General features: G+C 62.3%; 49 protein-coding genes and 1 pseudogene (2 of these 50 running past the window's edge). 23 read left to right on the forward strand and 27 right to left on the reverse strand.

The features are described 5' to 3' along the window. Positions 1-78, reverse strand: partial view of an isopenicillin N synthase family oxygenase gene (locus CXP40_RS12345; RefSeq protein ID WP_106733950.1) — the 5' portion only. It extends 963 nt beyond the left edge of the window; only the first 78 of its 1041 coding nucleotides appear in the window; the start codon lies at positions 76-78; the stop codon falls past the left edge of the window. Positions 79-87: 9 nt separating this feature from the next. After that, a complete protein-coding gene (locus tag CXP40_RS12350; RefSeq protein ID WP_092374677.1) occupies positions 88-930 on the reverse strand; it encodes a sugar phosphate isomerase/epimerase in 843 nt (280 codons plus the stop codon). Between the two features lie 311 nt (positions 931-1241). Between CXP40_RS12350 and CXP40_RS12355 the strand changes: the two genes are divergently transcribed. The 4 genes and pseudogenes from CXP40_RS12355 to CXP40_RS12365 all read left to right on the forward strand — a co-directional run bounded on the left by CXP40_RS12355 (position 1242) and on the right by CXP40_RS12365 (position 4503). Next, positions 1242-2135, forward strand: a complete 894-nt coding sequence (locus CXP40_RS12355; protein ID WP_106733951.1) for a LysR family transcriptional regulator — start codon at positions 1242-1244, stop codon at positions 2133-2135. Positions 2136-2252: 117 nt separating this feature from the next. Further along, positions 2253-2534: pseudogene (locus tag CXP40_RS24265) on the forward strand (PAS domain-containing protein); the annotation flags it as partial. Between the two features lie 243 nt (positions 2535-2777). After that, complete coding sequence (locus CXP40_RS12360; RefSeq protein ID WP_371916957.1) at positions 2778-3818, forward strand: methyl-accepting chemotaxis protein; 1041 nt, start codon at positions 2778-2780, stop codon at positions 3816-3818. 91 nt (positions 3819-3909) lie between these two features. Then, positions 3910-4503 (forward strand): tRNA-uridine aminocarboxypropyltransferase, encoded by a 594-nt coding sequence (locus CXP40_RS12365; RefSeq protein WP_106733953.1) that lies wholly within the window; start codon positions 3910-3912, stop codon positions 4501-4503. 157 nt (positions 4504-4660) lie between these two features. Here the strand turns inward: CXP40_RS12365 and CXP40_RS12370 are convergent, their stop codons facing one another. The 3 genes from CXP40_RS12370 to CXP40_RS12380 form a co-directional block, all read right to left on the reverse strand. Beyond that, positions 4661-6019: an HlyD family type I secretion periplasmic adaptor subunit gene (locus CXP40_RS12370; protein ID WP_106733954.1), complete on the reverse strand. Its 1359-nt coding sequence runs from the start codon at positions 6017-6019 to the stop codon at positions 4661-4663. Between the two features lie 12 nt (positions 6020-6031). Beyond that, positions 6032-8191 carry a type I secretion system permease/ATPase gene (locus CXP40_RS12375; protein WP_106733955.1) on the reverse strand — a complete coding sequence of 720 codons (2160 nt, stop codon included), beginning with the start codon at positions 8189-8191 and terminating at the stop codon, positions 6032-6034. A 78-nt stretch (positions 8192-8269) separates the two neighbouring features. Then, positions 8270-9625 carry a TolC family outer membrane protein gene (locus CXP40_RS12380; RefSeq protein WP_106733956.1) on the reverse strand — a complete coding sequence of 452 codons (1356 nt, stop codon included), beginning with the start codon at positions 9623-9625 and terminating at the stop codon, positions 8270-8272. Between the two features lie 446 nt (positions 9626-10071). On the opposite strand from CXP40_RS12380, the gene CXP40_RS23835 reads away from it, so the two are divergent. Both CXP40_RS23835 and CXP40_RS12390 read left to right on the forward strand, forming a co-directional pair. Next, the gene (locus tag CXP40_RS23835) at positions 10072-19002 is read left to right on the forward strand and encodes a retention module-containing protein (protein ID WP_106733957.1); all 8931 of its coding nucleotides are present in this window, start codon (positions 10072-10074) and stop codon (positions 19000-19002) included. A 67-nt stretch (positions 19003-19069) separates the two neighbouring features. Continuing rightward, positions 19070-19411, forward strand: coding sequence for a tryptophan synthase subunit beta (locus tag CXP40_RS12390; protein ID WP_099525332.1), 342 nt, complete (start codon positions 19070-19072; stop codon positions 19409-19411). Between the two features lie 92 nt (positions 19412-19503). On the opposite strand, the gene lapD is transcribed toward CXP40_RS12390, so the two are convergent. The 4 genes from lapD to CXP40_RS12410 all read right to left on the reverse strand — a co-directional run bounded on the left by lapD (position 19504) and on the right by CXP40_RS12410 (position 23321). Next, the gene (gene lapD, locus CXP40_RS12395; protein WP_106733958.1) at positions 19504-21450 is read right to left on the reverse strand and encodes a cyclic di-GMP receptor LapD; all 1947 of its coding nucleotides are present in this window, start codon (positions 21448-21450) and stop codon (positions 19504-19506) included. Between the two features lie 9 nt (positions 21451-21459). Beyond that, positions 21460-22140, reverse strand: coding sequence for a cysteine protease LapG (gene lapG, locus CXP40_RS12400; RefSeq protein ID WP_106733959.1), 681 nt, complete (start codon positions 22138-22140; stop codon positions 21460-21462). A 152-nt stretch (positions 22141-22292) separates the two neighbouring features. Continuing rightward, a complete protein-coding gene (locus tag CXP40_RS12405; RefSeq protein ID WP_106733960.1) occupies positions 22293-22691 on the reverse strand; it encodes a YbaN family protein in 399 nt (132 codons plus the stop codon). A 45-nt stretch (positions 22692-22736) separates the two neighbouring features. Next, positions 22737-23321 carry a YecA family protein gene (locus tag CXP40_RS12410; protein ID WP_106733961.1) on the reverse strand — a complete coding sequence of 195 codons (585 nt, stop codon included), beginning with the start codon at positions 23319-23321 and terminating at the stop codon, positions 22737-22739. Between the two features lie 171 nt (positions 23322-23492). Between CXP40_RS12410 and recQ the strand changes: the two genes are divergently transcribed. The 4 genes from recQ to CXP40_RS12430 all read left to right on the forward strand — a co-directional run bounded on the left by recQ (position 23493) and on the right by CXP40_RS12430 (position 29810). Next, entirely contained in the window at positions 23493-25625 is a 2133-nt protein-coding gene (gene recQ, locus CXP40_RS12415) for a DNA helicase RecQ (protein WP_106733962.1), read from the forward strand. 90 nt (positions 25626-25715) lie between these two features. Next, on the forward strand, positions 25716-26876 hold the full coding sequence (locus tag CXP40_RS12420) for a diguanylate cyclase (protein WP_106733963.1): 1161 nt from the start codon (positions 25716-25718) through the stop codon (positions 26874-26876). A gap of 131 nt (positions 26877-27007) precedes the next feature. Next, complete coding sequence (locus CXP40_RS12425; protein WP_106733964.1) at positions 27008-27439, forward strand: MarR family transcriptional regulator; 432 nt, start codon at positions 27008-27010, stop codon at positions 27437-27439. 337 nt (positions 27440-27776) lie between these two features. Continuing rightward, positions 27777-29810: a FimV/HubP family polar landmark protein gene (locus tag CXP40_RS12430; protein ID WP_106733965.1), complete on the forward strand. Its 2034-nt coding sequence runs from the start codon at positions 27777-27779 to the stop codon at positions 29808-29810. A gap of 54 nt (positions 29811-29864) precedes the next feature. Here the strand turns inward: CXP40_RS12430 and CXP40_RS12435 are convergent, their stop codons facing one another. Next, entirely contained in the window at positions 29865-32060 is a 2196-nt protein-coding gene (locus CXP40_RS12435) for a patatin-like phospholipase family protein (protein WP_106733966.1), read from the reverse strand. Positions 32061-32131: 71 nt separating this feature from the next. Here CXP40_RS12435 and CXP40_RS12440 point away from each other — a divergent pair, with 71 nt between their 5' ends. Next, entirely contained in the window at positions 32132-32413 is a 282-nt protein-coding gene (locus CXP40_RS12440; protein WP_106733967.1) for a SelT/SelW/SelH family protein, read from the forward strand. 10 nt (positions 32414-32423) lie between these two features. On the opposite strand, the gene CXP40_RS12445 is transcribed toward CXP40_RS12440, so the two are convergent. The 3 genes from CXP40_RS12445 to CXP40_RS12455 form a co-directional block, all read right to left on the reverse strand. Beyond that, on the reverse strand, positions 32424-33275 hold the full coding sequence (locus tag CXP40_RS12445; RefSeq protein ID WP_106733968.1) for a DMT family transporter: 852 nt from the start codon (positions 33273-33275) through the stop codon (positions 32424-32426). Next, positions 33272-33607, reverse strand: a complete 336-nt coding sequence (locus CXP40_RS12450) for a tRNA-binding protein (protein WP_106733969.1) — start codon at positions 33605-33607, stop codon at positions 33272-33274. The genes CXP40_RS12445 and CXP40_RS12450 overlap by 4 nt, the downstream gene beginning before the upstream one ends. A gap of 152 nt (positions 33608-33759) precedes the next feature. After that, positions 33760-34506: an AraC family transcriptional regulator gene (locus CXP40_RS12455; protein WP_106733970.1), complete on the reverse strand. Its 747-nt coding sequence runs from the start codon at positions 34504-34506 to the stop codon at positions 33760-33762. A gap of 134 nt (positions 34507-34640) precedes the next feature. On the opposite strand from CXP40_RS12455, the gene CXP40_RS12460 reads away from it, so the two are divergent. Both CXP40_RS12460 and CXP40_RS12465 read left to right on the forward strand, forming a co-directional pair. Further along, positions 34641-35459 carry a UDP-2,3-diacylglucosamine diphosphatase gene (locus tag CXP40_RS12460; RefSeq protein WP_106733971.1) on the forward strand — a complete coding sequence of 273 codons (819 nt, stop codon included), beginning with the start codon at positions 34641-34643 and terminating at the stop codon, positions 35457-35459. Continuing rightward, positions 35456-36496 carry a glycosyltransferase family 1 protein gene (locus CXP40_RS12465; protein WP_106733972.1) on the forward strand — a complete coding sequence of 347 codons (1041 nt, stop codon included), beginning with the start codon at positions 35456-35458 and terminating at the stop codon, positions 36494-36496. Before CXP40_RS12460 ends, CXP40_RS12465 begins: the two co-directional genes overlap by 4 nt. Positions 36497-36581: 85 nt before the next feature. On the opposite strand, the gene CXP40_RS12470 is transcribed toward CXP40_RS12465, so the two are convergent. The 3 genes from CXP40_RS12470 to CXP40_RS12480 all read right to left on the reverse strand — a co-directional run bounded on the left by CXP40_RS12470 (position 36582) and on the right by CXP40_RS12480 (position 39101). After that, positions 36582-37970: an adenylate/guanylate cyclase domain-containing protein gene (locus CXP40_RS12470; protein WP_106733973.1), complete on the reverse strand. Its 1389-nt coding sequence runs from the start codon at positions 37968-37970 to the stop codon at positions 36582-36584. Between the two features lie 158 nt (positions 37971-38128). Further along, on the reverse strand, positions 38129-38716 hold the full coding sequence (locus CXP40_RS12475; protein WP_106733974.1) for an HD domain-containing protein: 588 nt from the start codon (positions 38714-38716) through the stop codon (positions 38129-38131). A gap of 67 nt (positions 38717-38783) precedes the next feature. Beyond that, on the reverse strand, positions 38784-39101 hold the full coding sequence (locus tag CXP40_RS12480; protein WP_106733975.1) for an Mpo1-like protein: 318 nt from the start codon (positions 39099-39101) through the stop codon (positions 38784-38786). Positions 39102-39231: 130 nt separating this feature from the next. On the opposite strand from CXP40_RS12480, the gene CXP40_RS12485 reads away from it, so the two are divergent. Continuing rightward, positions 39232-40245, forward strand: a complete 1014-nt coding sequence (locus tag CXP40_RS12485) for an AraC family transcriptional regulator (RefSeq protein WP_106734024.1) — start codon at positions 39232-39234, stop codon at positions 40243-40245. A 14-nt stretch (positions 40246-40259) separates the two neighbouring features. On the opposite strand, the gene CXP40_RS12490 is transcribed toward CXP40_RS12485, so the two are convergent. Both CXP40_RS12490 and CXP40_RS12495 read right to left on the reverse strand, forming a co-directional pair. Next, entirely contained in the window at positions 40260-41714 is a 1455-nt protein-coding gene (locus CXP40_RS12490; RefSeq protein ID WP_106733976.1) for a TrkH family potassium uptake protein, read from the reverse strand. Positions 41715-41717: 3 nt separating this feature from the next. Next, entirely contained in the window at positions 41718-43172 is a 1455-nt protein-coding gene (locus tag CXP40_RS12495; RefSeq protein ID WP_106733977.1) for a TrkH family potassium uptake protein, read from the reverse strand. A gap of 150 nt (positions 43173-43322) precedes the next feature. Between CXP40_RS12495 and CXP40_RS12500 the strand changes: the two genes are divergently transcribed. Both CXP40_RS12500 and CXP40_RS12505 read left to right on the forward strand, forming a co-directional pair. Next, on the forward strand, positions 43323-43694 hold the full coding sequence (locus tag CXP40_RS12500) for a YkgJ family cysteine cluster protein (protein ID WP_037002400.1): 372 nt from the start codon (positions 43323-43325) through the stop codon (positions 43692-43694). Between the two features lie 312 nt (positions 43695-44006). Further along, positions 44007-44567 (forward strand): nitroreductase family protein, encoded by a 561-nt coding sequence (locus CXP40_RS12505; RefSeq protein ID WP_106733978.1) that lies wholly within the window; start codon positions 44007-44009, stop codon positions 44565-44567. A 12-nt stretch (positions 44568-44579) separates the two neighbouring features. Here the strand turns inward: CXP40_RS12505 and CXP40_RS12510 are convergent, their stop codons facing one another. From CXP40_RS12510 to CXP40_RS12530, 5 genes are all read right to left on the reverse strand, one after another. Then, positions 44580-45908 (reverse strand): HAMP domain-containing sensor histidine kinase, encoded by a 1329-nt coding sequence (locus CXP40_RS12510; RefSeq protein ID WP_106733979.1) that lies wholly within the window; start codon positions 45906-45908, stop codon positions 44580-44582. 63 nt (positions 45909-45971) lie between these two features. Next, positions 45972-46385, reverse strand: coding sequence for a Spy/CpxP family protein refolding chaperone (locus CXP40_RS12515; protein WP_106733980.1), 414 nt, complete (start codon positions 46383-46385; stop codon positions 45972-45974). Positions 46386-46662: 277 nt separating this feature from the next. After that, a complete protein-coding gene (locus tag CXP40_RS12520; RefSeq protein ID WP_099525356.1) occupies positions 46663-47340 on the reverse strand; it encodes a response regulator transcription factor in 678 nt (225 codons plus the stop codon). Between the two features lie 3 nt (positions 47341-47343). Then, a complete protein-coding gene (locus CXP40_RS12525; RefSeq protein WP_106733981.1) occupies positions 47344-47718 on the reverse strand; it encodes a translation initiation factor 2 (IF-2, GTPase) in 375 nt (124 codons plus the stop codon). Between the two features lie 41 nt (positions 47719-47759). Further along, a complete protein-coding gene (locus tag CXP40_RS12530; RefSeq protein ID WP_074940120.1) occupies positions 47760-48059 on the reverse strand; it encodes a YciI family protein in 300 nt (99 codons plus the stop codon). A gap of 120 nt (positions 48060-48179) precedes the next feature. Here CXP40_RS12530 and CXP40_RS12535 point away from each other — a divergent pair, with 120 nt between their 5' ends. The 7 genes from CXP40_RS12535 (at position 48180) to rluB (ending at position 54296) form a co-directional block, all read left to right on the forward strand. Beyond that, complete coding sequence (locus CXP40_RS12535; RefSeq protein WP_099525358.1) at positions 48180-49046, forward strand: PHP domain-containing protein; 867 nt, start codon at positions 48180-48182, stop codon at positions 49044-49046. Positions 49047-49059: 13 nt separating this feature from the next. Further along, complete coding sequence (locus tag CXP40_RS12540) at positions 49060-49686, forward strand: L-threonylcarbamoyladenylate synthase (RefSeq protein WP_106733982.1); 627 nt, start codon at positions 49060-49062, stop codon at positions 49684-49686. A 186-nt stretch (positions 49687-49872) separates the two neighbouring features. Further along, positions 49873-51087: a tryptophan--tRNA ligase gene (locus CXP40_RS12545; RefSeq protein ID WP_106733983.1), complete on the forward strand. Its 1215-nt coding sequence runs from the start codon at positions 49873-49875 to the stop codon at positions 51085-51087. A gap of 140 nt (positions 51088-51227) precedes the next feature. After that, positions 51228-51926 carry a ScpA family protein gene (locus CXP40_RS12550; RefSeq protein ID WP_166432412.1) on the forward strand — a complete coding sequence of 233 codons (699 nt, stop codon included), beginning with the start codon at positions 51228-51230 and terminating at the stop codon, positions 51924-51926. After that, entirely contained in the window at positions 51923-52732 is an 810-nt protein-coding gene (gene scpB / locus CXP40_RS12555) for an SMC-Scp complex subunit ScpB (protein ID WP_106733984.1), read from the forward strand. The genes CXP40_RS12550 and scpB overlap by 4 nt, the downstream gene beginning before the upstream one ends. A gap of 97 nt (positions 52733-52829) precedes the next feature. Further along, the gene (locus CXP40_RS12560) at positions 52830-53012 is read left to right on the forward strand and encodes a DUF1289 domain-containing protein (RefSeq protein WP_106733985.1); all 183 of its coding nucleotides are present in this window, start codon (positions 52830-52832) and stop codon (positions 53010-53012) included. 126 nt (positions 53013-53138) lie between these two features. Then, positions 53139-54296, forward strand: a complete 1158-nt coding sequence (rluB, locus tag CXP40_RS12565) for a 23S rRNA pseudouridine(2605) synthase RluB (RefSeq protein WP_092374724.1) — start codon at positions 53139-53141, stop codon at positions 54294-54296. A gap of 103 nt (positions 54297-54399) precedes the next feature. Here rluB and CXP40_RS12570 read toward each other — a convergent pair whose 3' ends face one another. From CXP40_RS12570 to ubiG, 4 genes are all read right to left on the reverse strand, one after another. Continuing rightward, complete coding sequence (locus CXP40_RS12570; protein WP_106733986.1) at positions 54400-55326, reverse strand: GGDEF domain-containing protein; 927 nt, start codon at positions 55324-55326, stop codon at positions 54400-54402. A gap of 241 nt (positions 55327-55567) precedes the next feature. Next, complete coding sequence (locus CXP40_RS12575; protein WP_106733987.1) at positions 55568-56308, reverse strand: YciK family oxidoreductase; 741 nt, start codon at positions 56306-56308, stop codon at positions 55568-55570. A gap of 75 nt (positions 56309-56383) precedes the next feature. Next, on the reverse strand, positions 56384-57055 hold the full coding sequence (mupP, locus tag CXP40_RS12580; RefSeq protein ID WP_106733988.1) for an N-acetylmuramic acid 6-phosphate phosphatase MupP: 672 nt from the start codon (positions 57053-57055) through the stop codon (positions 56384-56386). A gap of 5 nt (positions 57056-57060) precedes the next feature. Then, on the reverse strand, positions 57061-57671 hold the 3' portion of the coding sequence (ubiG, locus tag CXP40_RS12585; RefSeq protein WP_106733989.1) for a bifunctional 2-polyprenyl-6-hydroxyphenol methylase/3-demethylubiquinol 3-O-methyltransferase UbiG. The gene runs 88 nt beyond the window's last position; only the last 611 of its 699 coding nucleotides appear in the window; its start codon lies beyond the right edge, outside the window — the gene reads right to left on this strand; it ends in the stop codon at positions 57061-57063.

Consider the following 57671-nt stretch of genomic DNA (forward strand, 5'->3'; position numbering starts at 1 on the left):
CTCGGCCGGGTCGCTGCTGAACAGGCCGGCGATGTCGACCACGGGGATTTCGGTGAAATGCTTGGCGTTGTTGTTCATCACGGCTCCTCAGCGACTGGTGAAACGGTGGAAGTGCTGGCGCTCGCAGCGCGCCATCCACTGGTTGAGCTGCCACAGGTCGGCCACCGGCATGTCGGTGAAGGGCAGGTGGTGCAGGTAGCCGTCCGGGCCGAATTCGGGGGTCAGGGTGGTGGTCTGCAGGCCGCGTTTTTCCTGGCTGCTCCAGATGCTTTCCCAGTGGCGCTGGTGGAAGGCCAGTACCTCGGCGTATTCCGGGGCGCCGGGGTGCGGCACCTGCGGGCCTTGGTCGTAGCCCACGCGAGCCTGGATGTGGTCGACCCGCTCGATAAAGGCGGAAAGGTCGTCTGCGGGATCGTCGAGCAGGCGCTCGCAGGTCACCAGCCAGTGGCTGATGTCGCTGGTGAAGCGCAGTTCGGGCACCTGGCGGATCACGTCGAGGGTGACCCAGGGGCTGTACAGCGAGCGGCCGCGATGAATTTCGAAGCACACGCGCAGACCGCTGGCCGAGGCCAGTTCGACGGCTCGGGCGAAGAAGTCGACCTGCTCACTCAGCGCCCAGCGATCATTGCCGGGCAGCACGTTGACCAGGCGCGGGCCGAGTTCGGCGGCCCAGTCGAGCTTCATACGCAGATCTTCGAGGTGCACCTGCGGGCTGTCGCTCTGACGCGGCAGCACCGGCGTGGAAGTGAACAGGGTGGCGATATAGGGGACGTTCTGCTCGCGCAGCAGACGGGCATTGATGGCGCGCTGCGCGGCGGTCTCGGGGATGCGCGCTTCGATACCGTCGAAGCCGGCACCGAGCGCTTCGTCGAGCGCTTGCTGCCAACTGCCGCGATAACCCCAGAGGGTGCGGAAGATTTCCAGTCGCATGGCCGTCTCCTGGAGAGGGCGAAGGTCAGCGGCAGATTGGCAATGGGGCTAGTGCCCGATGGCGTCCGGTTCGAGCCGGCGCCTGGTTATGGCTGCATTGTTGGCGCAGCGTGTGAGCAGGTTAAATCGCGTTGAACAAATACTTAGTTCAGTGATTACTGAACTATTGTGATGGGGGTAGTAGGAGCGGCTTTAGCCGCGATAATCGCGGATAAATCCGCTCCTACAAGAGCCCGAACTCCGTTTCCCTGGATGTCTGCGGGGCCTGCATGGCGCTACACTGGCGCTCTGTTAATCCGCCTTGCGCCCTCATGTCCTTCGCCTTGCCCGATCTGAAACTGCTGAAGATCTTCGTCGCCGTGGTGCGTCATCAGGGTTTCGCTGCTGCGCAGCAGGAACTGAACTTGTCCACCTCGGCCATCAGCACCTACATGAGTCAACTGGAGAGCCAGCTCGGCATCGTACTCTGCCATCGCGGCCGTGGCGGCTTCAGCCTGACCAGCAAGGGCGAGCTTTTCCACCAGGAAACCCTGCGTCTGCTCGGCGAGCTGGAAGGCTTCGAGCGTTACTCGGCGGCGCTCAAGGGCGAGCTGCGTGGCACGCTCAACCTCGGTGTGCTGGACTCCACCGTCAGCGACCCGGCCTTGCCGCTGGCCGAGGTGATCGGTGCCTACAGCCAGGAACACCCAGGCGTGCACATGCACCTGTCGGTGATGAGCCCCTACGAGCTGCAGCTGGCGGTGCTGGACAACCGTCTGGATCTGGCCATCGGTGCGTTCTCCACACGTATGAACGGCCTGGTCTATCAGCCGCTCTACCGTGAGCAGCACTGGCTGTATTGCAGCGAGCGACACGCCTTGTTCGAGCAGCGGCGGATACCTGAGGAGCTGATCACCCAGCAGCGCATGGTGGGCCGTGGCTACTGGAGCCAGGCCGAGCTGGCGCGCCATGGCTTCAAGCACAGCGCGGCCACCGTGGAGTCGATGGAAGCACAGCTGATTCTGGTGCTTTCCGGCGCCTACATCGGCTATCTGCCTGAGCATTACGCTCAGCCCTGGGTCGATCAGGGCAAGCTGCGTGTACTGTTGCCCGCCACCTTCGGTTATCAGGCCCCGTTCTCGCTGATCCTGCGTCGCGGCCGTACCCGCGAGCCGCTGATTCAGACCTTTCGCGACTTGCTCAAGGCGCAACTGAATCAGATCTGAAACAGGGTCGCCTTTCTCCTCCGAAAGGCTTAGAGCCTACGACTGGCGCGGTTATTAGGCTGTGCTAGTACTTATTCATACGTCTGTACCAACTTCAATTCGAACAGGGAAGCCTCGATGCGCCAGAACCTGCCCGTGACTCAGCGGGAAAGAACCTTCCCCGCTGATGAACGCCTGATTTCCACCACTGACCTCAACAGCAAGATCACCTACTGCAATGACGCCTTCGTCGAGATCAGCGGCTTTACCCGCGAGGAACTGATCGGCCAGCCGCATAATCTGGTGCGCCACCCGGACATGCCGCCTGCCGTATTCGGTCATATGTGGGACACCATCAAACAGGGCAAACCCTGGATGGGCATCGTCAAGAACCGCTCGAAGAACGGCGACTTCTACTGGGTCAGCGCCTACGTCACGCCCATCTATGAGAACGGCAGAATTTCCGGCTACGAGTCGGTGCGCTCATTGCCCACCGAGGCCCAGAAGCGTCGTGCCGAAGCACTCTATGCCCGGCTGCGGGCCGGAAAATCACCCGTGCCGAAGTTGGAATACTGGACCTATGACCTGGTGCGCTCCTGGCCGCTGATCGCCGCGTCGCTGCTGATCGTTGCGGCGCACTGGGTGGTTTCTGGCTGGGCGCTGATGGCTTTTATCGTGCTGACGCTATTCGCGCTGGGCTCCTACCAGCTGTATCGGACTCGGCAACTGATTCGCCGCACGCTGGCAGAGCATCCGAAAGCCTTTACCAGCGGCCTGGTGGCGCTGACCTACAGCGATAGTCGCGGTGCCCAGGCCTTGCTGGACATGGCAATGATCAGCGAAGAGGCGCGACTGCAGACGGCACTGACGCGGCTGGAAGATGCAGGCGAGAACGTCAAGAAGCGTGCGACGCAATCGGCCGAGCTGTCGCAATCCAGCGCACAGATGCTCGATCAACAGCGCGCCGAGACAGACCAGTCGGCCACCGCCATCAACGAGATGGCGGCGACCATTCAGGAAGTCGCACACAACGTACAGAACACCTCGCATGCCGCCGAAGAGGCGGACCGTCTGGCGCGTGAGGGCCGCGATCTGGCTGTCGGCAGTCTCGATTCCATGCGCCAGATGGCCAAGGCGGTCAACGATATTGGTCAGGCGGTCAACGAACTGGCCAACTCCACGCAGTCGATCGGCAGCGTCGCCGACGTGATCACCTCGATTGCCGAGCAGACCAACCTGCTGGCGCTCAACGCTGCCATCGAGGCGGCCAGGGCAGGGGAGCAGGGGCGCGGTTTCGCTGTGGTCGCCGATGAAGTGCGCTCGCTGGCATCGCGTACCCGTCAGTCCACCGAGCAGATTCACCAGATCATCGCTGACCTGCGTGCTGGAGCCGAGCGCGCCGTGGTGACGGCGGGTAAGGGCGAGGAAATTTCCCGTGGCAGCGTGCAGAGCGTGGAGTCGGTGCGCGATGCACTGGAGGGCATCAGCTCGGCGGTAACGCGTATCACCGGTATGAGCCAGCAGATGGCGGCCGCCTCCGAGGAGCAGAGCCACGTGGCCGAGGACATCAGCCGGCAGATCACCCGTATCGCCCAGCTTTCCGATCACAGTGCCGGCCAGGCGCATCAGGGCGCGGCGATCAGCCGCGAGCTGGAGGAAATGGCCGATTACCTGCATAGCCTGGCGGAGCGTTTCAATCGCTGAACCGTAGCCGGATGTAATCCGAGGCATGCTTCGATGTTCCGGGTTGCATCCGGACTACGCGTTGGCAGGGCGTTCTGGCACACTGCGCGGCATGCCTCGTCCGACCTGCTCCCGCTGCCAGCGCCCGCTCAGCCATTGTCTCTGTCCGCTGATTCCCGACCTCGAGAGTCGCACTCGTGTGCTCATCCTGCAGCATCCGAGCGAGGTCGGTCATGCCCTCAATACCGCTCGCCTGGCTGCGCTGGGTTTGCGCAACGCCGAGTTGCGCGTGGGGGAGGTGTTCGATGATCTGCCGCAATTGCTCGCGCAGCGTGACTATCGAGCCTGTCTGCTGTTTCCCGGCGAAGAGTCCGTCGCCTTGAGCGCTTATGCGCCCGACGAGAAGCCATTGTTGTTGGTGGTGCCCGATGGCACCTGGCGCAAGGCGCGCAAGCTGCTGCATCTCAACCCGTCGCTGGCGACACTGCCGCGTGTGAGCCTGGGGGCAGTGGCGCCGTCGCGTTACCGTCTGCGCAAGGCACCGGAAGAGGGGGCGCTGTCGACCATCGAGGCGGTTGTTGCGGCCCTGGATACGCTCGAGGCGCCAAAGGGCTTCGAGGCGTTGTTGCGGCCATTCGATGCCTTGATCGAGGGGCAGATTGCGGCGATGGGCGAGGCAGTGTTTGTCCGCAACCACCAGCGTTGACGCGGTGCGCACGGCGCACCCTACGCGCGTAGCCGTGGCAGATCTATAAGGGCGAAGGCATGTAGGGTGCGCCGCGCGCACCGGCTTTTGATGAATGCTACGGTTCGGGCTCGGTACGTATGGCGCATCTGGCGATGTCGCGTAGCCCGGCAGGTATTCAGCGTTCGCGCATGGCTTCCGAGCGGGCCTTGAGCACGGGCTTGAGCAGGTAGGCCAGCACGCTCTTTTCACCAGTAATGATGTCAACCGTGGCGACCATGCCGGGGATGATCAGCAACGGGTGTTCGTCGCTGCCGAGATGGCTTTTATCCGTGCGTACCTGGATCAGGTAGAAGCTGTTGCCTTCCTCGTCGGTAATGGTGTCGGCGCTGATCAGCTCGAGGTTGGCCTTGAGGCCGCCGTAGATGGTGTAGTCGTAGGCGGTGAACTTGACCATCGCCTTCTGCCCTGGATGTAGGAAGGCCACATCCTGCGGGCGCACTTTGGCCTCGATCAGCAGGCTGTCGTCCAGCGGTACGATCTCCAGCATGTCGCTACCCGGCTGCACCACGCCACCGATGGTATTGACCTTGAGCTGCTTGATCACCCCACGCACCGGCGAGGTCACGGTGGTACGGGTTACCTTGTCCTGGATGGCGACACTGGTGGCGGTGATCTTCTGCAGTTCGGTGCGTAATTCGTTGAGCTCCTTGAAGGCCTCGGCGCGGAAGGCCAGCTCGGATTCGTCCATCTTGCTCTTGATCTCGCTCATCGCCGCTTCTGCGCGGGGAATGGCCAGGTTGGTGGCTTCCAGTGATCCTCGAACTTCCACCACGCTACGGCGCAGGCGTAGCACTTCGACTTGGGAAATCGCCCCCGAGGCCACCAGCGGTTGCGACATGTTCAGCTCTTGCTGCAAAAGGCCGAGGCTGGAACGGTATTGCTGGGACTTGGAACGAAATTCGGCAAGCTCTTGCTCCTTCTGCCGCAGTTGTTCGCCCAGGGTGCGTTGCTCACTGCGCAGGCGTTGTTGGCGTGAGCGGTACAGGGCCAATTGGTCTTCTGCCAGTTGTGGCGCGTCGCGGGTGATTTCTTCGGGCAGTTGCGGTTCTCGCCCTTCGGCCTCGGCGCTCAGTCGTTCGAGGCGGGCGATCAGTGCCAGTCGATCCGCTTCGGTTTCCCCACGATTGGATAGAAAGCGCGTGTCATCCAGCCGCAGCAGGGTGTCACCCTTTTCCACCACCTGGCCTTCACGCACGAAGATCTCGCTGACGATGCCGCCTTCGAGGTTCTGGATCACCTGCACCTTGCTCGACGGGATGGCCTTGCCTTCACCCGTGGTCACCTCCTCGAGCACGGCGAAATGCGCCCAGACCAGTGCGCTGAGCAGGCAGGCACTGACCGCCCACACGGTGATGCGGCTCAGCCAGGGAGAGTCTTCCAGAATGGCGCCTTCGACTTCCGGCATGAACTCGGTGTCCTGACGTTTCTCGCGCAGGCTGCCGAAGTAGTTGCCGAGATTCTGGGTCGCTTGCATCGCTCGTCGCTCCTACAGGCTGGCTGGGCCGACGCGGCCCTTGCGCAAGGCTTCGATCACCGCTTCCTTCGGCCCGTCTGCCACCACACGACCGTTGTCCAGCACTGCCAGGCGATCTACCAGGCTGAGCATGGAGGCGCGGTGGGTGATGAGGATCAGGGTCTTGCCCTGCACCCAGCTGTGCAGACGCTGGCGCAGCAGGTCTTCGCTGGTGTTGTCCATGGCGCTGGTGGGCTCGTCGAGCACCAGGATCGGTGGGTCGAGCAGTAGCGCCCTGGCCAGCAGCACCGCTTGGCGCTGGCCGCCGGAAAGCAGTTGGCCGCGCTCGCCTACCGGACGGTCGAAGCCCTGCGGGTGCTGTCGCGCCAGATCGACGACGCCAGTCAGCTCGGCCACTTCGAGCATGCGCGCGTCGCTGATGTAACGCGCACCGAGGGTGAGGTTGTCGCGCAAGCTGCCGGCCAGCAGCGGCAGGTCGTGGGCGACGTAGCCGATCTGGTGGCGCAGGTCGGCGACATCGAGCTGACGCAGGTCGAGGTTGTCGAGCAGGATCTGCCCTTCGTCGGCGCTGTAGAACGCCATCATCAGACGCGCCAGGGTGCTTTTGCCCGAGCCGCTGCGACCGATGATGCCGAGCCGCTCGCCGGCGCCGAGGCGCAGGCTGACGTTGTGCAGCGCCGGGGCGTTCTGGCCGGGGTAGGTGAAGCTGATCTGGCGGATTTCCAGCGCCCCTTTGAGTTGGGTGCGATCCAGCGGGCGCTGCTTGTCCTGACGCTCCTGTGGCAATGCCATCAGTGCGTCGGTGCTGGTCATGGTCAGGCGCGCCTGTTGGTAGCGGGTTATCAGTCCGGCGATCTGGCCCAGTGGCGCAAGAATCCGGCTGCCCAGCATGTAGCAGGCCACCAGTGCGCCGACGCTGAGGTGGCCGGCGATGATCAGGTAGACCCCAGCGACGATGGTGGCCATGCCGGCGAATTGCTGCAGGAACAGGGTGCCGTTGGTGGCCAGTGAGGCGAGGAATTTTGCATGGCCGTCCAGGCGGGTGAGGGCACCGTGGGTTTGCTCCCACTGATGTTGGCGCTCGCTTTCCGCGCCGCAGGCTTTGAGGGTTTCCAGGCCTCCAAGGGTTTCGATTAACAACGCCTGGCGCTGCGAGCCGAGTTGCAGGCTCTTCTGCACTGTGTCGCGCAGGCGCACCTGAATGATGTAGGCGAACAGTGCGGTAATGGGGAAGGCCAGCAGGGGGATGAACACCAGCGGGCCACCGATCAGGCCGATCACCAGCAACATCAGCAGGGAGAAGGGCAGGTCGATCAGGCTGGTCAGGGTCACGGCCGTGAGAAAATCGCGCAGTCCCTGGAAGTCGTGAATGCTCTGTGCGAAACCGCCGATGGTGGCCGGTCGCGCTTTCATCGACATGCCAGTGATGCGTTCGAACAAGGTGGCCGACAGCACCACATCGGTCTTCTTGCCGGCGGTGTCCAGCAGGTGCGCGCGCAGTACCTTGAGCAGCAGTTCGAAACCGGTGCCGACAAACAGGCCAATGGCCAACACCCAGAGCGTCGAGGTCGCCTGATTGGGCACCACGCGATCGTAGGTTTGCATCACGAACAGCGGTACCATCAAACCCAGCAGGTTGATCAGCAGGCTGGCCAGCACGGCATCGGTGTAGAGCCAGCGCGACAGCTTCAAGGTGTCGCGAAACCAGGCTTCGATGCGCGGCACCAGCGGTGTGCGGGCTTCTTCAAGCTCATGCCGCGGGCGAGCGAAGAAGGCCCGGCCGCTGTACTCGGTGGCCAGTTGTTCGCGGCTGACCCATTGCTCGCCGCCATCCGTTTCGCAGGGCAGAATCTGCGCCTGCTGCTTTGGTCCCCACTGGCGCAGCACAGCGCTGCGGCCGTCCTTGAGCAGCAGCAGTACTGGCAGGTTGAGTGCTGAGATACTGGCCAGGTCGCGTTGTAGCAAGCGTCCTTGCAACCCCGCTCGTGCTGCGGCGCGGGCCAGCAGGTCGGGGCTCAGGCGCTGCTCTGGCAGAGGCAGCCCAGCGCTCAGGCTGCCGCGACTGGCGGAACAGCCGTGCAGCCTGCACAGGATCAACAAACCATCCAACAACGGATCGTCGTGACTGAGCCGCGGATCACTGGTCGGCCCTGGCCGTTCCATGGTGGTCAATTTCTACTACTCCTCAGGCCTATTCAGACCTTTGCCGCACGTTGACCCTGCGTGCTCACGCGGGGTCTCGAGTCGGTACTACTTCATTTCCGGCAAGCGTGCTTCGCTCTTCACTTCAGTGAGGGCTACAGCTTCCGCCGGGACTACGACCTGTTGCTGACGCAGCAGATCACCCATGGCCGCGACGACGCGGTACATCGAGAACTCTTCGCCGTAGCGAACCTCGGTGTAGCGGCGGTTGGCAGTGAACAGTTCGTTTTCGCTGTCGAGCAGGTCGAGCAGGGTGCGTTGCCCCAGGCTGAACTGCTGCTGGTAGGCCTCGCGAACCCGTGAGGTGTAGTCCGCGTAGTCACGGGCTTTGGGGGTTTGCAGGCGCGCGTTCTCCATGGCGTTCCAGGCCAGCGAGAGGTTTTCGTTGAGCACGCGCAGCGCGTTGTTGCGGATGTCCATCGACTCGTTGATCTGGTGCGCGGCCGATTGCAGGCGGGCCTTGTCGCGCATGCCGTTGAACAGGTTGTAGTTCATCACCACGGCGGCTCGCCAGGTGTTGTAGTGCCCCTCGTCACCCTGCACGTTGTCGTTGGCATTGGTGGCCAACTCCAGGTCGAAGCGTGGGTAGAAGGGCGACTTGGCCACCTCGTACTGCTTCTCGGCAGCATTGACGTCCGACTGTGCCGACTTCAGGAACGGGTTGTTGTCCATCACGGTCTGGCGGGCGGCGAGCAAATCGGCTGGCATGTTGCCCTTGACCGAGGAGGGTGTCTCCAGCTGATCCGGCAAACGCCCCACGGCGCTGAAGAAGTTGGCTTCGGCATCGGCCAGGTTGACCTCTTCGGTGTACAGGTTGTTCTGCGCCAGGGCCAGACGGGCCTCGGATTGGTCTAGGTCGGCGGTGCTGCCAACGCCCTGGCGGCTGCGCAAGCCGATCTGATCGTTGATGCGCTGGTGTGCCTGCAGGTTGTTGCGCGCCAGAGTGACCATCTCGCGGCGCATCAGCACATCGAGGTACACCTCTACGGTGCGTAGCGCCAGGCTTTCAGAGGTGCCGAGCAGACGGTAGGCGCGGGAGTTGACCACGGCCTGGGTGCGCGCCACCTCGTTGGGGGTGTTGAAACCATCGAACAGCATCTGCCGCAAACGCAGCTCGGCATCGCGGTAGTTCAGGGTCTCTGTGTTGTGATTGCCCAGTGCCCTCGTGCTGGGGCTGTCCGTACGTTCCCGGCCGTAACCGACCAGCAGATCGACGGTGGGCAGGTAGCCGCCCTTGGCGAATTTCACATCCTCATCCGATGAGAGTCGGCTATTGGCGGCAGCGTGGATTTCCGGGTGATTGTCCAGCGTGCTCTGAATCGCTTCCGACAGATTCATGGCTTGCGCCTGACTGCAAACAGTCGCCAAAAGCATGGCGCTCCACAGCGGGGTTAAGGTGCGCATTGGCGTTTCTCCTGACTGAAGTTCTTATCCTGTCGCCGTAAAAATGGCGTTTTTGCCTGTAAAACCGTTTCAGGCTTGTAACATCACAGCTAAGAACAACTTTTGGAGAACCTAAGATGTTTTTTTCACAACCTATATTCAGAAAAAATCTTATGAAGTCTGAGAAAAGCAGCACATTGTTTGAACCTGTGAGCTGCGCAAGTCCTCATTTTTCGTGGGCTGCACAGCTGAAATGGGTTGTCAGGCATCAAAGGGCGGGGATTCAACTGATGGAGTAGTTCGACGCATGCCGTGGTGACATTTTTTTGTCAGTAGCGTTTTTTGGATTTTGCGCCGTTCCATTTCAGTCAGCTGTCTAGGTTCTTTCCTCGGTTTCGAAAAGGTGTTCTGACCCTTTCGGTAGGTACGTGTCGGCGGTGGTCGGCAGCTGTAGTGAGGATGGAATCATGGCTACTCTTATTGGTGTCGTCAGTCAGGTTGTCGGCGAAGTGTTCGCGGTAGCGAGCGACGGATCGCGCCGGCCAATCAGCGAAGGTGATCGGGTGTACGCGGGCGAGCAGCTAGTCACCGGTGTTTCCGGTGCGGTTGCGGTGGCCATGACCAACGGGCAGCAACTGACCCTGGGTCGGGACAGCAGCATCACCCTCGATACGCAGATGATCGCGGATCGCGGCGAGTCCCAGGCTCCGGTCGTCGAAACTCCACCGACTGCCCCCAGCGATGACGACCTCACCGATGTCGAGCGCCTGCAGGCTGCCATCGAAGCGGGTGACGACCCGACCCAGCAAGGTGAGGCCACGGCGGCTGGCCCCGGTGCTGGTGCCGGTGGCGCTGGCGGCGTAGGCGGTGGCCACTCGTTCGTGATGCTCAGTGAAGTAGGTGGAGCACTCGACCCGGTGATCGGCTTCCCCACTGCCGGGTTGCCTGGTGGGCCGGAATTTCCTGACGCTCTGCCAATCGCTACCGCCGACCCTGAAGTGGATGGCATTCCCACGGGCGGCACCGCCTCGAACGCGGTCGACGAAGATGGCCTGCCCGACGGTATCGTCGGTGGGGTGAACGATCTGGATGGCGATGCGAGACTGGTCACCGGGGGACTAGGCTACAGCTTCGGGCCCGACGGTCCGGGTACCTTCACCTGGTCGACTGCCGGTCTGGCAGCTCTGGGTGTTTCTTCGGGTGGTGTACCACTGACCTATCAGGTCAGCGCCGACGGCCTCCTCCTGACCGCCTTTGCTGGCGAGACGTTGGTATTCGAGGTGGAGGTTACCAACCTGCTGACCGGGGCTTATCAGTTCGAGCTCTTCGCTGCGCTGGACCATGCCGAGCCACCCTTGGGCGAAAGTGACGAGAACGACATCCTCTATCTGTTCAACTACACCATCATCGACGGTAACGGCACCCCGGCAAGCGGCAGCTTGAGCATTCTGATCGACGACGACAGTCCGCTTGCGATGGTCTCGCTCAATGAGCAGTCCGAAGGCGTGTCGCACGACGAGACCGCGGATTTGCAGGATAGCGACAGACCTCTGAAAGAGCTGCCGGCAGCATTTGCTGAGCTCGGCAGCGCGATGGGTTGGTCGAGAAGCACAGGTGCCGTGGTAAGTACCGCCGGTAGCAGCTACGGGGCGGACAATCATGCCGCAGCTAACACGGTTATCAGCCTGACCATTGCCGGTGGCGACGGCATCGACTCCGGGCTCAAGACGACTCTTGGAGAGCACATCTATCTGTTCAAAGAGGGCGACCTCATTGTCGGGCGGGTGGGTAATGCTGAAGGCGATGCTGCATTCGCGGTGATGATCGACCCAAGCTCTGGAGTGCTGAGCCTGGCCCAGTACCTGTCGCTGCAGCACCCGATCGGTGGGGCCAGCCATGACGAGGCGATCAGCCTGCTACTCGACGGCGGGGAAGGTGATTCGGTCAACCTGATCCAGGCGGTGGTGACGGTGACTGACAGCGACGGCGACGTGGCCGTCAGTGAGGGCGTTGGTGTTGGTCAGCTGATTCAGTTCGAGGACGACGGCCCGCGGATTCTCTGCTTTGAGCTAGAGCGGGTCAAAATTGTCGCCGACGAGTCGGTTGGCCTGGGTGGCTCATTGAAAGATGAGTTTGGCGGTCACGCCTGGCCTATCGACGAGTGGGGCCAGGGCGCTGGTGTCATCGGCCATGCCGAGGTCAAGGGCGAAGACCTGTTCCGTCTTCACGTAGAGGGTGGTGCGGATGGCGAAGACATCAGCAAACGCACCTTCGAATTCACTTTCACCGAAGGTGTTTTCTCCGGCCTGAGTGCCACCGACGGCGGAAAGATCTATCTGTTTGCTGGTGATGATGGCGATGTAATTGGTAAGGACAGCGATGGGCAGCCGGTTTTCCGTATCAGCATCAATGAGGAAACCGGCGACGTCGAGCTTTGGCAGTACGAGGCGATTAACCACGGTTACGACCACAACGACCACGATGCGCTGAAGACGTTGGCTAAGAATGTCCTGGGTGTGAAGGTCACTGTGTACGACGGTGATGGCGACAGTACCAGTGAAACTGTCGATTTGGGCAAGGTGGTCGGTTTCGAAGACGACGGCCCGAAAGTCACCTGCTTCGAGCTGCAGAAATGGGTCAGGGTGGTGGCCGACGAATCGGTCGGTAAGGATGGTTCGGACAAGGACGAGAAAGGCTACACCAAGCCCAACGACGAGGCTGGTCAACCTCACCATGTCATCGGCTATGCACGAGTGAAAGGCGAAGATCTGTTCAAACTGCAGGTCGATGGTGGCTCCGACGGCGAAAATACCAGCCGCCGCAGCTTCGAGTTCAGCTTCAGCAGTGGCGTCTTCTCCGGGCTCTACGCCACTGACGGTGGCGCCATCAAATTGTGGGCATCTGGCGACGATGTCGTTGGCATCGACAGCAAAGGTGACGTGGTATTCCGTATTCGTATAGATGAGCAGGATGGCGATATCCGGCTTTGGCAGTACGAAGCGATCAACCATGGTTACGACGGCAACGATCACGATAGCCTGGCCACACTGAAGTCAGGCGTGCTGGGTGTGAAGGTTACGGTCTACGACAAGGACGGCGACTATGACCGCTCGGACCGTGTCGACCTGGGCAAGGTGATCGGCTTCGAAGACGATGGTCCGTCAGTCGATCATTGCAGCACGGTGTATGTCGATGAGGATGGCGCTGAGGCACATGGCGCCTTGCCACTGCCCGATGCCAATGATGGCGGCCCGGGGGACTCCGGCTATGACGTTGCAGGCACCGGTAGCCTGGGTATAGATGCTGGGGGCGATGGCCTGAAGAGCCTGAGCTTCAGCGAAGGTGCAGCCAAGACCATTTCCGGGCAGCCAGTCACCTCTGGCGGGCACGCGGTTATGCTGGACTGGCAACCCGGAGCGGGTGGCGAGGGCGGCATGCTCGAAGGCTACTACATGACCGACTCGGGCAAGGTCACCGTATTTACCTTGCAGGTTGCGGCTAACAATCAGGATTACACCTTTACTCTGAAAGCGCCGCTGGATCACAAGGTTGCGGGTACCGAGGACGAGTTGCTTCTCAAGCTGGGCTTCACCGTCAAGGATGGTGACAACGATGTTGCCAGCGGCATGGTGAAAGTGGTGGTCGATGACGACACCCCGATACTCGCTGATGTGGGCCCTGAACATTGCCTGACGCTGACTTACCAGGGCGGCGATGCCTCGTATGCCAACAGCTATGGCTATTACATCAAGGGAGATGGCGGACAGCCGGTCAGTGGCCAGGTCGTCTGGGGCAATACCCCCTTGCTGAGCGTTGGTGAGTTCATCACCCTGCACGGCCTGGATCCGGATTCCGTAGGGTTCTTCATCATTCCCAATGGGGGAGCTAATGGTGTCGCTGACGGCACCGATGTGACCTTCAAGGAGGTCGATGGTCAGTGGCAGGCAGTCGCTGGCGATAACGTGCTTTACGGTGCAAGTGGTGCCGATATCGTATTTAGTGACCCGGCGCTTAATCCGGGCGATAAACCGCATCTTCTGGATAACGGCGCACCGGGCAATCAGAACTGGGAGGATATAAACGTTGGCGGCGACAACGACTACAACGACGTCAACATTCAGGCCACCTGGACCGTCAAGGCTCCGGTCGGTGGCACGGTGCATGAGGACAGGTTGAATGAGCCGCATCAAGGCAACCCGGAAGCTGGGCAGCGCCTTGTGGTCAGTACCGAATCCGGCGCTGCCAGTCTGACCTCCCTGGTTGCCTTCGGTGCCGATGGCCCCGGCAGCTTCGGCTTGGTCGACACCGATACCGCGGCGATGTTGCTGAACGATCAGGGCCTTGCTTCGGGTGGTGAGCCGTTGACCTATGTCGTCAGCGAGCAAGTCGTCGGTGGTGAGGTGGTTAGCACGACGCTTACGGCAACGGCCGGCGCAGGGTATGAGGTGTTCACCCTGGTCATTCATGCCAACGGTGACTTCAGCTTCGAACTGCAGGGGCCGCTGGACCATCCGCAAGCGGACGGCAACGACTCCGAGCTTTGGGCGAGCGGTGGCTTTACGGGCATTGATTTCACTGCCCTGTTGACGGCTACCGACGGTGATGGGGATCCCGTCCAGATACCTGCCGGCACCAAGGGACTGTTCGTGATCAACGTCGAGGACGATGTGCCGAGGCTGTGCGTGGATGTCGAACAACAGGCGCTGGCGCAGCTGCAGGCCGCACTGGACGAAACGCGTGGTGATATTGACCGCTACGCCGACAATGACGATACCCCTCAGGGTTACAGCAACGATGATGTTCCGCCCGCGCTGGCGCAGTTCACCACTCAAGTGGTTGGTGGTCTGGCTACGTTGTTCGGCGTGACGGCCAGCGCTGGGGCGGACGGCGCGGCGTCGCAGAGCGCGGTGCTGAGCTTCGTCGGGATTCCGGAGGAAGGCTTGGCTACCAATCTGCTGGCAACCGAAGGGGGGGCCATCAAGCTGATTATCGATCCAGATGACAGCTCAACCGTACTGGGCATCGATACAGCGGATAACACGGTCTTCAGCATCGCCATCGTGACCGTCGATGGTAAGCCTCAGTTGCAGACCACCTTGTTCGAGGCCATCAAGCACCCGGACAACGACCAGCGTTTCGATGAGGCCGTGGATCTGTTGCTGCAAGGAGACGGGGCGCTGAAACTGCAGTACGAGGTGACGCTTGTAGACGGCGACAACGACAGCGTAACCAAGACTGGTGAGATCGATCTGGTGAACGACGAGACATCCTACTTCTCGTTCCAGGACGACGGCCCGACGGCTGCTCTGATGTCCAATGTCGCTGTTCCTCTGGCCATTCTTGACGAAACGCGGCCGGTTGGTGCGGATATCGGTGGTAGCCATGCGGCTCTTGGTGATGACTCGGTGACGGTTGATTTCACCGCCAATTTCGACACCAGCAACGCGGTTTATGGCTCCGACGGGCCCGGCGCGATCACCTACAGCCTGGAACTGACCGGAACGGATGTCGCGACTGGCTTGTTTGGTCTGGATCCATCCGACCGCTCGGCAACGGACGGTGATGGCTTCGGTCGTGGCGAGGCCATCGTGCTCGATCAGCTGTCACCGGGAGTAGTAGTAGGGGTCGGCGCGATCAGCGGCGACACCTATTTCAGCATCGAGCAGGTGGGCAGCAACGGCGAGCTCAAATTCACCCAGGTGAAGAACATCTGGCATGCCGATGCGAGTGATGCCGACGACAGTGCGACGCTGACGCTGGCCAATGCCGACGCGCTACAACTGGTGCAGACGGTGACTGATGGCGACGGCGACAGCCACAGCGTTGGCCTCAATCTGGGGCAGGGCGTGTTCGTGATCGAGGACGATGGCCCCCAGGCCCAGGACAACTCGATCTGCGTCAGCGAAACCAATGCGCCGCCCTTCAATCTGGTTCTGGTGATCGACACCTCCGGCAGCATGGTGCCGCCGTTGTCCAATCGGCTGGCTCTGGCCAAGGCTGCCTTGGTCAACATGCTGCAGAGCTACGAAAGCTTGGGCGTCCCGCTCAATATCTCGGTGATCGACTTCGAATCCAACGCTCAACTGGTGGTGACTAACGCGTCCGATGTCGACAGCGTCATCAGCACCATTCAGGGCCTGGGAGGTGGCGGCGGCACCGACTACAACGATGCATTGACTCTGGCGCAGAGTCATCTCAGCAGCAATATCAGTAGCCCGAGTTTGGCGGGTTATGAGCACCGGGTTTACTTCCTTTCCGATGGCGAACCCAACGAAGGGGGAGTGCCTGCGGGCTGGGAGACATTCGTCAATACCAACGAGGTCGAGGTTTTTGCCGTCGGTTTGGATGTCTCTGGCAACGCGGCGGCGATCAACGCGCTGCAGCAGGTCGAGGATAATGACGAGGCGCCGACTCTGGTGAACTCCGCGACCGACCTCAACGCAACCTTGCAGGCTACGGTACCGACGCCGGTGACCGGTAACGTCGTCAGCGATGTCGATCCGGTGAGTGGCGTGGATCACCTGAGCAGCGACGAACCCGTGCTGGTGACCCAGATCAGTTTCGTGGTCAGTGATGTCACCCCATACCAGAGTGGCAGCAATCCGGCCGACGCGATCAGTGGCAACACGGTGACCTACTACGTCCAGGCTGGCACCACCGGGGTGATCGTCACCCCATTGGGCGGCAGTCTGGTGGTCAGGGCCGATGGCAGCTACAGCTACACGCCGCCGCTGAACGTCTCTGCCGACAGCCTGGAGCAATTTACCTACACCATCGTCGATGGTGACGGTGACGGCTCCAGCGCCAATCTGAATATCTGTGTACTCGATACCAGCCCGCTCACCGCGAATCTGGTGCATGAGGACGCGTTGAGCCCGGATGGCCTGGCCAACGACGGGCCGGCGGTCACTCAGGCAACAGGCGACCTGTCCGGAGTGGTGACCGATAGTGCCGGCGTCAGCTTTGGTCTTAGTGGGGGAGCAATCACAGGGCTGACCTCCAATGGCGTACCGGTGACCTTCAGCGTTCAGGGCAACATGCTGGTCGCCAGCGCCGGGGCAGGTAACCCAGTGTTCACCTTCACCCTGCAGAGCAACGGCCAGTATGAGCTCAACCTGCTGGGGCCAGTCGATCACCCTGCCGGTGGCGACGATGAGCAGGTGATGGTGCTTGATCTGAGCGGCTTTATCACGGCCAGCAACGGCTCTGGCAGTGTGCCGCTGGTGCGTGACTTCCAGATCGCCATCGAGGACGACATGCCAGTCGCCCAACCGCAGACTCTCACGGGGCAGGTCTCCTGCGGAGTGGATACCAACCTCATGCTGATTCTCGATGTGTCGGGCAGCATGACCTCGAGTGCCGGCTTCGATGGCCTGAACCGCCTGGAAGCGGTGAAACTGGCAGCCATCGAGTTGATCGAACGCTACGAGGCTCTGGGCGAGGTGAAAATCACCCTGGTGACCTTCGCAGCCGGTGGCTATGAGCAGAAGGTCTGGGTGGACTTCCAGGAAGCCAAGGCGGCGATTCTGGATCTGACTGCCGGTGGTGGCACTTACTACGATTCGGCGGTGGCCCAGGCCCAGACCAGCTTCGTCAAGGATGGTGCGCTTGGCGGTGCGCAGAACGTCTCCTACTTCCTCTCCGATGGCAACCCGGACCCGTCCAACCGTGATCTGTCCACCACCGAGCGGCAAGCATGGGAGAACTTCCTCAACACCCAGGATATCCGCTCCTACGCTCTGGGCTTCGGGGGATCGACCCTGGCGGCGTTGAATCAGGTGGCCTATGACGGTACTGGCTCCGGGAGCGACGACAACGGTGTACTGATCACCGATATGAGTCAGCTCGGCGCGGTGCTTGGTGCTACCGCGACGGCACAACCCATCGTCGGTAACCTGGCCGAGCCTTCCGGTGTCTCGACCTTTGGCGCCGATGGAGGCTTCGTGCTGTCCATCACCGTCAACGGTACCGTCTACACCTACGACCCGTCAGGGGGCGGCTCGATCAGCGCGGGACCGGGAGCCAACACCTGGAGCTTCGACACATCGAGCAACGAGTTGCAAGTGATCACCGATCTGGGCGGTCGCATTCGAGTGGACATGGACAGCGGAGCGTTCGTCTATACGCCGCCAGTGAGTGCTGGCTTGGTCAGCGAGAGCATCGATTTCGTCCTGCAGGACAACGACGGTGACAGATCCGGTGCGAGCCTCGACCTGAGTGTCGATCTGCGGCTTCAGACTCTGGTCGCGCGCGACGATACGGTGCTGACCAACGACTCCAGCCAGGTCTGGATTCCCAAGTGGGCGCTGTTGGTCAACGATACCGGCCCGTACGGTGCCCGCCCCAGTTTTGGCAGCATCTCCCTGGCGACCATTGCCGGCCTGTCGCTGATTGCTCAGGCCGGGGAAAATCTGACCTTCAACGATACCGGAGTCAGTGGTGGTGGTTTCAGTTACACGGCCAACGCCGGCAGCAGTAGCGATGATGCCTGGGTCAGCGTGACCTATGACTCGGGTATCATCAACGGCACCTACCAGAACGAAATCCTGATCGGCCGCGACGCAAGCAAAGACAGCCTCAAAGGCGGGGACGGCGACGACATCCTGATCGGGCGTGGTGGTAGCGACGAGCTCGAAGGTGGCTACGGCGACGACCTGCTGGTCGGTGGTGCGGGAGGGGATGTCCTTGACGGCGGCGAAGGCAACGATACCGCCAGTTACCTGGATGCCGGTTCGGGCGTGCAGATCACGCTGAGCAACTCGGGTAATGCCAGTGGCGGAAACGTTGGCGGAGGCGCCTCCGGCGACAACCTAAGCAGCATCGAAAACCTGATCGGTTCGAACTTCAACGATCAACTCATCGGAGGCAATCAGGACAACGTGCTCAGCGGCCTGTTGGGCAATGACACACTGTATGGCGGCGGTGGCAACGATGTGCTGATCGGCGGTCGCGGTAACGACATCCTGAGCGGTGGATCGGCGAACAACAGCAGTGGTCAGGACACCTTCGTCTGGCTCAATGGCGATTCCGATGGTGGTGTCGATACGGTGCTCAACTTCGTGCGCAACTTCAATGGCTCGAGCAACGGTGATTGCCTGGATCTCTCCGATCTGCTGGTCGGGGAGCATGGCTCCGCCGGCGATGTCGGCAACCTGCTCAACTACCTGCAGATCACCTCCAGTCAGCTATCTGGGGTAGGAAACAGCGCGTGGGATACCACGATCAAGGTCAGCGCCATGGGCACGGGCGATTTCAGCAGCCCCGATCAGACCATCGTGTTGCAGGACGTCAACCTGCTGGGCGGCAACGGCGTGGGTGGGTACGGCGCTGGAGGCGATACTGGCAGTGTGATTTTGGCGATGCTCAACGACGGAACTTTAAATGTAGATACGGTCTGACCTTCGCTTATATGATCGACCCGCTATCGTTCAGATAGCGGGTTTTTTTTGCCCAGGAGAAATAGGCATGGTTTACGTACAGCGCGACGCGGCCGGGCGTTTGTTGCGGGTTGAACATGAACCCTTCGAAGGGATGACGGAAAACCTGGCAGTCGAAAGCGAGGAGTTGCATACCTGGCTGGCTGCCAAGGAAGAGGTCAAGGCGCGCCTGGACAGCCTGAAGCAATCCGACCTGGAGCTGGTGCGCGTGTTGGAAGACGTGGTCAGCGTGCTTGTAGAGCGCGGTGTGATCCGCTACACCGACCTGCCCGAGGCCGCTCGGCAGAAGCTCGACCAGCGTGCCATCGCCCGCGCCGAAATCGAGGGTCTCAGCGGCCTGCTTGGCGACGACGAGCACGATCTGGTTTAAACCAGGCCTTTGTAGGCTATGCGCCGCGCGGCGAAGCGGCCGGTGCGCCAACCGTAATTTTCAGAAACTACCCCCGGTAGGGGCTCCTGCAGCTATTGCTTGCCCCACGGCGCCGGTGCGCCGATCAGACGGCCCATGGCGCCGTGGATGCCCAGTTCGGTCAGCACTGCGAGTTCCTCTTCGGTTTCCACCATCTCGGCGATCAACGGCAGGTCGATGTTGTTGGTGGCGCGGAAGATCGCTTCGATGAACATCCGCTTGTCGCCCTCCTGGTCGATGGCGCGGATGTAGGTACCGTCGATCTTCAGGTACGCCAGGCCCAGGTGGGTGAGGTTACCAATCAGGCTGAAGCGCCCACCGAAATGCTGCAGGCCCAGGCTGAAACCTGCCTCACGAATCGCCTGGCTCAGCGCTTCCAGCTCGGCGGGTGGCGGTAGGTGGCGTTCATCGATTTCCAGCGTCATCAGGTGCGCTACGTCTTTGTGCCTGTTCAGCGCATCCAGCAGGCGCGCTTTGTCCTGTTGATTACGCAGGGTCGCGGCAGACAGGCTCAACGCCAGAGGGCGAGGATGTTGCGTCAGGTGCTCCAGGCTGTGTTCGAGCATCGCCAGATCGAAGCGCGCGGTCCAGCCCAGGCGCTCGATCCAGGGCAGGAAGCGCCCGGCGGTGATTGCTTCGCCGGCTGGATCAAGCAGGCGTGCCAGGACCTTGTGCTGCATGAGCCTGCCCGTCGCGCATTCGGCGACAGGCTGGAAATATAACTGCAGTTTGCCCTGAGTCAGCGCATCGTCGATCCAGCTGCGCCAGTCATGCAAGCCCTGAGTGGTCCGGGCGGTGAAGTCGTCGAGGCGTTCCCAGCACTTGTCGGTGTTGCTCTGTGCCTGAGCTAACGCCTGGTCCGCGCGACTCAGCACCACCTCGCTCTGTTCGCCGGGACGAAAGGCGGCAATCCCGATGTGGGCAACGGGATCGCAGTCGCTGGCACCGGTCTGCTTCAGGCTGTTCAGCGCTTCGCTTAGCTCACTGGCCAGGCGCTCTGCGTCCTCGCTATTGAGACCGGGCGCCAGCAGCGTGAACTCGCCGCCGCGGTTGCGCGATGCCAGCCATTGGCTGCGCCCTGGTAGCGCCAGCAGTTGTCTGAGTTGATCGCCCAGCGCGGCGATCAGCGCGTCGGTGCGTTGACCACCGAGACGCTGGTTGAGGCCGCCCAGGTCGTTGAGGCGCAGCAGCAACAGATAGCCATCTGGATGCTGCTCGTTGATCACCAACTGGTTGCTCAGGCGTATGTCGAACTGACGGCGGTTGGCCAGGCCGGTGAGACTGTCCTGATAGGCTTCTTCGCGCAATTTCTCGCTGCGCGTGGCCTCTTCGGCGAACAGCGTCTTGAGCTTGTCGACCATCTGGTTCATCGCCAGCACCACACGTTTGAGTTCCGGTGTGCGTGGCACGCGGGGCAGGGTGAGAAATTCACGGCGAGTAATGGCCTGCGCCTGCTGCACCATGTTGTCCAATGGTCGCAGTTGGGTACGCAGCAGCCAGCCGCCGAGCACGGCACTGACCAGGCCGCAGAGCAATAGCCAGAGCAAGCTGCCAATGGCGCTGTCCCACAGGCGGGCGAGGGCGAACTGCGGGTGGCTGAGCACTTCGACCCGTGCTGCCTGCTCCCAGCCGCGCATGATCAATGCATCGCCACCCTGGGGCCGCAGATCGACCAGGTCGACGAACCAGTCGGGTACGTTTTCGGGTTTGATCTCGGTGCTGCGCTCGACGATCACGCTGTCGTCGGCGATGCGCACCACGCGAATGCTGGTGAAGTAGCCACTGTCGAAGATCGAACTGACCATCAGCTCGATCATCGTCGGATCGTCCACGTGCGGGGTCAGCGACAGGCCCAGTGCCGTGGCGGCATCCTGAGCGTGCGAGCGCAGTTGACTGATCGACTGTTCGCGCGAGCTTTCGACACTGGCGATGAAGCTGCCGGTGAAGGCAACCACCAGGAACAGGCAGATGGCGAGGAACAGTTGTTTGAGCAGGGACATGGTTTCCTCCTAGCCTTCGCCCACGGCGAAACCTTCGGCATGCATTTTTTTCAGGATGTCCTGCCAGCGCGAGAGCTTCTTGGAGTCGCTCTTGCGCGTGTTCGAACCGGGCAGGTAGAGGCCTTCGGCATTGAAGGCGTACACCGGCAGCAGGTCGTTGCGTTGTGAGGCAGGGCGGATGTCGTTGATCAGGTTGTCCAGTACCAACGGCTCGGCAGTGGGGCTGGCGTAGTAGGTCAGCACCATGTGCGCCTGGTTGTAATTCAGCGCCTTGACGTAGGTGATGCGCAGCTTCTCGCTGGGGATACCGAGGCGGCGCAGGGTGAAGTACTTGGCGATGGAGTAGTCCTCGCAATCGCCTGCGCCCTTGACCAGCATTTCTACTGGCGTGGCCCAGTAGTCGTTCTCGCGCCAGAGTTGGATGTCATCGACGAAGCGGATGGTGCGGTTGAAGAAGCGATTGACCTCGTTGAGCTTGTCCGGCTCGTTCAGGCTGGCGCTGCTCTTGATCAACTCTTCCCAGTCGAGAATGCGTTTGCGAGCCGGGCCGAGGTTGCCGTAGCGGGTTTCCGCGTTCTTCACGATCACGGCAAAGTCCCAGTCGGCGACTGCCAACGCGGCCAGCAGCGCGCCGCCAATCCACAGGATCAGCAGCCGCCACCGCCATCCCTGAACGCGCAGCCGTCGCATGGGGTCGTCGTCTCCAGGCTCGATTGACAGAGTCTAGGCGAGGTGTCGGATTTTTGCCGGCCGCTTCGTTAGAGCAAGGAAGTAGCGTCAAAAGCTTGTCGAAGAGGTGGCTGGTAGCCGTAGCCGAATGCAATCCGGGATGCGTTTAGCGCTCAGGGATTGGGCAGGGTTTTCTGCTTGAGGATGTACAGGCTGACCAGCACCGCACTGCTCAGCATGAATACGCGCGCCCAGAGCATGGGCACCAGATAGCAGGAAAAGCTGATGCTGGCCCACATCAGCACCAGGGCGTAGATCTTGCCCTTGAGCGGGATGCCCTGGCCTTCCAGGTAATCGCGAATCCATGGACCCAGGTGCGGGTGGGTGACCAGCCAGAGGTAGAAACGCCGTGAGCTGCGTACGAAGCAGGCCGCCGCCAGCAGCAGGAACGGCGTGGTCGGCAGTACGGGCAGGAAGATGCCAATGACCCCGAGGGCCACGCTCAGCCAGCCGATGCTCAGCAGCAGGTAGCGGACACTGCGGTGGCGGCTTGGCTGGATATCACGCGGCATGTGTGGGTCTTGGCGGCAGCCGGGGCTGGGCCCCGGCTGGCACTGTCAGTGGCGGGGTTTGAGCAGCGCAGGTTTTTCTTCCGGAGCCTGGCACAGCAGGAAGAGGGCGGTCAGCAGCTCGGGAATCTGGTCGATCATGCTATCCACCAGGTCGCGGTCGCGAGCGATCTCGGCAAATTCCTGCTGCTCGTCGAACAGACCCGAGCCGACCATGATCGGCAGCAGCAGCTCGCTGACTTCGTCTTCGGCATCTTCGAACCACACGGCTTCACGCAGGAACACGCCTTCCATGAAACCGATGCACCAGCCGCGCAGGTCGGAGTCGTCCGGCTCTTCGCCGAGGTCCAGGTCGCAGGGCAGTTCAGGCTCTTCTTCGCCAGCCAGCTGACGGGCGATATGCGCCTTCAGGTGGATCAGGGTGCTTTCGATCTCTTCGCGTTCGGCGTCGCTGCGGTAGTGCGGCGGCTCAGCGAACAGCGCGTCGATCCACTCGCGGTCTGGCACCTGATCGGGGCAGATCGCCAGGGCTGTCAGGTAGCCATGGGCGGCCACGTAGTCCAACGCCTCTTCGTGCAGCTCATCGGCATCGAGAAAGGCTTGCAGGCGGGACAGTTGCTCAGCGAAGGACATCGTGGGGTTACCTTGAGGCTTAGGGGATAAACGAGGAAGGATTCTAGTTCACCGCTGCCTCTGCGACCAGCGCGGGTGCTCTACTGACGGCGATTCAACGGCTTCGGACGGGTAGGCGCCCTGTTACCTGCGATCCTGCGGCATAATGCGCGGCTAGATTTGGAGGCCTTCATGCTCGACCACGCCATGCGCATTCTCAAAGACGTTTTCGGCTACGACGCCTTTCGCGGCAATCAGGCCGCGATCATCGAGCGTGTGGCTGGCGGCGGCGATGCCTTGGTGTTGATGCCTACCGGCGGCGGCAAGTCGCTATGCTTCCAGGTGCCGGCACTGATGCGCGAGGGTCTGGCGGTGGTGGTTTCACCGCTGATCGCCTTGATGGACGATCAGGTGGCCACCCTCGACGAGTTGGGTGTGGCAGCTGTGGCGCTGAATTCCACCTTGAGCCCTGACGAGCAGCGCGAGATCGCCGACCGTATCCGTCGCGGGCAGATCAAGATGCTCTACCTGGCGCCCGAGCGCCTGGTGCAGCCGCGCATGCTGAGTTTCCTGCAGGGCCTGGATATCGCCCTGTTTGCCATCGATGAAGCGCACTGCGTGTCGCAGTGGGGGCATGATTTCCGGCCTGAGTACCTGCAGCTCGGTCAGCTTGCTGAGCTGTTTCCCAATGTACCGCGCATCGCCCTGACCGCCACCGCGGACAAACGTACCCGTGAGGAAATCGTCCAGCGCCTGCATCTGGATAACGCCGAGCGCTTTCTGTCGAGCTTCGACCGGCCGAACATCTTCTATCGCATTCAGCCCAAGGATCAGCCGCGCAAGCAACTGCTCGGTTTTCTCGCCGCGCGCAAGGGCGATGCCGGCATCGTCTATTGCCTGTCGCGCAAGAAGGTCGAGGAGGTTGCCGACTTTCTCAGCAGTCAGGGCTTCCCGGCCTTGCCTTATCACGCCGGCCTGCCCAACGAATTGCGTGCCTTCAATCAAAAGCGCTTTCTCAATGAGGAAGGCCTGATCATGGTGGCCACAATTGCCTTCGGCATGGGCATCGACAAGCCCAACGTGCGCTTCGTCTGTCACCTCGATCTGCCCAAATCGCTGGAAGCCTACTACCAGGAGACCGGTCGCGCCGGTCGTGACGGTCTGCCGGCCGATGCCTGGATGGCTTACGGCCTGCAGGACGTGATCTTCCTCAAGCAGATGCTCAACAATTCCGAAGGCGACGAGCGCCACAAACGTATCGAGCAGCACAAGCTCGATGCCATGCTCGCCTTGTGCGAGGAAACACGCTGTCGCCGTCAGGCGCTGCTGGCCTACTTCGATGAAGAATTGCCCAACCCCTGCGGGCATTGCGATAACTGTATCGATGGCGTCGAGACCTGGGATGCCACCGAGCCGGCGCGTCAGGCGTTGTCGGCGGTCTACCGCAGTGGCCAGCGCTACGGCGTCGGCCATCTGGTGGACATTCTGCTGGGCCGTGACAACGAGAAGATTCGCGCCGCGGGTCATCAGCACCTGGCAGTGTTCGGCGTCGGCAAGGGTTTTTCCGAAGTCGAGTGGCGAACCCTGTTCCGCCAGTTGGTCGCCCGCGGCTTGGCCGATGTCGATCTGGAAGGTTTCGGTGGTTTGCGCCTGAGTGAGACCTGCAGGCCGCTGCTGCGTGGTGAGGTCAGCCTGCAACTGCGTCGTGAGCCCAAGCCGGCGCAGGCGGCCAAGGCCTCCAGTAGCGCTGCCAGCCAACTGGTGCGCGGCCATGAGCGGGACATGTGGGAGGCGCTACGCAGTCTGCGTCGTAAGTTGGCCGAAGAGCACAGCGTACCGCCGTACGTGATCTTCCCTGATGCCACGTTGCTGGAAATGTTGCGCAGCCAGCCCAGCTCGCTGAGTGAAATGGCCGAGGTCAGCGGCGTCGGAGCGCGCAAGCTGGAACGCTACGGCCAGGCCTTCCTGGAAGTACTCAATGGCAGCGGCGCGGATGACACGCCACCGCCGGTGGCCGATCTGCGTCATGAGCTGGTCAGCCTGGCTCGCGCCGGTATGACCCCGACGCAAATCGCCGGCCAGTTGGGTTGCACCGAGAAGAACGTCTACAGCCTGCTGGCCGAGGCAATCGCCCAGCAGCAACTGACCCTGGAGCAGGCGCTGGATCTTCCTGAGGAGCTATTGGGCGAGATTCAGGAGACCTTCCTCGATGGCGAGGGCGAGTTACCGGCCGTCAGCGAGATTGCCCCGCTGTTCGCCGGACGGGTCGACGAAGCGGTGCTCTACTGCGTGCGTGCGGCGCTGCAGGCCGAGTTCGAGATCTAAGCGTCCTCGGTGAAACCTGGCAGCCTGATTCTGGCGGCATTTCGCTCGCAGGGCTAAGGTGTGGGCAGGCCGCCAGATAACGAGGTGAGGGTGCCTGACTATCACGCCTGGTACGACGAGGTTCGTCCGAGCCCTTATGCCGAGCAGTTGAGCCTGGGGTTTCGGCGGTTGCGTTTTTCCCGCGCTCTCGAGCGTGAATATCGTGCGCATATGCTTGAGGACGGCTTCGAACTCAAACGTATCGCGCTCTGCGTCGCCACGGTCATCTGGCTGGCCCTGACGGTGCTGGACATGTTGGTGGTGCCTGCATCGCACCTGGGCTGGGTGATCGCAGTGCGCCTGGTGGCGCTGGTCATCCTGCTGGTTTGCGCGACCCTGATCCTGCGGCGGCGCCACAGCCATCTTCTGTTGCCGCTGAGCATGATCTGTATCCTCGTGCTCGGCGTGGGGGCAACGGTGATTGTCGGTATCGCTCATCGCGCCGACCCTGGCTACCCCTATGAAGGCCTGCTGCTGGTGAGCATGGCGGCGTACTTTCTGGTCGGCCTGCGTTTGAGCGAGGCGCTTGCCTGTTCTCTGGTGGTGTTGCTCGCCTATGTGCTGGCGGAATTGGCTGCAGGGCTGCCGGCTCCACGATTGATCAACAACCTGCTGTTCCTGGGGTTCGGTAATCTTATCGGCGCCGTCGGTTGCTACCTCCTGGAATACAAATCACGCGAGCATTTTCTGATCAGCCGCCTGATGCATCTGCTTGCCCACCACGACAGTCTTACTGGGCTGCACAACCGTCGCAGTTTCAACCGACAGTTCGAGCGCCTTTGGCGCCAGGCGCAGCGTGAGGGTATATCGCTGGCACTGCTGCTCTGCGACATCGACCATTTCAAGGCATACAACGATTGCTACGGCCATCAGGCTGGCGACGCGGCTTTGCAGCGTGTCGGAGCACTGATCGAGCAGGCTGCGCGGCGGCCACTGGATATGGGCGTACGGCTTGGCGGTGAGGAGTTCGCGCTGTTGTTGTTCGACATCAGCGCCGATGAAGCCAGGCTACGGGCCGAGGCTTTGCGCCATTCGCTGGAGGAAGCGGGCATTTCTCTCCGCGGCTCCGGGAGCGCAGATGTACTGACCATGTCCATCGGCGTCGCTTGCCTGAGCCCCGATAGCCAACCTGAATTGAGCCAGCTGTACGAACAGGCCGACCGAGCGCTATACGAGGCAAAGGCTTTCGGGCGTAACAGGGTTGCGGTCTGAGTTGGAGCCGTGGGCAAGGTGTCGGTCGCATTCTGCAATGCACGTGGCGCAATCTGCGCTTGCCCTGTGCATCGGGTTATGGCTAGCTGGCTAATAATTAGTTTTTGACCTTTGTATGAGTCCGCTTGCCCATGTCTTATCCCGATCAACATCGCTTTGCCATGCAGGTTGCCCAGCTTTCCCGTGCCTGGCGTTCCGAACTCGATAGGCGCCTGGTGGGCCTTGGCTTGTCCCAGGCTCGCTGGCTGGTGCTGCTGCACCTGGCGCGTTTCAGCGAAATGCCGACCCAGCGTGAATTGGCGCAGAGCGTCGGCGTAGAAGGGCCGACTCTGGCGCGCCTACTCGACAGCCTCGAAAGCCAAGGGCTGGTGATTCGTGTGGCGGTACCCGAAGATCGCCGTGCCAAGAAGATTGCGTTGCAACCGAATGCGCAGCCTCTGATCGAGAAGATCGAAGCGATTTCTACCCAACTGCGCCATGAAGTCTTCGCCGGTATCGACGAGGATGATCTGCGCCGCTGTCAGCAGGTGCATGCTCGAGTGCTCGGCAACCTGATGAAGTGACCGCCTGCACCGTCAAAAACCCGATCATTGTTTGAGCAGATCTTTTCTGCGCCTAGTTTTTGACTGATTCAACTTGATGGCACCGTGCTTTCGTCGGCAAACTGGCGTCCAAGCCGCTACTTTGTGAATTAGTAGCCATAATGCAATTCGAGGCGGTCTCGACAAGGACCTTGTCGCTCGTTCTCGGAATTATCAAGGGCGCCAGCCTCCCGGCCAAGGGACGCTCAGACAGGAAGTCGAGGAGGTGGCGTTCGAGCCGGATAAGCCTGGAGGTCACATGGCTCGGGTGCGTCAGTTAATGTTGGGTTTGGCGTCGGGGTCCGCTCTCTATTCGGGAATGGCACCAGCGCTCGGTTTGGGTGAAATCACGCTGCATTCGGCGCTCAATCAGCCATTCGAGGCGGAAATCGAGCTGCTCGAGTTGGGCGACCTGGGCGCGCAGGATCTGCGTGTCGGTCTGGCCTCGGCCGAGGTGTTCAGCCGTTCGGGTGTCGAGCGCTTCTACTTTCTCAACGACCTGCGTTTTACGCCGCTTCTGCAGGGTTCACGTAACGTGATTCGCGTGGTGTCCAACCGCCCGGTGCGCGAGCCATACCTGAACTTTATCGTCGAAGTGGCGCGTCCCAACGGCCAGCTACTGCGTGAATACACGGTTCTGCTCGATCCACCTGGCTCTTCGGCTTATTCCGCTGTAGCCGCGCCAAGCGCTGCTGCCGTATCGCAACCCTCTAGCCGCACCGCTGCACCAGCCTCGTCAGTCAGAGCGGTCACGCCGCCGAGTGCATCTGCTGGGCACCGTCATCAGGTCAGCCGTGGCGACAGCCTTTGGTCCATCGCCGCGCGTCTGCGTGAGCAGGGCAGCACGTTGTCTCAACAGGCGTTGATGGAAGGCATTCTTGCCCTCAACCCGAATGCCTTCGCTGGCGGCGATCCAAGTCGTCTACAGGCTGGCGCTGACCTGCTGCTGCCGGATGCCGCTCGTGCTGAGGCTACTCAGCCGGCCGCTGCTCCAGTCGCTGCCGAGGTCGACCCTGCAGCCACGGAAAGTGCGACCGAAGGGCCTGTAAGCGCGCCTCTGGCTGCTCTCGAACCTGCACTGCAACAAACCGAAAGCCTGGAGCTGTTGGCCGAGAAACAGCGCCAGGTCGATCTGGAACTGGCCAACCAGGCTGCGGAAAACCTGCAACTGCAACAAGGGCTGGCGCAACTGCAAGTGCAACTGCAGCAGTTGCAGGAGCAATTGGCGCAGAAGGATGCTCAGTTGGCTGAGCTGGCAGCGCGTCCGCCGGCCGAGCCGGTCCCCCAGCCCATTGCCGCCGCGCCGGTCAGTATCGAGCAGGCGCCCGCTGAGCGTGGCTGGTGGTCGACATTGTTGGCCGGTGGCATTGGGCTTCTGCTACTGCTCGGTGCGCTGTTCTGGGCTGTGCGGCGCCGTGGCGAGAAAACCAAACCGGTGGTGCAGGTCCAGCCAAAGGCGCAGCCACCTCAGCAACCGCCTCGTCCGCAACTCGCGGCGGTTGCCGTTCCCGTTGATGCTGCTCCGGTGGCCAAGGCTGTCCCGACGCCAGCCCCGGCACGTGCTCAAGGGCCGGTCGACCCGCTCGAGGCGGCCAATGTCTACATTGCCTACGGTCGTGTCAGCGAGGCGCGTGGTGAGCTTAGCAAGGCGCTGGCTCAGGACCCGCAGCGCAGCGATCTGCGCTTCCGTCTACTGGAGGTGCTGGCACTGTTGGGCGATGGAGCAGGTTTTGCGCGTGAGGAGGCGGTGCTGCGTGCCGAAGAGTTCGACACCGTACGCATCGATGCGCTGAAGGCGCGTCATCCTGATCTGCTGGCGACTCAGCAGGCACCGACCGAGCCTGTGGCTGCGCTGCAGCCGGCGGCAGCGCCTGCGACTGAACCTGATTTCCAGCTCAACCTCGACGACCTGTCGCTGGATGCCGACTGGGATCTGGTCAGCCCTTTCCCTGCTGCCTCCAAGGCCAAACCCAAGGCCGCTGCAGAGCCGGAGTTCGACCCGTCGTTCGCCAGCAACCTGCAGGAGCTGCCGGAGGTATTCGAGCTGCATCATGAAGACGAGCAGTTGAGCGCCTTCGGTGAGATGGAAATGGTGCTGAACGATGACGTGCCGGGGCTGGATGACAACTTCCTCGACGTTTTTGCCGGCGATGCTGATGCCACTGCTGCGCTGCAGGGCGATATCGACCAACTGGCGACCGACCCTGAACACATGGCCCAGCTCAACCAGGCGCTGGCTTATATCAAGCAGGGCGATATCGCCACCGCCTGCGACATCCTCAACGAGGTGATCGATCACGGCGATGACGAGCAGAGGAAGGCCGCGCGTCAGTTGCTGGCGGAAATCGCCTGAAAGGCTGTGTCGCTGTACCTGACCAGGCCGCGCATATGTCGCGGCCTGGTCGTTTCAGAAGCTCTTGCCCAGATTGAGATACAGCGCCTTCTCCCGCTCGTCGTTGAAGCCGTAGCTGAAGTTCAGCGGGCCTAGCGGGGTGTCCAGGCCGAGGAAGATGCTGGCTGCATTGATATAGCCACTGTCGAAGGCGTTGTCGTTGTTCCAGGCGCGGCCGCGCTCCAACGACATGCCCAGGTACAGCGGGAAGTTCAGCGGCAGCATCGAGGTTTGCGTCATGCGCCGGTAGTAGATCATCCGTGCCAAGGCCATGTTCTGGCCGCTCAGCGAGTCCTGGCGAAAGCCCGACAATTCCTGGGCGCCACCGAGGATGAAGCCCGAGGTGACCACCTCCGCCTGATCCAGGGTGCGCCCGTAGCGCCCACCGAACAGCCAGGTATTGGGGCCGTGACTATAGGCCTTGTCCAGTTTCAGCTGCCATTGGCGATATTCCTCGTCCGAGCCCAGGCCGTGATCATACTTGCGCAGCATCAGACCGATGTCCTCGCCTGTACGTGGGAAGTCGAGGTTGTCCAGGGTGTCGAAGGAGTACAGCAGCTCGTAATACCCCTCGCTGAAGCTGAAGCTGGGCAGATCACGTTCGCCGACGCGTACATCCGCCTCGCCCCAGGCCTGGGCGATACCGAAGCGAATCTCGCCGTTGTTGGCGATCTGCCGACCGAGGTTGAGACCGTAGCCGTAGCGCTCCAGGCGGTATTCTGCGATCGGGTCGTTGTCCAGAATCGCTTCGACGTTCTGCGCCTCGCCGAACAGGTAGGGCGCGACGAAGTAACGTGAGCCAGCGTCCAGCGGCTGATAAAACTCGCTGTAGAGCTCCTGGCGGTCACCCAGTTGCAAGCGAGTCAGCCATTCGGCGCCGAGCTCGTTGATGCCGTTGATGCCGTTGATGCGGTAACTGGCGCCGATATTGAAGGCGCTGTCGCCGCGCATGTCGTCGGACAGGTTCAGCCCCAGGCGCAGATAGTCGGTGCCGGTGCGCTTGCCGCGCGCATCGATCACCAGGGCGCTACCGCGCTCGTCCAGCGGCTCTACGCGGTATTGCACGCGCTCAAAGTAGTCCAGGCCGTAAAGGGTGCCCATGTCTTTTTGCAGGCGATCCATGTCCAGTGGCTCGCCGAGTGGCTGGCGAATGTGCCGGCGAATCACCGCGTCGCCGACTTTCGAGTCGTTCTCCACATGGATCTCGCGAATCACCGGTGTGCGCTGTTCGCGCGAGCGCGCCATGGCCAGTGCCGGGTTGCCGGCACTGCCGGTGCGCAAGCGAGCCAAACGCTCTGCCTGAATCTGCGTGGCGCGATAGCCGGCCTCCATCATCTGTTCGCCACGATTGAAGTCGGCGACGCCAAAGCCAGCCAGAGGTGGCAGGATCAATACGTCGTCCGCTTCCAGCGTTTCGAGTTGCGCCTCGGAGTTCTTGCGCATCATCAGGTTGATCGACTGGTTCATCACGTCGACGACGGTGAGCAGCTCCTTGGCCGGTTTCAGTGGCATGCCCAGGTCGACGACGATGACGTGATCGACGCCCATCTGTCGCGCCACGTCGATGGGCACGTTGTTGACCATGCCGCCGTCGACCAGCAGGCGACCGTCTACTTCCACCGGGGCGAACACCGCCGGGATCGACATGCTGGCGCGCATCACCTGCGGCAGGTGGCCGTTGCCCATGATCACCTGTTCGCCCGTGACCACATCTGTGGCCACGGCGCGATAAGGGATCGGTAGATGATCGAAGTCGCGAGTGGCACTGCGGTGTACCAGCAGACTTTCCAGCAGCAGCGCCAGGTTCTGGCCCTGGATCACGCCCAGCGGCAGGCCAAGGCTGCCGTCGTCGCGAAAGCTGAGTTTCTGCTTGATCAGGAAATCGCGGTCGTCCTGCTTGCGCCGGAAAGGTACGTCCTCACGTGGCGGTGAGTCGGACAGCGCCTGTTGCCAGTCCAGTTCCAGCGCCAGACGCTCAAGTTCCGCCACCGAATAGCCGGACGCGTACAGCCCGCCGACGATGGCGCCCATGCTGGTGCCGGCGATGGCATCTATGCGAATACCTTGCTCCTCCAGCGCCTTGAGCACGCCAATGTGCGCCAGGCCACGGGCGGCGCCGCCGGACAACACCAGGCCGACGCGATCGGCGGCGATGACGGGCAGGCTGGAGAGGGCGAACAGGCAGAGCAACGAAAAGAGCAGGCGGCGCATGGCGGATTCCGGCAGGAGCAGAGACAAAGGCCGTTATTATAGGCATCAAGCCCCACAGTAGAGCCGCTGCCATGCCCGATCAGAAGCCCGAAATCGTCATCACCTATTGCACCCAGTGTCAGTGGCTGCTGCGCGCCGCCTGGCTGGCTCAGGAGCTGCTGAGCACCTTTGCCGACGAGTTGGGCCGGGTTAGCCTGGAGCCAGGCACCGGCGGGGTTTTTCGTATTCTCTGTGATGGCCAGCAGATCTGGGAGCGCAAGGCCGATGGTGGCTTCCCTGAGGCCAAGATGCTCAAGCAGCGGGTGCGCGATCTGATCGATCCAACCCGCGATCTGGGCCACAACGACCGTTAGAGTTTCAGGATCAACGCGCCATCCGCGCTGTAACGAAGATCGCGCTGACGATCAGCAGGCCGCCGGCCAGCATGCGCAGGGTCGGTTGCTCGCTGAACAGCCACCAGGCGAACAGAATTCCGTAGACCGGCTCCAGGGCGAAGATCACTGCCGTGGTGCGCGCCTTGAGCACGCGCAGGCTGGCGACGAACAGGCTGTGCGCCAGGCCCGTGCAAAAGATGCCGAGCATCGCCAGCCACAGCCAGTCCACCGGTCGCACGCTGGGCAGCAGTGGCCAGGCCAGCGGCAGGAAGCAGATCAGCACCGTGATGTTCTGGTACAGCGCGGCCTTTACCGGATCTAGGCCACGGGTGCTGGCGCGGTTGAGCAGCGACAGCAGGGCGAACAGAAAGCCCGACAACACCGCCCACAGCAGCCCGACGGTGGCGCCGCTGTTCAGGCTGAATTCGGGCGTGACCAGAATCAGTCCCAGGCATACCACGCCGACCATGGCGAACTCGCCGGGGCGGGTACGCTCGCGAAACAGCAGGCCCTCCAGCAGGACGGTGAAGGCCGGGAAGCTGGCGAAGCCCAGGGTGGCGATGGCCACACCGGAGACTTTCACCGCTTCGAAGAAGGTGACCCAGTGCGTGCCCAGCAGCAGGCCGCCGAGTGCCAGCAGGGCCATCTGCCTCAGGCTAGGACGCACCGCATTGCGGCTGCGCCAGAGCGTGGCAGCCAGGCCCAGGGCGAGCACGGCAAAGAGTGCGCGGCCGCCTGCAATCATGTTCGGCGTGGTCGCCGCGAGTTTGCCGAAGATGCCCGACAGGCCGAACAGCAGGGCACCCAGGTGAATCGCCAACAGGGCGTTACGCTGCGTCATGCCAGGCGCGCACCATTGGGCAGTGGCTGGTCGAAGCCTGCCAGGACGACGCGGTTCTCGCTGTCATAGACACCGGTGACCAGCACCTCCGAGCGCACCCCGGCGATTCGTTTAGGGGCGAAGTTGCAGACGCACAGCACCTGACGACCAATCAGCGCGTCGCAATCGTAATGCGCGGTGATCTGGGCGCTGGAGGTCTTGATGCCCAGTTCGCCGAGATCGACTTCCAGCACGTAGGCTGGCTTCAGCGCTTTTTCATTGGGACGAGCGTTGCGAATGGTGCCGACGCGCAGCTCCACCTTCTCGAAATCCTGCCATTCGATGGTTTGCATAAGGTACTCCTTCGATGATGCGGCGCAGTCTAGGGCTGCGTGCGATAGCTGTCTGTCGCGGGAGTGGTGAGTTTTGTCGCCAGGCTATCGAGGCAACGTGCGGGCATCGTTAACGGCCGGGTGCCCGGTGCACCCTACGGTTCGTGTGCTTGTTAACGCGTGCGGCGCAATTGCCGTGGCGTTATGCCCAGGTGGCGGGAGAGGGCTGCGGTGAAGGCGCTCTGCGAGTTGTAGCCGACCCGTGCGGCGATTTCGCCAACCGCCAGGTCGCTGCCACGCAACAGCTGTTCGGCGAGTTGCAGGCGCCGTTGGCGAATATGTTCCATCGGCGTGCGCCCGGTCTCGGCGAGGAAACGCGCATGGAAGCGCGCTACCGACAGACCGGCCAGGCGTGCCAGATCTGCAACCTGCAGCGGATGCGCTGCGTGCTGTTCGATATAGCGATCCAGGGCTGTCAGCGGCAAGCCGGGCGCTTCGGCATGCTGGCGGCTGCAGGCCAGGCTGCCGAGCAGCAAGGCCGCACCCTGGCCAGCGATGATTGGATCATTGATCGGGCTGCTGGCCAGCCAGTTGAGCAGCTGCCCCTGCGAGGGATCGAGTTGCAGTGCGTTGGGTTTGTCCAACAGACGCTGGATGTCGCTCGCATGGTGGCCAAGCTGGCGCTCCAGCCAGTCATTGGCCGGCAGGTCCAGCACCAGGCATTGGCTGCCACGCGGGCTGCCGCAGGTGTGGCGCGCTTCGGCTGGTACCACGGCCAGGTGATGGCGCAGTACCTGACTGCCCTGGCCGTCCACTTCGAATTGCAGCTCGCCCGCCAAGCCGAACACCAGTTGCGCGTGGTCGTGGCTATGGCTGAGCACTTCGTGGCTGTAGTGACGCAGGGACATGATCGGGAGCATGGTGGTTTCCTCGGCAACCGCCGCAGTGTAACGCCTGGGGCGCGGCAATGCCGTGTCATGGAACCGTCTTTTTCCCGTCACAAGCCTTTCACCGCAACCCCTCAAGCTCGACTAAACCCAGCCGGAGGTCGCCCATGACCAGCGCTCAGCTCGCCAAGCCCAGCCGCAAGCAACGTGTCCGCACCCTGTGGATTTCCGACGTACACCTCGGCACGCGCGATTGCCAGGCCGAGCACCTGGCAGCGTTTCTCAAGCGTTACCACGCTGACCGTATCTACCTGGTAGGCGACATCATCGATGGCTGGAAGCTGCGTGGCGGCATCTACTGGCCGCAGGCGCACACCAATGTGATCCGCCGCCTGCTGACCATGAGCAAGCGCGGCACCGAGGTGATCTACGTCACCGGCAACCACGACGAATTCCTGCGCCGCTACTCCAGCCTGCTGCTGGGCAATATCCAGCTGGTCGACGAGGCCGTGCACGTCACGGCCGATGGTCGGCAACTGCTGGTAATCCATGGCGACCAGTTCGACGTGATCACCCGCTATCACCGCTGGCTGGCCTTTCTCGGCGACTCGGCCTACGAGTTCACCCTGACCCTCAATCGCTGGCTCAATCACTGGCGCAGCCGCTGGGGCTACGGTTACTGGTCGCTGTCGGCCTACCTCAAGCACAAGGTCAAGACGGCGGTGAACTTCATCAGCGACTTCGAAGAAGCGATCGCTCATGAGTGCGTCAAGCGCGGGCTGCAGGGCGTGGTTTGCGGCCATATTCACCATGCCGAGATTCGCCAGGTGAGTGGCGTGGAATACATGAACTGCGGTGACTGGGTGGAGTCCTGTACGGCGCTGATCGAGCACTGGGATGGGCAGATCGAGCTTTATCGTCTGGCCGAAGCTCAGGCGCAGCAGGCCTGCGAGGAGCAGGCCATCGTCCTCGAGACCGGTGCATGAGGGTACTCATCGTCACCGACGCCTGGGCGCCTCAGGTCAATGGCGTGGTCACCAGTCTGGCTGCGCTGGTCGGCGAACTGCGTGGGCTGGGGCATCAGGTCAAGCTGCTGTCGCCCGCCGATTTTCGCGCCGTGCCGTGCCCCACTTATCCGGAGATTCCGCTGGTATGGGATCTGTGGCGCGTGGGTGCGGCGATTCGCGACTTTCGCCCGGACTGCGTACACCTCGCGACCGAGGGACCGCTGGGGTGGGCAGCACGGCGTTGGCTGGTCAAGCGTGGGCTGGCGTTTTCCACGGCGATCCATACGCGCTTCCCGGAGTACGTCAGCACACGCTGGCCGTGGATTGCGCCGCGTTGGGGGTATGCCTTCCTACGCGTTTTTCATCGCCCCAGCCAAGCCGTCCTGGTGACCACCGAGCGCTTGCGTGAAGAGTTCGCCGGCTGGGCTCTGCAACGGCTGCAACTGTGGCGCAAAGGTGTGGATACCCGGCTGTTTCGGCCGGACGAGACGCGCCTCCGACCTGGGCAACCGGTGTTTCTCTACGTCGGACGCATCGCCCCGGAAAAGAACCTGCAGGCCTTTCTCGATCTGGAGTTACCGGGTGAGAAGCGCGTGGTCGGTGACGGCCCGCAGCGTGAGGCGTTGCAGCAGCAGTATCCTCTGGTGCGCTTTCTCGGCTATCGCCATGGCCAGGCGTTGGCCGAGGCCTATCAGGATGCCTCGGTGCTGGTCTTTCCTTCGCGCACTGATACCTATGGCCTGGTGATGCTGGAAGCACTGGCTTGCGGTACGCCCGTGGCCGCGTTTCCGGTGGCTGGGCCGCTGGACGTGCTGCAGCAGGGGTCTAGTGGCGTGATGGACGAGGATCTGCGCGTCGCCTGCCTGGCGGCGCTGGAGTTGGATAGGAAGCGTTGCGCAGAACTGGCGGCAGCGCAGTCCTGGCGCGCCTCGGCGCTGGAGTTTCTGGCGTTGCAGCCGCTTATCGACGGTGAGCCGGTGGGGTTGGATGAGGCGTTACCGGATACTGCGTTGTGAGCGATCTTTATCGCGGCTGAAGCCGCTCCCACAGGGGAGGATGTAGGAGCGGCTTCAGCCGCGAATCGAGCTCAGGTTGTGCGCGTCAGAGAATGACCTTGTCGCGCAGCTTTTCGGCGGCCTGGTTGAGCGCCTGGATCACTCGCTCCTTGTCGAAGTTCTGAATACCGTTGGTGTCCAGGTACATGGAGAAGCCCGGCAGCTCGTGCTCGACGTAGCTGGAGGTGGCGCCCAGGTCGCGGCGGAAGTCCACCACCTGGTAGATCTGCACCGGGCGGGTGAAGCCCTTGACGGTGATCTGGCCCTTGTCGCGGCACATGATCACGTCCTTGACCAGCGAATAGGTCTCGTGGGAGATCAGGATCTCGCCGGATTCTGCGGCGCTCTCCAGTCGGCTGGCGAGGTTCACGTCGCGGCCGATGATGGTGTAGTCCATGCGCGTGTCGGCGCCGAAGTTGCCCACCGTGCAGTAGCCGGTATTGAGGCCCATGCGAATTTCCAGAGGCTTGGTGATGCCCTGGGCGCGCCATTGTTGGCGCAGCACCTTCATGTGCTTGCGCATGGCGATGGCCATGGAAACCGCTGCGACCGCATCCTTTTTGGCGCCATTGCTGCTGGGGTCGCCGAAGAACACCATGACGCAGTCACCGATGAACTTGTCGATGGTGCCGCCGTACTTCAGGGTGATCTTCGACATTTCATTGAGGTAGGTGTTGAGCAGGTCGGTCAGTGCTTCGGCTTCCAGCTCTTCCGACAGTTCGGTGAAGCCCTTGATGTCGGAGAAGAACACCGTGAGCTTCTTGCGCTGGGTTTCCAGGCGCACGCTTTTCTTGCCGGTGAAGATCGATTCCCAGACCTGTGGGGACAGGTATTTGGCCAGGTTGCGCGCCAGGCGTGCGGCCTTCTCCTGCTCACGCTTGATCTCGCTGCGCACCTGGGCCAGGCGCAGCCCTTGCTGGTTGACGAAATAAGCGGTAATGCAGATGTACAGGGTGGCGAAGAGGATGCTGACCAGCGCCACCAGCGTTGGAGTGTCGGTATTGGGATGAACGCCCACCAGCGCGGCGCACAATGCCATGCCGCTGGCGGCCACCAGCAGTCCCAGGCCTAGGTAGCGCACGCCGCCGATGACCAAAGCGCTGAAGCAGAGAATCAGCAGGAACATCAGGCTGGGTACGGCGGAGAAACCGAGCAGCACGCAGGCCGCGCCAGCATGCAGGGCGTCGAAGAACAGCAGGGCAAGATCGGTCTGCGCGGGGTAGTCGCGTTTGAAGCGGCGGCTCAGGTTGTGCGCCAGATGGGGATAGAGCAGGGCGTAGGGCACCATCCACAGGATGTCGTAGCCGAAGTGCCCCACGTAGGTGCCGGCGGCGATGCTGGCAGCCGTGGCGATATAGGCCAGTACGCGCGAATAGTATTCGCGCAACGGCGGCGTCGGCAGCCCGTTGGCACGGCTGGGGGTTGCTGGCTTCATCTGCTGGAACTGTCCCTGCTGGATTTCTGGCGTCTCTACTGGACGCCTGGCTGGTCTGCAAGACCTGAGCCAGAGGCTCGCTGGGCGGGGATCATAACCAAGGGGGTGGCGGCCAGCCAAGCACGGCCGCCGAACGGTGGCGCAGCAGAGGCCAGCGGTCAGGTGCTGGTGCTGTCCATGGCGGCCAGGTAGATGGAGTTCTTCGGCCGGGCGAACACGCGCTGCAGCATGGGTTCGAAGAAACTCAGCGGCAAGCTTTCGTAGTCGGGGTCGAAGGCAGCCGCGTCGTACGTGGCACAGAAGTCGATGGTCGCCTGGTATTGCGGGTGGTCCTTGAATTGCTCGCGCAGGTGGCGATCCATGCCCAGGTGGTGGAAGAAGTAATAGCCCTGGAAGATGCCGTGTTTCTCCACCATCCAATGGTTCTCGGCACTGACGAAAGGTTTGAGGATAGCCGCGGCAATGTCTGGGTGGTTGTAGCTGCCGAGCGTATCGCCAATATCGTGCAGCAGCGCGCAGATCACGTACTCCTCGTCACGGCCGTCGCGATGGGCGCGGCTGGCGGTCTGCAGCGAGTGGGTCAGGCGGTCGACCGGAAAACCACCGAAATCGCCGTCGAGCAGGCGCAGGTGGGCGAGGATGCGAGCGGGCAGTTCGGCGGCGTAGGCGGCGAAGTCTTGGGCGATGATGGCCCAATCCTCGGCCTGGCCATCTTGCATATGGGTGAAGCGGGCTCGGCTATTCATGGCATTTCTCGTTCTTGTTGTTCTGGGGCGTTACGGCAACCCTTGCTTCGGCACGTGTGGCTGCGGGCTAGAAGCGGATACGGCCGGTAAAGGCATCCTTGAGCATCACCCAGTCGCCCATCAGGCTATACAGCGGGTAATCGAAGGTCGCCGGGCGGTTCTTCTCGAAGATGAAGTGGCCGATCCAGGCGAAGCCGTAACCGGCCAACGGCATGGCTAGCAGCCACAACCATTGTTGGGTAAGCAGGGCATAGGCGAGGATCGTCAGCACCAGCAGGCTGCCGACGTAGTGCAGGCGGCGGCACACGGGGTTGCTGTGCTCCTGCAGGTAGTAGGGATAGAACTCGGCGAAGCTCTGGTAGCGCTCGGTAGTCTGGGCGGTCATGGCGCACCTCCTGTTATTGTCACGGTCGAGTGTAGGGTGGCTGTCTCCATCGGCCACTGACTTAAAGTGCCAGTCTAGTATCCTTGCGCCGCCAACCATGGCCTTGCTGATTGATCATAAGAACAAGACGATGAGTGAAAGAACCACCTCTTCCAACTGGGCATTGGCCATCGTGCAGGCGCTGGAGCTGGGCGGCGTCGACTGCGTCAGCCTGTTCGCCGAGCTGGGCATGGAGTACGCCGCGCTGAACGACCCGGATGCACGTTTCCCGCAGGACGGCATGACCCGGCTGTGGCAGCGCGCAGTGGCCCTGTCGGGCAACCCGGCGATCGGTCTGAACATGGCGCAGGTGGTACGTCCGGCGTCCTTTCATGTGGTGGGTTACGCGCTGATGTCCAGCCGCAACCTGCGTGACGGTTTCACTCGTCTGGTCCGCTATCAGCGCATCATCGGTGAAGGTGCTGACCTGAATTTCCTGCCGCAACCCGACGGTTACGCACTTAGTCTGGCCATTCACGGCGATCGCCTGCCGCCAGCGCGGCAGAGCGCGGAGGCCTCGATAGCTTATTGCCTGGCGTTCTGCCGCTGGATGACCGGCAAACCGATCCGCCCACGCGAGGTGCGCCTGCAAGGCCCCGCTCCGGCTGAGTTGGCGCCTTATCAGCAGGTGTTCCAGGCGCCATTGAAGTTCAACACCGAGCGTTATGAACTGATCTTCGACCGTGCCGATCTTGAGGCGCCGCTGCCCAGTGCCAATGAGGCGCTTGCGCAACTGCATGACCGTTTTGCTGGGGAGTACCTGGCGCGTTTCTGCAGTAGCCGTGTCACCCATCAGGCGCGCCAGGTACTGTGTCGCCTGTTGCCGCAGGGCGAGCCACGCCGTGAGGTGGTGGCACAGGCGCTTCATCTGTCGCAGCGCACCTTGCAGCGACGCCTGCAGGAGGAGGGCACCAGCTATCAGCAACTGCTCGACGACACGCGCCGAGAGTTGGCTGAGCAGTATCTTGGCCAGGTCGACCTGACGTTGCTGGAGGTTGCTTATCTGCTGGGCTTTGCCGACCCGAGCAACTTCTTCAGGGCGTTTCGCCGCTGGTTCGGAGAAACGCCCGGTGAGTATCGCAGTCGTCGTGGGCTGGCCGGTTAAGGTCCATCAACCACTCAATGGCGCCAGAAGGCGGGGAACAACAGCACCAGCACCGTGAGGATTTCCAGGCGCCCGAGCAGCATACCCAGGCTCAGTAGCCACTTGGCCGTATCGGGAATGGTGGCGTAGTTGCCGGCCGGGCCGACCATCTCACCCATGCCCGGGCCAACACCGGAGACCATCGCCGCCGCGCCGGTCAGGGCGGTGATCCAGTCCACGCCGCACATCGCTACTGCCAGGGCCAGCGTGGCGATGGTGATGGTGTAGAAGAAGGCGAAGGCCAGGATCGAACGAACGATGTCTTCATCCAGCCGGTGATGGTTGTACTGCTGCTTGATCACGGCGCGCGGGTGGATGAGCTGCTTGAGGTTGGCCTTGAGCAGGATGTAGGCGACCTGGAAACGGAAGATCTTCAGGCCGCCTGCGGTAGAGCCGGAGCACCCGCCAACGAAGCCCAGGTAGAAGAACATCATGCTGGCGAAGGGGCCCCACAGGTGGTAATCACCCACGGCGAAGCCGGTGGTGCTCATGATCGAGGTAATGTTCACCGCCACCAGGCGCAGTGCATCGAGCCAATACAGATCGGTGGTGAACCATTTCCAGCCAGCCAGCACGAACCAGCTACCCACCAGCAGCAGCAGAAAGCCACGCACTTGCGCATCGCGAATCAGTGCGCGGTAGTTGCCACGTAACGTGCTGACGTAGAGCACGAACGGCAGGCTGCCGAGCACCATCACCACGATGGCGACCCAGTGAACCGCAGGCTGCTGCCATTTACCCAGCGACGCGTCCGAGGTGGAGAAACCACCGGTGGCGATCGCCGACATGGCGTGGTTGATCGCATCGAACACGCCCATGCCTGCCAACCAGAAGGCCAGTACGGCGAAGGTGCTGAGGCCGACGTAGGCCAGCACCATGTACTTGGCGACCATGTGTGAGCGCGGCATGACCTTTTCCGAACGGTCCGAGGACTCGGTCTGGAACAGGCGCATGCCACCGATGCGCAGGATCGGCAAGATCGCCACGGCCATGCCGATGAAGCCTATGCCGCCCAGCCAGTGCAGCAGCGAACGCCAGATCAGGGTACCTGGAGACATGTCGTCGAGGCCGCTGAATACGGTGGCGCCGGTGGCGGTAATGCCGGACATGCTCTCGAAGTACGCGTCGGTAATGCTTGCGCGTTCGGCGAACATGAATGGCAGCGCAGCGAAGATCGATACCATCACCCAGCTCGACACCGTCAGCATGTACATGTCGCGTGGGCGCAGTTGCGTTTGTTTGGGTCTGCCCTGGGCGATCATGGCGATGCCGACGAGTGCGGTGATCAGGCTCGACCAGAGGAAGGCATTGATCTTCTGTGGTTGCTCGAAAATCAACAGGGTGACCACCGGCACCAGCATGCTCAGTGCCAGAGTGATGAGGAAAATGCCGTTGATGAAGGCGAGGATGCGCAGGCTGGCTAAAGGCATCGGTCAGTGTTTCCAGAAGCTGCGGGTGATCAGCACCAGCACGGTCAGAATTTCCAGGCGGCCCAGCAGCATGCCGGCACTGAGCAGCCACTTGGCTGAATCCGGCAGGCTGGCGAAGTTGCCGGCCGGGCCGATGATAGGGCCAAGGCCGGGGCCGACGTTGCACACCGCGGTGGCAGCGCCGGTCAGCGCGGTGACCCAATCCAGGCCGGTAAGGGTCAGGGCCAGGGCCAGCACGCCGATGGTGATCGTGAAGAAGAAGGAGAAGGTGATCATCGAGCGCACGATCTCTTCATCGAGATTGTGGTTGTTGTACTGCTGCTTGATCACCGCACGCGGGTGCACCAGCTGCATCAGGTTGGCCTTGAGCAGCACGTAGGCGACCTGGAAGCGGAAGATCTTCAGGCCGCCTGCGGTGGAGCCGGAGCAGCCGCCGACGAAGGTCAGGTAGAAGAACAGCAGCACGGCGAAGCTGCCCCAGGTGGTGTAGTCGCCGAGGGCGAAGCCGGTGGTGGTGACCACCGAGGTGACGTTTACCGCGACGATACGAAAGGCGTCGAGCCAGGCGTAGTCCGAGTTGATCCACAGCCAGGTGCCGAAGACCAGCCAGGTCAGCAGCAGAAAACCGATGAAGCCGCGAACCTGATGGTCTTTGAACAGGGCGTTGCGATTGCCGCGAATAAAGGCGACGTAAAGCATGAACGGCATGCCGCCGAGCAGCATCAATACCACCGCCGTCCAATGCACGGCAGGCTGTGGCCAGTGTGCCAGCGACGAATCGGAAGTCGAGAAGCCACCCGTGGAGATCGACGCCATGGAGTGATTGATGGCCTCGAAGGGGCTCATGCCCGCCGCCCAGAACGCCAGGAAACCCAGCAGGGTGAGGGCCAGGTAGATCAGCAACAGGTACTTGGCCGCCATGTGCGAGCGGGGCATCACCTTTTCGCCCCAGTCCGAGGATTCGGTCTGGAACAGGCGCATGCCACCGACGCGCAGCAGCGGCAGAATCGCCACGGCCATGCCGATGAAGCCGATACCGCCGAGCCAATGCAGCATCGAGCGCCAGATCAGGATGCCGGGTGACATGCTGTCCAGGCCAACCAGTACGGTGGAGCCGGTGGTGGTGATGCCGGACATGGTTTCGAAGATGGCGTCGGTGTAACTGATATGTGCAATCAGCATCAACGGCAGCGCGGCGAAGGCGCACACCACGGTCCAGCTACCGGTGGTTAGCAGGTACATGTCTCGCGGGCGCAGCTGAGCGTTCTGCGGTCGACCGGGAGCCACCAGAGCGAGACCTGTGATCAGGGTGATCAGGCTGGACCAGAGGAAAGCGTTGAGATCTTCCGGGTGCTCGAAGATCAGCAGCGTCAGCATCGGAATGGCCATGCTGATCGCCAGGGTAATCAGGAATATGCCGATGATGAAACCGATGGTACGTAGCGTCGGCAAGGCCATTTAGGGGGCTCTGGCGGATTGTAAAAGTGCGCCATTCTACCCGTGGACGGGCGGCTGTAAACCGCTGCACCAAGGGGCTTTACAAGCGCATCGCCAAGCATAGAATAGCCGCCAGTTGCCGACGTCCGTCGGTTTCCGAGTCCTCCCCAAATGTCCGAAGCTAATCCTTGCCTCACGTGCGGCGCCTGCTGCGCGTTTTTTCGTGTGTCCTTCTTCTGGGGCGAGTGCCAATCCGCGGGCGGTAGCGTGCCGGATGAGCAGGTTATCCAGATCAGCCCTCACTACGTCGCCATGCGTGGCACGGAGAGCAAACCGGCACGTTGCACGCAACTGTTGGGCGATGTCGGTTGTGGGGTGCGTTGCACCATGTATGAACAACGTTCGAGTAGCTGCCGCGAGTTCGAAGCGTCATGGGCGAACGGTGAGCACAACCCGCGTTGCGACGATGCGCGCAAGGCTTACGGTCTGCCACCGCTCACTCCGCCGGTGCAGCCGGTGATATCGCCTGACCGCGTCGCCTGACGGCAGCTCAAAACGCAGGTAAAGCAGGGCATCGTCTGGACAGCCGAAGCGCGTTTGCGGAGGGTGTCTGGGGGCGAAGCGTTGCCATTGCGGCGTTCCCTCGATTCGCGGCGGGGCGCCGCTCCTACAAGGCGATGCGGTGCCTGCGGCGTTTGCGTAGGAGCCCCGCCCCGGGGCGAAGCCTTTTGCTTTACGGTGTGTTTGCGATTCGCCGCGAGGCGCGGCTCCTACAAGACTCTTGCATACCGCTGAGCTTGCAGCTTGCAGCTTGCAGCATTGAGAATGCGCCATCTTTGTTTTTGGAGGTGGCCGATGGAAGCTCTCGACGCTCTGCTCAACCGTGTTTCTGTTCCTCGTTTGGTCGAACCAGCCCCGGATGCCGCGCAGCGTGACCTGATGTTTCGTGCCGCCCTGCGCGCCCCGGATCATGGCCAACTGCGTCCCTGGCGTTTTCTGACGATCGAGGGGGCGGCGCGTGAGCGCATGGGCGAACTGTTCGCCGAAGCCCTGCAGGTCGCCGATGCACAGGCCGCGCCGGAGGCGCTGAACAAAGCGCGTGGCATGCCGCTGCGCGCGCCATTGCTGGTGGTGGTGATCGCTCGCGTGCAGGCTCATCCCAAGGTGCCGGCCTCCGAGCAGGTGATCGCGGCTGGCTGTGCGGCTCACGGCATGCTGCTGGCGGCTCATGCTCAGGGCATAGGCGCGGTGTGGCGCACCGGCGACATGGCCTACAACGCCCACGTGGGCAAAGGCCTGGGCCTGGCGGCGGACGAACAGATCATCGCCTATCTCTACCTCGGCACACCGGAGCGTGAGCTGCGCCGCGTCCCGGAAATGGTCGTCGAGGATTTCGTCAGCGCCTGGCAGGGCTGATCGACACGCGCTTCAGCCTGCCTGCTGCCTGGCCGGCAGGCTGAGCGTGGCAATGAAGCCGCCTTCTGGATGGTTGGCCAGCAGTAGCTCGCCGCCATGGCGCTGCGCGGCCCGGCGTGCGATGGCCAGCCCGAGGCCGTGGCCGGTGCTGCTTTGACCGGGTGCACGAAAGAAAGGTTTGCCCAACTGCTGCAGGTGCTCGCTGGCCACGCCAGGGCCATGGTCGCGCACGCTCAGCGTGACGCTTGCACCCTGGCGCTGCATGCTGATGACGACAGGCTGATCCGCTGGGCTGAAGCGCAAGGCATTGCGTAGCAGGTTGTCCAGCGCGCGTTCCAGCATGTCTGGCCAGCCTTCCAGGCGTGCCGCGGGGTCGAGATCGATCTGCAACTGTTGCTGTGGGGCGGTCAGGCGAGCGTCTTCCTGCAGTTTGCCGAGCAGGGCGGCCAGATCGACGGGGCGCGCATCGCCCGGGTCTGCATCCAGGCGCGCCAAGGCAAGAATTTCGCTGATCAGCGCCTCCAGCCGGTCACACTCCTGACTCAGGCGTGGCCACAGCCTTTCTCGCTCTGCAGCATCGGCGCGCTCTGCCAATGCCAGTGCAATACGCAGTCGCGCTAGGGGCGAGCGCAATTCGTGGGAAACATCGCGCAGTAACTGGCGCTGGCTGCCGATCAAGCCCTGCAGTCGCTCGCCCATGCGGTTGAAGTCCTTGGCCAGCAGGCCCAGCTCGTCGCGGCGGGTGGCCAGACGAGCCAGGCTGTTCTGCTGATAGGCGGTCTGGCCGAGGTCATGCACGGCGCCGCGCAAGCGGTCCAGTGGGCGGGTGATCGACAGCGTCAGCATCAGGCTGAACAGCGTCAGCACCACCAGGGCAATAGCGATGGCGCTGAGTGGCCAGAAGAGGCTGCCGCGGTGCCAGGCTGCCAGTTCCGGGTGTGGAATTCGGTAGATGAACAGGTAGCTTTCGCCGCTTTCCGGGCTGGTGTATTCGGCGGTCAGACGCCGCCAGGGCAAGCGACGGTCGTCGCCTTGACGCGCCTCGAAGGCTGCGGCACGGGACGGAAAAGTGCCTTTGACCAGTTGCTGGCCGCTCTCGCCAAGCACTTGCGTGTCGATGCGGTATTTGCGTTTGCGCTGTTCGAGAAAGTCCTGGGCGGCTGCTGGCCCCTGCTGTTCGTAGCGCTTGACCCATTTGCTGTCGAGGCCATCCAGGCCTGGGTGCAGGCTTAGAATCCAGGCGTCCTGATTGAGGGCGCGACCCAGTAGCAGCGACAGGCCGGCGACCAGTGCGATGCCCAGCCAGAAAGTCGCCAGAATGCGCCAGAACAGTGAACGCACGGTAATTCCTCATGCAAAAGCCGCCGGGCTCTGAGAGCGCGGCGGCGGGTTTAGGGGCGTCGATCAGTTGGTCTTGCTGTCCTTCTCAGCCTTCCAGGCCTTGAATTCGGCCATCTCGGCGCGACGGGCTTCCATTTTTTTCTGGTGCTCGTCGAAGGCCTTCTGCTGCTCGGGGTTGAGCAGGTCACGCAGGGCCTTGTGCTGGTCGGCGCGCGCCTTGTCCAATTCCTTCTTCATGGCCTGCTTTTCGGCTTCCGGCAGCTTGTCCAGGTAGCGCTTGGTGATGTCGCGATGGGTTTTCATCTGATCGCCCATCAGTTTGCGAAATTCCTGGCGCTGTTCCTTGCTCAGGTTCAGCTCCTTGAACATGCCGGGGCCGCGGTCGTGGTGGCGGGGGCCACCGTCTTGCATGGGCATGGCGAAAGCCAGGGTCGGCAGGGTGGCAGCGAGCAGCAGGGCGGTGAGGGTCTTACGCATGGTGATTCTCCTTGTCTTGAGAACCTGTTTTACGATCTAGCGAGCTAGAGTCATGCAAGGCGAAAACAGACGAGGAAGCGGAGTGTACTGTTGTACATGAGCATTCCGAGTCTGTTTTCAACGCAGCAGGGCCGACGCGCAGCAGGTCGTAAACAGGTTCCGAGGCCGGTAAGTACCGGATGGGCTCATTATGCGGCGGTCAAGGTCAAGGGCAGTCAGGTGTGGGTAAAGCTTGGGTAAAGGCGATGTTGCGGGTTATTTACGCTGCGCCAGGCAGTCACTGCGCGTAGTAATAGCCACGACTGCGCAAGGCGAGAATGCGTGGGCGGCCATCCGGGTGCGGGCCGAGCTTCTTGCGAAGGTTGCTGACGTGCATGTCCAGGCTACGGTCATACAGCGTCAATTTGCGGCCCAGGGCGAGTTGCGCCAGGGCCTGTTTGTCCACTGGCTCGCCCGGCTGCTGCAGCAGGGCCTCCAGCAGGCGGCTTTCGGAAAGCGTCAGGGGAACGTCATGTTCGCCAATACTGACCACCCCGCGATTGGGGCTGAAGCGGAGGTCGCCCAGCTCCAACTGGCTGCTTGCCGGTGCGGGCACGGTGCGGCGCAGCACAGCGCGCAGGCGTGCGGTCAGCTCGCGAGGGTCACAAGGCTTGGCCAGGTAGTCATCGGCGCCTAGCTCCAGGCCAAGGATGCGATCCAGGGGTTCGCCCCTGGCCGAGAGCATCAGCACTGGCAGTTCCGGATGCTCGCCACGCAATTGCTTGAGCAGCTCCAGGCCGCTGCCGTCCGGCAGCATGACGTCTAGTACCACGGCCTCAGGCGCGTGTGTAACGAGGGCCTGGCGGGCGCCGCCGGCATCGTGGCAAGCCGTGACCTGAAAGCCTTCCTGGGTCAGCCAGCGGGTCAGCAGCTCGCAGAGTTCCTGATCATCATCGATCAGCAGTAGTCGGTTCATGGGTTAGTTGATCCACTCGCGACGGGTCTTGCGAGAGCCGCGCAACAGGGCGCCGAATATCATCGAGATCAGGCTCAGGGCGGCGCCAACGGCGAACCAGGTCTGTTCTTCGCTGAGCAGGCGAGGTTGAGCCTGAGCCTGGCTTTCCTTCAGTTGCATGCGCAGGCGCTGGTTTTCCTGGCGCAGGCGTTGCAGTTGCACGGCGCTGCTCGCTTCCTGCTCGTTGCGCAATTGCTCACTTTGCGCCAGGCGCTGTTCCAGCGCCTGGGTGTCGAGCGGCGCTGCAGGGGCAGATGGCTCAGAGGGTTGTTCTTCTGCCTGTACCGAAGCACAAGTCAGCATCACGGTGACCAGCAGGGACAGCGGGATCGAGCGCATCGCGATTCCTTGTGTGCGAGAGCAGCGTTGGTAGAACTCTTTCAGGGCAGTACTTTCTTGAAGGGTTTGACCAGAACGTTGGCATACACACCGGCGGTTCGATATGGGTCGGCGTCGGCCCATTTCTGCGCAGCTTCGAGGGAGTCGAACTCGGCAACCACCAGGCTGCCACTGAACCCTGCTGGGCCCGGATCGTTGCTGTCGACGGCCGGATGCGGGCCGGCCAGCAGCAGGCGGCCTTCCTGCTTCAACTGCTCCAGGCGAGCGAGATGAGCGGGGCGGGTGGCCAGGCGATTTTCCAGGGAGTTTTCGACGTCGGTGGCGATGATGGCGTAGAGCATCTCAATCCTTATTTGGGGTCGAAGCGGGGAGGGATGAAGCGTTTGCGCCACACGGCAAAAGCCTGCTTGCGGCGGATGTGGGGCATAATAACAAACATCAATCTCAACGAAAGCGCCGCCATGATTGTCGATTTGCACTGCCACAGCACCGCCTCCGATGGCGCCCTGGCCCCCGCCGTACTGGTGGCCCGAGCGCATGAACGGGGCGTGCGGCTATTGGCGTTGACCGATCATGACACCCTGGAAGGTCTCGATGAGGCGCGTCGTGCTGCCGAACCGTTGGGTGTGAAGCTGGTCAACGGTATCGAGTTGTCCTGCACCTGGGGTGGGGCGACCATTCACGTATTGGGCTATGCCTTCGAGCGCGAGGCGCCAGCGCTGTGCGCTGCCATAGAGGCCCTGCATCACGGGCGCTGGCAGCGTGCCGAGGAAATTGACCGGCGCCTCTCGGCTAAAGGCATGCCGGGCGCACTTGAGGGCGCACGTGCTGTCCAACAGGAATTGGGCGACAGTGGCAACGCGCCGGCGCGTCCACATTTCGCCGAATTTCTTGTGCGCGCCGGGCATGTGCGCGATCGCGCCGAGGCGTTTCGCAAGTGGCTGGGCTCGGGTAAGTTGGGTGACGTCAAGCAACATTGGCCTATGCTGGAAGAAACCGTCGCCACTTTGCGTTCGGCCCGGGCCTGGATCAGTCTGGCGCATCCGTGGCAGTACGACTTTACTCGCAGTAAGCGTCGACGTTTGGTGGCCGATTTCGCGGCGGCCGGCGGTCATGCCCTGGAAGTGGTCAATGGCATGCAGCCGGCCGAGCAAGTCGGCGGTTTGGCGATTCTGGCGCGCGAGTTTGGCTTGATGGCCAGTGTCGGCAGCGATTTCCATGCTCCTGGCGACTGGTCCGAGTTGGGCATGTATCGCCCATTGCCTGATGACCTGACTGCGCTCTGGGAGCGCTTCGAACATGCACAGCCATCCGCTGTCACTTCATGAGCTGGGAGCAAGTGTGAGTCAATTTTTCCAGGTTCACCCGGAAAACCCACAGGCACGCCTGATAAAACAGGCCGTGGAAATCATTCGTGGCGGCGGCGTGGTGGTCTATCCGACCGACTCTTCCTATGCGCTGGGCTGCATGATCGGTGACAAGAATGCGGTTGAGCGTATTCGCCGCCTGCGTCAGCTCGACGACAAGCACAACTTCACCCTGGTTTGCCGCGACCTGTCGCAGATCGGCCTGTTCGCCAAGGTCGACACCGCCGCTTTCCGCCTGCTGAAGAATCACACCCCGGGCCCTTACACCTTCATCCTCAACGCCACCCGCGAAGTGCCGCGAATGTTGCTGCACCCCAAACGTCGCACCATCGGCATCCGCGTACCCGGCCACCCGATCGCCCTGGCGTTGTTGGAGCAACTGGGCGAGCCGTTGATGAGCGTCAGCCTGATCATGCCGAGCGATGAGCTGCCGATGTCCGACCCCTACGAGATGCGCCAGATTCTCGAGCACCATGTGGACCTGATCATCGATGGCGGTTTTGGTGGTCTGGAAGCCTCTACCGTGGTCAATCTGGCCGACGACAGCCCCGAGGTCGTGCGCGTCGGTTGCGGTGACCCAACGCCGTTCAACGATCTCTGAAGCGAGACCGGAAAAATCCATCATGCCCGCGCCGGCGGGCATCCAGCGTTTTCGAATGATCTGGGCTTCCGTCATCACCGGAGTGACGATCAAGCGCTTTTTCAAAACATCCCTACAGCGCCTTTTCCGTTGTGAGCGCAGCTACCCTATACTCCGTGGTCTTGTCTGGATTATGGATAGAACGGTTTGAGCCTTAACGACTCTGAGCGTCGGGTGTTGTCAGGGATGCGTCCGAGTGGTCGTCTTCACCTCGGGCACTACCACGGTGTGTTGAAGAACTGGATCAAGTTGCAGCACGAGTACGACTGCTTCTTCTGTATCGTCGACTGGCATGCCCTGACCACCGAATACGCCGATGCCGGCCAGCTTTCCCAGCATGTCATGGATATGGCAGTGGATTGGCTGGCCGCAGGCGTAAGCCCCAGCTCTGCAACGCTGTTCGTACAGTCTCAGGTGCCGGAGCACGCCGAGCTCCACGTGTTGCTGTCGATGATCTGCCCGCTCAGTTGGCTGGAGCGCGTACCGTCCTACAAGGAGCAGCAGGAGCACCAGAGCGGTAAAGACCTCTCCACCTACGGTTTTCTCGGCTACCCGCTGCTGCAGGCCGCGGACATCCTGCTGTACCGCGCCGGGCAGGTGCCGGTCGGCGCCGATCAGCTCCCCCATATCGAATTTGCCCGTGAAGTGGCGCGCCGCTTCAACCACCTGTACGGCAGCGAGCCGGATTTCGGGCGCAAGGCTGAAGCTGCCATCGGCAAGCTGGGCAAGAAGCTCGGTAAGCTCTACAGCAACCTGCGCAAGGCTTATCAGGAGCAGGGTGACGCACAGGCCCTGGAGACGGCGCGGGCCTTGCTCAAGGAGCAGACCAGCATCACCCTCGGCGACCAGGAGCGCCTGTACGGCTATCTCGAAGGTGGCGGCAAGGTGATTCTGAGTGAGCCGCAGCCGATTCTTGCCGAGTTTTCGCGGGTACCTGGTCTGGACGGACAGAAAATGGCCAAGTCCAGCGGCAACGCGATATTCCTGCGCGATAGCGATGCCGAACTCGAGGAAAAACTGCGGCGCATGCCCACCGATCCGGCCCGCGTACACCGTGACGATCCAGGTGAGCCGCAGCGTTGCCCGGTCTGGTCGCTGCATCAGCTGTATTCCAGCGACGAGCAATTGCATTGGGTGATCGAGGGCTGCCGCAGCGCCTCGATTGGTTGCCTCGACTGCAAGAGCACGCTGTGCTCCTCTCTGCAGGCCGAGCTTGCGCCGCTGCAGCAGCGCGCCATCGACTACGAGGAAAGCCCGGACCTGGTGCGCAGCATTCTCGCCGAAGGCGCCGAGCGCGCGCGTGACGAGGCGCGTGAAACCCTGGCCGAAGTGCGCATGGCCATGGGCCTGAATTACCGTTGAAGGAGCGCCCGTCGATGAGCGAGCCCGCCACGCCAACCCCCGACAGTCAGGCCGGTGCCCAGCAGGAGCTGCCGTTCGCCCTGGTGTATGGCGAGGCGGTCACCGAGCTGCCACTGGATCTGTACATTCCCCCGGATGCCCTGGAAGTCTTCCTCGAGGCCTTCGAGGGGCCGCTGGACCTGCTGCTGTATCTGATCCGCAAACAGAACATCGACATCCTCGACATCCCGGTGGCCGAGATCACCAAGCAGTACATGGGCTACGTTGAGCTCATGCACTCGGTGCGTCTGGAACTGGCTGCCGAATACTTGGTGATGGCCGCCATGCTGGCCGAGATCAAGTCGCGCATGCTGCTGCCGCGCTCGACCGAGGCCGAGGAAGAAGAGGACGACCCGCGTGCCGAGCTGATTCGCCGCCTGCAGGAATACGAGCGCTTCAAGGCCGCTGCCGAAGGTATCGACGAGCTGCCGCGTGTCGGCCGCGACGTGACCGTGCCGAAACTGGATGCTCCCGAAGCCAGGGCGCGCAAGCTGTTGCCGGATGTCAGCCTGGAGGAGGTGCTGCTGTCGATGGCCGAGGTGCTGCGCCGCGCCGACATGTTCGAAAGCCACCAGGTTACCCGTGAGGCCCTGTCTACCCGCGAGCGTATGAGTGAGGTGCTGGAGCGCCTCAAGGGCGGGGCTTTCGTGCCGTTCGTCGAGCTGTTCGCTGCTGAGGAGGGTCGGCTAGGCGTGGTGGTGACCTTCATGGCGGTGCTCGAATTGATCAAGGAATCCCTGGTCGAGCTGGTGCAGAATGAGCCCTTCGCCGTTATTCACGTCCGAGCCCGTGCCGAATGAACCTCAACGATCCCAAAGACCTGGCCCAATTGCTCGAAGCCTTTCTGCTGGCTTCGGGCAAGGCGCAGTCGCTCGAACGCCTTTTCGAACTTTTCGAAGAGGGTGAGCGGCCCGAGCCTGAGCAGTTCAAGGCGGCGCTGGAGGTCCTGCGTCTGTCCTGTGAGGGGCGCGCCTTCGAGTTGAAGGAGGTGGCCTCGGGCTACCGCCTGCAGGTGCGTGAGCGCTTTGCTCCCTGGGTTGGCAGGCTTTGGGAAGAGCGTCCGCAGCGTTACTCCCGTGCGCTGCTGGAGACCCTGGCGCTGATCGCCTACCGCCAGCCCATCACCCGTGGCGAGATCGAGGACGTGCGCGGCGTGGCGGTCAACAGCAATATCACCAAGACCCTGCTCGAACGCGAGTGGATTCGCGTGGTGGGCTATCGCGATGTCCCGGGGCGTCCGGCAATGTTCGCCACCACCAAGGGCTTTCTCGATCACTTCAACCTGAAAAGCCTCGACGAGCTGCCGCCGCTCGCCGCTCTGCGCGAGCTGGAGCCCGAGCCTGAACTGGCATTGGATGACGACGCCGAGGTGCCGGCCGGGTTGCAGGCACGCGCCGATCTGGCCTTGCAGGACGACGGTGAAGCCGCCGAGCCGCGCGAGGAAACCAGCTTCCGCAGCCTGCTGGCCGAGCTGGACACCATGGAGCAAGGGCTCAAGACCGATTTCGATGACCTGCGCCTGGCCGATGAGGACGAGGCAGGCGAGTCGGATGAAGCGGTCGAAGACGATCTGGCTGACCTTGACGGCGATCAGCCGTTGCATTGAGTGCGTGTAAGCCAGCTATCGAATACTTCAATCTCGCTGTTGTGTGCTCGGCCTTTATTCTGGCGCCCATCCGATCCTTCTCGGCCCAGGAGCGCCCATGAGCAAGAGCCCGTGCATCAAGGTCTGTGAATTCGAAAAGGACATCTGCCTCGGCTGTGGCCGTAGCCGCCAGGAAATCAAGGGCTGGAAGCGCCTGGACAAGGGCGAGCGCCTGGCTCTGCTGGCCGAAGCCAATATGCGTCTGCTGGCGCTGGAGGCGACCGGACGGCGCAAGTTCTGAGCGTGCCGGGCGCTGCTTCAGCGCTTTTCGCTGTCGTTTGGCCGAGCCTCGTCTACCCTAAGGGCTCTGTAGTGCGTATGATGCGCGCCCTTCGATCATCAACTACTACACCGGGAGGTGCCCACGATGACTGAGCACGAACAACCGCGTCCTGCAGGCGAGAAACTGCAGAAAGTCCTGGCCCGCCTCGGGCTGGCTTCGCGTCGCGAAATCGAGACCTGGATCGCCGAAGGTCGGGTCAAGGTCAATGGCGCTGCTGCGACCCTGGGCCAGCGCGTCGATGCCAACGACGCCATCGCCCTCGATGGCCGCTTGCTCAAGCGCGAAGAAATCACCGGCTCGGTACGCCGCGTGCTGATCTACAACAAGCCGGACGGCGAGATCTGCACCCGTGACGACCCGGAAGGTCGCCCAACCGTCTTCGACCGCCTGCCGCGTCCCAAAGAGGGGCGCTGGATCAACATCGGTCGCCTCGATATCAACACCACCGGTCTTTTGCTGTTCACCACCGATGGTGAGCTGGCCAACCGCCTGATGCACCCCTCTTATCAGATGGACCGCGAATATGCGGTGCGCGTGCGTGGTGAAGTCACTGAGGAAATGCTGGAGAACCTCAAGAACGGCGTGATGCTCGAGGACGGTCCGGCCAAGTTCACCGACATCAAGGAAGCGCCGGGCGGCGAGGGCTTCAACCACTGGTATCACTGCGTGGTGATGGAAGGCCGCAACCGTGAGGTGCGCCGCCTGTGGGAGTCCCAGGGTCTGGTGGTGAGCCGTCTGAAACGTGTGCGTTTCGGTCCGGTGTTCCTGACCTCCGAGCTGACCATGGGCCGCTGGCGCGAAATGGAGCAGCGTGAAGTGGACATTCTCAGCGCCGAAGTTGGCCTGACCCCGCAGGCACTGCCGGCGATGAAGGAAAAGACCCGCGAGAAGCTCGACCGCCTGCAGCGCAAATCGGCCAAGCCGGTCGAGGTACGTGGTAAGCGCGTGTTGCGTCCGGCGAAGGATGAGGCCGGTGCTGACAATGCTCGCCCGAGCCGCGCACCGCGCCGTGACGAGGCTGAGCAGCGTACACCGCGCGGCCCGCGTAAAGAGGGCGGTGAGCGCCGCGAGAATGGCCGTGGCACACCGGTGGCGGAGCGTCCGAGCGATGTGAAGAAGCGCCAGCCGCGCCCGGCCGTCGAGTTGTCCGAGCGTCCGGCGCGCAAGCCGCGTCCGGCAACACCCGGCAAGCGTCCGCCTGCTGGTGATGGTCAGCGTCCAGGCTTCGGCCGCAAGCGCTGATAAACGAAAAAGGGACTCTGCGGAGTCCCTTTTTTCATTCTGCTTTCCGGAAGGCAGCGTGAACTACTGTATTCAGAGCATTCCGAATTAGGCGGGCAATCTCTCAACCGGCCATGGACAGGCGGTTGCGGCCTTCGCGCTTAGCCACGAACAACGCGTTGTCAGCACGGCGCAGCAAGCTTTCGCCTGACTCGCCCGGCAGCAGGCTGGAACAGCCCAGGCTGATGGATACGTCGATGTGGCGGCCGGCATCCAGGCATTGCAGCTCCATCACCGCAAAGCGCAGGCGCTCGCCCACCAGCGCAGCGCCTTCGCGGTTGGTGCCGGAGAGAATCACCAGAAATTCCTCGCCGCCGTAGCGAAATACCATGTCGATGTTGCGCAGCTGGTTCTTCAGGGTCTGGGCGACTGCTTTCAGCACTTCATCGCCAAGCGCATGGCCGTAGTTGTCATTGATGCTCTTGAAGTGGTCGATGTCGAGCATCAGCAGTGACAAGGGTTGCAGGTTGCGGCGGGCCAGATCCACCTCGCGCTGCAGCACCTGGTCCATGGCGATGCGGTTGCCGGTGTCGGTCAGTGGGTCGCGCAACGCACTTTGCAGAGCGGTGCGGTAGAGCAGGGCATTGCGCAGTGGGAACAATAGGCTCGCCAGCAACGACTCCAGCTGAATCAGCTCCTCTTCGGAGAAGCGCTGCTTGCGGCGGAAAATCAGCTCGCCCAGGTATTCCCCCTCATGACTCAGGCGATAGCCTGCCGAGTGAGGCGAGCGCTCGCCCAGCTCGAGGCGCAGGTCGTGCGATGGATGCTGGAAAGCCAATGCATCGAGCGGCACCAGGCGCTGCACTTCGCGGAAGAACAGATTGAGGATTCGCTCCGCGTCCAGGCTGGTCTGCAGTTGCAGGCTCAATTGGTGACGCAGCTCTACCAGGCTGGCGGGCTTGAGCGGCAGGTTGCGACTGCCGGTAAAGCCGAGACGCTGCAGCTTGGCGGCATCGAAATCGATGGTGTTGGACTGGCTGGGGGGAACCATGGAGCTGAACCTCTGGCGCGATGGTGCGACGAGAGGGTTAGAGCGAATTTCGTGCCAGGTGGTTCTTTCGGGATTAAAGTCTTGTGAAGTCAGTCACTTAGATGTTTTTCAGAGCGCTGATCGGCAAGGGGTTGCCGGTTGCCTGACGGTGGTACTGGCAATGTGCTGCCGCCTGGCAGTGATAGCGGCGGATTTTTGTCGTGCCATGGCCCACTGATGGGCAGTGAGCCATGGCAGGTAATCACTGAGCGTCGAATGCCTGGCCGTTGACGCCCTTGCTGTCCGGGCCCATCAGGTAGAGGTAGAGCGGCATGATCTCTTCCGGTAGCGGACGGGTCGCCGGGTTTTCCCCGGGGTAGGCCTGGGCTCGCATGGCTGTGCGGGTCGCGCCGGGGTTGATGCTGTTGGCGCGTACGTTGGCGATGCCGTCCAGCTCGTCAGCCATGACCTGCATCAGGCCCTCGGTGGCGAATTTCGATACCGCGTAGGCGCCCCAGTAGGCGCGGCCCTTGCGACCGACGCTGCTGGAGGTGAAGGCGACGGAGGCGTCCTCCGACAGTTTGAGCAGCGGCAGCAGGGTGCTGCTGAGCATGAACATGGCGTTGACGTTGACGTGCATGACACGCATGAAATTGTCGCCGGAAAGCTGCTCCAGCGGCGTGCGCGGGCCGAGGATCGAGGCATTGTGCAGCAGACCATCGAGGTGGCCGAACTCGTTCTCGATCATCACCGCCAGTTCGTCGTACTGGTGCGGCAGGGCGGTTTCCAGATTGAAGGGGATCAGCACCGGTTGCGGGTGGCCGGCCGCCTCGATCTCGTCATAAACCTGGCTCAGGTTGGCCTCGGTCTTGCCCAGCAGCAGCACCGTCGCGCCATGGGCGGCGAAGCTCTTGGCGGCGGCGGCGCCAATACCGCGGCCGGCACCGGTGATCAGGATGACGCGATCCTTGAGTAGGTCTGCGCGGGCGGTGTAGTCGAACATGTGAGGATCCTTCGGAGAACTCTTGAGGGTAGGGTGGGTGAAACCCGCCAAATTGGAGAATGGCGGCCTGCGCGATCAGCAACTGCACAGGGCGCGATCAAGCACTGCACGCAGTTCCTGGGGGTGGTCCACGACCACGTCGGCGCCCCAGTTGCGTGGGTTGTCCTCGGGGTGGATATAGCCATAGGTCACCGCTGCCGTGCGGCAGCCGGCGGCGCGGCCGGATTCGATGTCGCGCGCGTCGTCGCCGATGAACAGCACTTCCTCGGGTTTGACGCCCATTTGCTGGCAGGCGAGCAGCAGCATGTCCGGCGCGGGTTTGCTTTGCTCGACATGGTCCGGGCAGACCAGCACTGCCGAGCGCTCGGCCAGATTCAGGCCCTGCATGATCGGCTCGGCGTAACGCACCGGTTTGTTGGTGGCGACGCCCCACAACAGGCGCGCCTGTTCGATGTCGTCGAGCAGGGCTTCGATGCCGTCGAACGGGCGGGTGAGGACTGCGCAGTGTTCCTGGTAGCGCTCCAGGAACTCCTGGCGCAGGGCTTCGAACGCGGCGGAGTCCGGGTCTTCATCGAAAGCGCAGGCGACCATGGCGCGAGCGCCGCCGGATACCTGGTCACGTATGGCCTTGTCTGCCAGTGGCGGCAGGCCGCGAGTGGCGCGCATGGCCTGGGTGATGGCGATGAAGTCCGGCGCCGAATCGAGCAGGGTGCCGTCCATGTCGAAAAGAACTGCTTTCAAACGCATGCGTTCTACTCCTTGCGCAGCGTCTGGATCATGTAGTTGACATCGACGTCCGCCTCCAGCTTGTAGTGCTTGGTCAGTGGGTTGTAGGTCAGGCCGATGATGTCCTTGACCTCCAGCCCGGCCGCGCGGCTCCAGGCGCCGAGTTCGGACGGACGGATGAATTTCTTGAAATCGTGGGTGCCACGCGGCAGCAGGCGCAGGATGTATTCGGCGCCGATCACGGCGAACAGGTACGCCTTGGGGTTGCGGTTGATGGTGGAGAAGAACACTTGGCCGCCCGGTTTGACCAGTCTGTGGCAGGCACGGATGACCGAGGAGGGATCGGGTACGTGCTCGAGCATTTCCAGGCAGGTGACGACGTCGAACTGTTCCGGCATTTCTTCTGCGAGTGCTTCGGCGGTGATCTGTCGGTAGTCGACTTCGACGCCGGACTCCAGCTGGTGCAGCTGGGCGACCGACAGCGGGGCCTCGCCCATGTCGATGCCCATCACCGTTGCGCCGCGCTGGGCCATGGCTTCACTGAGGATGCCGCCGCCACAACCGACGTCCAGTACGCGCTTGCCGGCCAGGCCGACGCGCTCGTCGATCCAGTTGACCCGCAGCGGGTTGATATCGT

The organism is Pseudomonas sp. YY-1, assembly GCF_002843095.1.
GTDB classification, from domain to species: Bacteria; Pseudomonadota; Gammaproteobacteria; order Pseudomonadales; family Pseudomonadaceae; genus Aquipseudomonas; species Aquipseudomonas sediminis_A.

Coding starts and splice junctions, on each gene's coding strand:
- CXP40_RS12350 (WP_092374677.1), bottom strand. CDS start 930: ATGCGACTGGAAATCTTCCGCACCCTCTGGGGTTATCGCGGCAGTTGG.
- CXP40_RS12355 (WP_106733951.1), top strand. CDS start 1,242: ATGTCCTTCGCCTTGCCCGATCTGAAACTGCTGAAGATCTTCGTCGCC.
- CXP40_RS12360 (WP_371916957.1), top strand. CDS start 2,778: ATGGCTTTTATCGTGCTGACGCTATTCGCGCTGGGCTCCTACCAGCTG.
- CXP40_RS12365 (WP_106733953.1), top strand. CDS start 3,910: ATGCCTCGTCCGACCTGCTCCCGCTGCCAGCGCCCGCTCAGCCATTGT.
- CXP40_RS12370 (WP_106733954.1), bottom strand. CDS start 6,019: ATGCAAGCGACCCAGAATCTCGGCAACTACTTCGGCAGCCTGCGCGAG.
- CXP40_RS12380 (WP_106733956.1), bottom strand. CDS start 9,625: ATGCGCACCTTAACCCCGCTGTGGAGCGCCATGCTTTTGGCGACTGTT.
- CXP40_RS23835 (WP_106733957.1), top strand. CDS start 10,072: ATGGCTACTCTTATTGGTGTCGTCAGTCAGGTTGTCGGCGAAGTGTTC.
- CXP40_RS12390 (WP_099525332.1), top strand. CDS start 19,070: ATGGTTTACGTACAGCGCGACGCGGCCGGGCGTTTGTTGCGGGTTGAA.
- lapD (WP_106733958.1), bottom strand. CDS start 21,450: ATGTCCCTGCTCAAACAACTGTTCCTCGCCATCTGCCTGTTCCTGGTG.
- lapG (WP_106733959.1), bottom strand. CDS start 22,140: ATGCGACGGCTGCGCGTTCAGGGATGGCGGTGGCGGCTGCTGATCCTG.
- CXP40_RS12405 (WP_106733960.1), bottom strand. CDS start 22,691: ATGCCGCGTGATATCCAGCCAAGCCGCCACCGCAGTGTCCGCTACCTG.
- CXP40_RS12410 (WP_106733961.1), bottom strand. CDS start 23,321: ATGTCCTTCGCTGAGCAACTGTCCCGCCTGCAAGCCTTTCTCGATGCC.
- recQ (WP_106733962.1), top strand. CDS start 23,493: ATGCTCGACCACGCCATGCGCATTCTCAAAGACGTTTTCGGCTACGAC.
- CXP40_RS12425 (WP_106733964.1), top strand. CDS start 27,008: ATGTCTTATCCCGATCAACATCGCTTTGCCATGCAGGTTGCCCAGCTT.
- CXP40_RS12430 (WP_106733965.1), top strand. CDS start 27,777: ATGGCACCAGCGCTCGGTTTGGGTGAAATCACGCTGCATTCGGCGCTC.
- CXP40_RS12435 (WP_106733966.1), bottom strand. CDS start 32,060: ATGCGCCGCCTGCTCTTTTCGTTGCTCTGCCTGTTCGCCCTCTCCAGC.
- CXP40_RS12440 (WP_106733967.1), top strand. CDS start 32,132: ATGCCCGATCAGAAGCCCGAAATCGTCATCACCTATTGCACCCAGTGT.
- CXP40_RS12445 (WP_106733968.1), bottom strand. CDS start 33,275: ATGACGCAGCGTAACGCCCTGTTGGCGATTCACCTGGGTGCCCTGCTG.
- CXP40_RS12450 (WP_106733969.1), bottom strand. CDS start 33,607: ATGCAAACCATCGAATGGCAGGATTTCGAGAAGGTGGAGCTGCGCGTC.
- CXP40_RS12455 (WP_106733970.1), bottom strand. CDS start 34,506: ATGCTCCCGATCATGTCCCTGCGTCACTACAGCCACGAAGTGCTCAGC.
- CXP40_RS12460 (WP_106733971.1), top strand. CDS start 34,641: ATGACCAGCGCTCAGCTCGCCAAGCCCAGCCGCAAGCAACGTGTCCGC.
- CXP40_RS12465 (WP_106733972.1), top strand. CDS start 35,456: ATGAGGGTACTCATCGTCACCGACGCCTGGGCGCCTCAGGTCAATGGC.
- CXP40_RS12470 (WP_106733973.1), bottom strand. CDS start 37,970: ATGAAGCCAGCAACCCCCAGCCGTGCCAACGGGCTGCCGACGCCGCCG.
- CXP40_RS12475 (WP_106733974.1), bottom strand. CDS start 38,716: ATGAATAGCCGAGCCCGCTTCACCCATATGCAAGATGGCCAGGCCGAG.
- CXP40_RS12480 (WP_106733975.1), bottom strand. CDS start 39,101: ATGACCGCCCAGACTACCGAGCGCTACCAGAGCTTCGCCGAGTTCTAT.
- CXP40_RS12485 (WP_106734024.1), top strand. CDS start 39,232: ATGAGTGAAAGAACCACCTCTTCCAACTGGGCATTGGCCATCGTGCAG.
- CXP40_RS12490 (WP_106733976.1), bottom strand. CDS start 41,714: ATGCCTTTAGCCAGCCTGCGCATCCTCGCCTTCATCAACGGCATTTTC.
- CXP40_RS12495 (WP_106733977.1), bottom strand. CDS start 43,172: ATGGCCTTGCCGACGCTACGTACCATCGGTTTCATCATCGGCATATTC.
- CXP40_RS12500 (WP_037002400.1), top strand. CDS start 43,323: ATGTCCGAAGCTAATCCTTGCCTCACGTGCGGCGCCTGCTGCGCGTTT.
- CXP40_RS12505 (WP_106733978.1), top strand. CDS start 44,007: ATGGAAGCTCTCGACGCTCTGCTCAACCGTGTTTCTGTTCCTCGTTTG.
- CXP40_RS12515 (WP_106733980.1), bottom strand. CDS start 46,385: ATGCGTAAGACCCTCACCGCCCTGCTGCTCGCTGCCACCCTGCCGACC.
- CXP40_RS12520 (WP_099525356.1), bottom strand. CDS start 47,340: ATGAACCGACTACTGCTGATCGATGATGATCAGGAACTCTGCGAGCTG.
- CXP40_RS12525 (WP_106733981.1), bottom strand. CDS start 47,718: ATGCGCTCGATCCCGCTGTCCCTGCTGGTCACCGTGATGCTGACTTGT.
- CXP40_RS12530 (WP_074940120.1), bottom strand. CDS start 48,059: ATGCTCTACGCCATCATCGCCACCGACGTCGAAAACTCCCTGGAAAAT.
- CXP40_RS12535 (WP_099525358.1), top strand. CDS start 48,180: ATGATTGTCGATTTGCACTGCCACAGCACCGCCTCCGATGGCGCCCTG.
- scpB (WP_106733984.1), top strand. CDS start 51,923: ATGAACCTCAACGATCCCAAAGACCTGGCCCAATTGCTCGAAGCCTTT.
- CXP40_RS12560 (WP_106733985.1), top strand. CDS start 52,830: ATGAGCAAGAGCCCGTGCATCAAGGTCTGTGAATTCGAAAAGGACATC.
- rluB (WP_092374724.1), top strand. CDS start 53,139: ATGACTGAGCACGAACAACCGCGTCCTGCAGGCGAGAAACTGCAGAAA.
- CXP40_RS12570 (WP_106733986.1), bottom strand. CDS start 55,326: ATGGTTCCCCCCAGCCAGTCCAACACCATCGATTTCGATGCCGCCAAG.
- CXP40_RS12575 (WP_106733987.1), bottom strand. CDS start 56,308: ATGTTCGACTACACCGCCCGCGCAGACCTACTCAAGGATCGCGTCATC.
- mupP (WP_106733988.1), bottom strand. CDS start 57,055: ATGCGTTTGAAAGCAGTTCTTTTCGACATGGACGGCACCCTGCTCGAT.